At 53.3% G+C, this 57,671-nt stretch carries 38 protein-coding genes (2 of these 38 cut by a window edge); 34 read left to right on the top strand and 4 right to left on the bottom strand.

What is annotated here, in order from left to right; genetic code table 11:
- Positions 1-854 carry the 3' portion of a Gfo/Idh/MocA family protein gene (locus M6D81_RS16140; RefSeq protein ID WP_262677946.1) on the top strand. It extends 130 nt beyond the left edge of the window, so 854 of the gene's 984 nt are visible here — the last part of the coding sequence; its start codon lies off the left edge, out of view; the stop codon is at positions 852-854.
- 361 nt (positions 855-1,215) lie between these two features.
- Positions 1,216-1,419: a hypothetical protein gene (locus M6D81_RS16135; RefSeq protein ID WP_262677945.1), complete on the top strand. Its 204-nt coding sequence runs from the start codon at positions 1,216-1,218 to the stop codon at positions 1,417-1,419.
- 44 nt (positions 1,420-1,463) lie between these two features.
- On the opposite strand, the gene M6D81_RS16130 is transcribed toward M6D81_RS16135, so the two are convergent.
- On the bottom strand, positions 1,464-2,438 hold the full coding sequence (locus M6D81_RS16130; protein ID WP_262677944.1) for an aldo/keto reductase: 975 nt from the start codon (positions 2,436-2,438) through the stop codon (positions 1,464-1,466).
- A gap of 188 nt (positions 2,439-2,626) precedes the next feature.
- Here M6D81_RS16130 and lplA point away from each other — a divergent pair, with 188 nt between their 5' ends.
- The 6 genes from lplA to M6D81_RS16100 all read left to right on the top strand — a co-directional run bounded on the left by lplA (position 2,627) and on the right by M6D81_RS16100 (position 12,363).
- Complete coding sequence (gene lplA / locus M6D81_RS16125) at positions 2,627-3,616, top strand: lipoate--protein ligase (RefSeq protein WP_262677943.1); 990 nt, start codon at positions 2,627-2,629, stop codon at positions 3,614-3,616.
- A gap of 7 nt (positions 3,617-3,623) precedes the next feature.
- Positions 3,624-3,860, top strand: a complete 237-nt coding sequence (locus tag M6D81_RS16120; RefSeq protein WP_262677942.1) for a hypothetical protein — start codon at positions 3,624-3,626, stop codon at positions 3,858-3,860.
- Between the two features lie 70 nt (positions 3,861-3,930).
- Entirely contained in the window at positions 3,931-5,328 is a 1,398-nt protein-coding gene (locus M6D81_RS16115; RefSeq protein ID WP_262677941.1) for a sulfatase, read from the top strand.
- A gap of 216 nt (positions 5,329-5,544) precedes the next feature.
- On the top strand, positions 5,545-6,687 hold the full coding sequence (locus M6D81_RS16110) for a response regulator (RefSeq protein ID WP_262677940.1): 1,143 nt from the start codon (positions 5,545-5,547) through the stop codon (positions 6,685-6,687).
- Between the two features lie 276 nt (positions 6,688-6,963).
- Positions 6,964-10,392, top strand: a complete 3,429-nt coding sequence (locus M6D81_RS16105; protein ID WP_262677939.1) for a cadherin-like beta sandwich domain-containing protein — start codon at positions 6,964-6,966, stop codon at positions 10,390-10,392.
- A 222-nt stretch (positions 10,393-10,614) separates the two neighbouring features.
- Positions 10,615-12,363 (top strand): methyl-accepting chemotaxis protein, encoded by a 1,749-nt coding sequence (locus M6D81_RS16100; protein ID WP_262677938.1) that lies wholly within the window; start codon positions 10,615-10,617, stop codon positions 12,361-12,363.
- A gap of 39 nt (positions 12,364-12,402) precedes the next feature.
- Here M6D81_RS16100 and M6D81_RS16095 read toward each other — a convergent pair whose 3' ends face one another.
- Positions 12,403-13,011: a Uma2 family endonuclease gene (locus M6D81_RS16095; RefSeq protein ID WP_262677937.1), complete on the bottom strand. Its 609-nt coding sequence runs from the start codon at positions 13,009-13,011 to the stop codon at positions 12,403-12,405.
- Positions 13,012-13,139: 128 nt separating this feature from the next.
- Between M6D81_RS16095 and M6D81_RS31835 the strand changes: the two genes are divergently transcribed.
- From M6D81_RS31835 to M6D81_RS16060, 8 genes are all read left to right on the top strand, one after another.
- A complete protein-coding gene (locus tag M6D81_RS31835) occupies positions 13,140-13,460 on the top strand; it encodes an FAD-dependent oxidoreductase (protein WP_410795748.1) in 321 nt (106 codons plus the stop codon).
- 40 nt (positions 13,461-13,500) lie between these two features.
- Positions 13,501-15,675, top strand: a complete 2,175-nt coding sequence (locus M6D81_RS16090; protein ID WP_262677936.1) for a family 78 glycoside hydrolase catalytic domain — start codon at positions 13,501-13,503, stop codon at positions 15,673-15,675.
- Positions 15,676-15,891: 216 nt separating this feature from the next.
- Positions 15,892-17,286 carry an ABC transporter substrate-binding protein gene (locus M6D81_RS16085; protein ID WP_262677935.1) on the top strand — a complete coding sequence of 465 codons (1,395 nt, stop codon included), beginning with the start codon at positions 15,892-15,894 and terminating at the stop codon, positions 17,284-17,286.
- Between the two features lie 74 nt (positions 17,287-17,360).
- The gene (locus tag M6D81_RS16080) at positions 17,361-18,254 is read left to right on the top strand and encodes a carbohydrate ABC transporter permease (RefSeq protein ID WP_262677934.1); all 894 of its coding nucleotides are present in this window, start codon (positions 17,361-17,363) and stop codon (positions 18,252-18,254) included.
- Positions 18,255-18,267: 13 nt separating this feature from the next.
- Entirely contained in the window at positions 18,268-19,119 is an 852-nt protein-coding gene (locus tag M6D81_RS16075) for a carbohydrate ABC transporter permease (protein WP_262677933.1), read from the top strand.
- A gap of 36 nt (positions 19,120-19,155) precedes the next feature.
- Complete coding sequence (locus M6D81_RS16070) at positions 19,156-21,252, top strand: galactose-binding domain-containing protein (protein ID WP_262677932.1); 2,097 nt, start codon at positions 19,156-19,158, stop codon at positions 21,250-21,252.
- Between the two features lie 70 nt (positions 21,253-21,322).
- Positions 21,323-22,858: a sensor histidine kinase gene (locus M6D81_RS16065; protein ID WP_262677931.1), complete on the top strand. Its 1,536-nt coding sequence runs from the start codon at positions 21,323-21,325 to the stop codon at positions 22,856-22,858.
- Positions 22,851-23,552, top strand: coding sequence for a response regulator transcription factor (locus M6D81_RS16060; protein ID WP_262677930.1), 702 nt, complete (start codon positions 22,851-22,853; stop codon positions 23,550-23,552). Before M6D81_RS16065 ends, M6D81_RS16060 begins: the two co-directional genes overlap by 8 nt.
- 120 nt (positions 23,553-23,672) lie before the next feature.
- Here M6D81_RS16060 and M6D81_RS16055 read toward each other — a convergent pair whose 3' ends face one another.
- Positions 23,673-24,551 (bottom strand): carbohydrate ABC transporter permease, encoded by an 879-nt coding sequence (locus M6D81_RS16055; RefSeq protein ID WP_262677929.1) that lies wholly within the window; start codon positions 24,549-24,551, stop codon positions 23,673-23,675.
- Between the two features lie 10 nt (positions 24,552-24,561).
- Positions 24,562-25,488 (bottom strand): ABC transporter permease, encoded by a 927-nt coding sequence (locus M6D81_RS16050; RefSeq protein WP_262677928.1) that lies wholly within the window; start codon positions 25,486-25,488, stop codon positions 24,562-24,564.
- Positions 25,489-25,739: 251 nt separating this feature from the next.
- Here M6D81_RS16050 and M6D81_RS16045 point away from each other — a divergent pair, with 251 nt between their 5' ends.
- The 18 genes from M6D81_RS16045 to M6D81_RS15960 all read left to right on the top strand — a co-directional run.
- Positions 25,740-27,464, top strand: coding sequence for an extracellular solute-binding protein (locus M6D81_RS16045; RefSeq protein WP_262677927.1), 1,725 nt, complete (start codon positions 25,740-25,742; stop codon positions 27,462-27,464).
- 120 nt (positions 27,465-27,584) lie between these two features.
- Positions 27,585-29,342 carry a sensor histidine kinase gene (locus M6D81_RS16040; RefSeq protein ID WP_262677926.1) on the top strand — a complete coding sequence of 586 codons (1,758 nt, stop codon included), beginning with the start codon at positions 27,585-27,587 and terminating at the stop codon, positions 29,340-29,342.
- Positions 29,327-30,952 (top strand): response regulator, encoded by a 1,626-nt coding sequence (locus M6D81_RS16035; RefSeq protein ID WP_262677925.1) that lies wholly within the window; start codon positions 29,327-29,329, stop codon positions 30,950-30,952. The genes M6D81_RS16040 and M6D81_RS16035 overlap by 16 nt, the downstream gene beginning before the upstream one ends.
- A gap of 24 nt (positions 30,953-30,976) precedes the next feature.
- Positions 30,977-32,299 (top strand): GH39 family glycosyl hydrolase, encoded by a 1,323-nt coding sequence (locus M6D81_RS16030; protein ID WP_262677924.1) that lies wholly within the window; start codon positions 30,977-30,979, stop codon positions 32,297-32,299.
- A 73-nt stretch (positions 32,300-32,372) separates the two neighbouring features.
- Positions 32,373-36,377 (top strand): CehA/McbA family metallohydrolase, encoded by a 4,005-nt coding sequence (locus tag M6D81_RS16025; RefSeq protein ID WP_262677923.1) that lies wholly within the window; start codon positions 32,373-32,375, stop codon positions 36,375-36,377.
- A gap of 897 nt (positions 36,378-37,274) precedes the next feature.
- On the top strand, positions 37,275-38,801 hold the full coding sequence (locus M6D81_RS16020) for an extracellular solute-binding protein (protein WP_262677922.1): 1,527 nt from the start codon (positions 37,275-37,277) through the stop codon (positions 38,799-38,801).
- Positions 38,794-41,094, top strand: a complete 2,301-nt coding sequence (locus tag M6D81_RS16015; RefSeq protein ID WP_262677921.1) for an AraC family transcriptional regulator — start codon at positions 38,794-38,796, stop codon at positions 41,092-41,094. Before M6D81_RS16020 ends, M6D81_RS16015 begins: the two co-directional genes overlap by 8 nt.
- A gap of 166 nt (positions 41,095-41,260) precedes the next feature.
- Positions 41,261-48,124 carry a fibronectin type III domain-containing protein gene (locus tag M6D81_RS16010; RefSeq protein WP_262677920.1) on the top strand — a complete coding sequence of 2,288 codons (6,864 nt, stop codon included), beginning with the start codon at positions 41,261-41,263 and terminating at the stop codon, positions 48,122-48,124.
- A gap of 216 nt (positions 48,125-48,340) precedes the next feature.
- On the top strand, positions 48,341-49,021 hold the full coding sequence (locus M6D81_RS16005) for a copper amine oxidase N-terminal domain-containing protein (protein ID WP_262677919.1): 681 nt from the start codon (positions 48,341-48,343) through the stop codon (positions 49,019-49,021).
- A 648-nt stretch (positions 49,022-49,669) separates the two neighbouring features.
- Positions 49,670-51,169, top strand: a complete 1,500-nt coding sequence (locus M6D81_RS16000; protein WP_262677963.1) for an extracellular solute-binding protein — start codon at positions 49,670-49,672, stop codon at positions 51,167-51,169.
- A 20-nt stretch (positions 51,170-51,189) separates the two neighbouring features.
- Complete coding sequence (locus M6D81_RS15995; protein ID WP_262677918.1) at positions 51,190-53,499, top strand: AraC family transcriptional regulator; 2,310 nt, start codon at positions 51,190-51,192, stop codon at positions 53,497-53,499.
- 154 nt (positions 53,500-53,653) lie between these two features.
- On the top strand, positions 53,654-53,893 hold the full coding sequence (locus tag M6D81_RS15990) for a hypothetical protein (RefSeq protein ID WP_262677917.1): 240 nt from the start codon (positions 53,654-53,656) through the stop codon (positions 53,891-53,893).
- A gap of 136 nt (positions 53,894-54,029) precedes the next feature.
- Positions 54,030-54,710, top strand: coding sequence for a copper amine oxidase N-terminal domain-containing protein (locus M6D81_RS15985; protein ID WP_262677916.1), 681 nt, complete (start codon positions 54,030-54,032; stop codon positions 54,708-54,710).
- Between the two features lie 474 nt (positions 54,711-55,184).
- Entirely contained in the window at positions 55,185-55,745 is a 561-nt protein-coding gene (locus M6D81_RS15980) for an RNA polymerase sigma factor (protein WP_262677915.1), read from the top strand.
- Positions 55,746-55,748: 3 nt separating this feature from the next.
- Complete coding sequence (locus M6D81_RS15975; RefSeq protein WP_262677914.1) at positions 55,749-56,687, top strand: DUF4871 domain-containing protein; 939 nt, start codon at positions 55,749-55,751, stop codon at positions 56,685-56,687.
- A gap of 172 nt (positions 56,688-56,859) precedes the next feature.
- Positions 56,860-57,060: a hypothetical protein gene (locus M6D81_RS15970; RefSeq protein ID WP_262677913.1), complete on the top strand. Its 201-nt coding sequence runs from the start codon at positions 56,860-56,862 to the stop codon at positions 57,058-57,060.
- Between the two features lie 112 nt (positions 57,061-57,172).
- Positions 57,173-57,460: a hypothetical protein gene (locus M6D81_RS15965; protein WP_262677912.1), complete on the top strand. Its 288-nt coding sequence runs from the start codon at positions 57,173-57,175 to the stop codon at positions 57,458-57,460.
- 80 nt (positions 57,461-57,540) lie between these two features.
- Positions 57,541-57,671: the beginning of a response regulator transcription factor gene (locus M6D81_RS15960; RefSeq protein WP_262677911.1), read on the top strand. The gene runs 628 nt beyond the window's last position; 131 of the gene's 759 nt are visible here — the first part of the coding sequence; the start codon lies at positions 57,541-57,543; its stop codon lies beyond the right edge, outside the window.

The raw sequence follows: 57,671 nt of genomic DNA, 5'->3' as shown, positions 1-57,671 counted from the left end.
ACAAGCACGGCATTCCGCATGTATTCACGAATACGGAGGAGATGTTCGGCAGCGGGGAGATCGATGCGCTCTATATCGCCAGTCCCAATATCTTCCATGCGGAGCAAGCGATGGCGGCCATGAAGCACGGCCTGCATGTGCTGTGCGAGAAGCCGGTCGCCTCCAATGCGCGCGAGTTCGCAGAGATGATCGCCGTCGCCAAGGAGAATGGCGTCCTGCTGATGGAAGCGGTGAAGTCTACATTCATGCCGGGCTTCGAAGCTGTGAGGGAGAATTTGGGCCGGATTGGCCAGGTGCGCCGATACTTCGCAAGCTTCTGCCAATATTCCTCCAGATACGACGCCTACAAGGCGGGCAATGTGATGAATGCGTTCAAGCCGGAGCTGTCTAACGGCGCTTTGGTGGACATCGGCATTTACTGTATCTATCCAGCCGTCGCGCTATTCGGCAAGCCGAAGGCGGTGAAGGCGACGGGGTATATGCTGGAGAGCGGCGTCGATGGCGAGGGCAGCATTTTGCTGGAATATGAGCATATGGATGCGGTGTTGATGTATTCCAAAATCACGCATTCGTCGCTGCCTGCGGAAATTCAAGGGGAGGACGCCAGCCTCATCATCAACAAGATTAGCGAACCGACGGGGATTACGCTCGCTTACCGCGATGGGCGCTCGGAAGAGCTGTCGCAGCCGACGGTGGAGCATAATATGTTCTACGAAGTGGCGGAGTTCATCTCTCTGATCAAGGAAGGACGCATGGAATCAGCGGTGAACACACATGAGGTGTCCATGCTCACCCTGGAGATTATGGATGAAGCGAGACGGCAATTGGGACTGGTGTATCCGGCGGACAGGTAAGAGGGCTGGTGTTTCCGGTGGAGCGGTAAGAGTGACTGGCGTATCTGGCATGGTGGTAAGAGGGACTGGTGTGTCCGGCGGGGCAGTAAGAGTGGGATGGTGAGAGGGGCTGGCGTGTCTGGTGGGGCGGTAAGGTGGGATGGTGAGAGGCGTATCTGGCAGGGGGGTAAGGTGGACTGGTTTTTAGACTAACTGGATTTATAGTAATTAATATTACAAATTTTAGTTAATTCCGTACGACTAACTGGATTTCATGTCATTAATGATGTCTTGAAGTGCACTTCAAGACATCATTGCCAAAACTAGCTGTATTTTTTCCAGTAAGTCGCCTATACGCGAATTTCGGATCGTCAATAACTGTATGAAATCCATCTGGCAATATTGTGGGGGATTGGGGAGCGGCACTGTCAACGCATTAGTCGTGCCGCTGGAGAGCAATCGGCAGCACTATCAACGCATAAGTCGTGCCGCCGGAGAGCAATCGGCAGCATCGTCAACGCATAAGTCGTGCCGCCGGAGAGCAATCAACAACAATGTATGCGCATTAGCCTTGCCACTGGCGTAACGGTGCCGGCGCCAACGCCAGCGCCAGCCAACACGCTGCCTTCTCTACGTCAGCCTGTAGACCGCGAACGGCTCGCCGCTGCGGAACGGTGCGCTGACACGGTCAAGCTCGGCCAGCATATCGTCGTCCAGCTTCAGCGCTACGCTGGTCAGGCTATCCTGCAGCTGGGCGGTGCGCGTCGCGCCGACGATAACTGTGGAGACGGCAGGCTGAGCCATCAGCCAGGCGAGCGATAGCGCGCCGGGCGTCGTGCCGACGGCTGCCGCCAGTCTGCCCACCGCATCTCCGAGCGCCATAACATCTTCGCCGAGGAAGCGCCGGAAGTTCGGGTCCGTATCCGCTCGCGAGCCTGCCGGAACTTCGGCTTCGGCACGATACTTCCCTGTGAGGATGCCCCCGGCGAGCGGGAAGTACGGGATAATGCCGACCTCCTGATCCAGACAGAGGGGCACCAGCTCGCGCTCCGGCGTACGGTCGGCGAGCGAGTAGCAGGTCTGGATGGAAGCATAGCGGTTCAGACCGAGCCGATCGCTAATGCCGAGAGCTTTCATAAGCTCCCACGCATAGTAATTGGATGCCCCGATATAGCGCACCTTGCCCGATGCGACCATATCCTCCAGCGTCCTTAACGTTTCCTCCAGCGGCGTGTCAGGATCGAACGTGTGAATCTGATACAGGTCGATGTAATCCGTTCTGAGCCGCTTCAGGCTTTTCTCCAGTTCCCCCATAAGATGCCTTCTGGAAGAACCCTTGTCGTATGGCCCCGAGCCTGTCGGCAGACCGGCCTTCGTCGTCAAGACGACTTCATGCCGCATTCCCTCCAGAGCTTCGCCGATGATTTCCTCCGATTTCGTACCCGCATAGATGTTGGCAGTGTCGATGAATGTCATTCCCTGATCGATTGCATAACGGATAATGTCCATTGAGGCTTGCCGGTCGGCTCTCTTGCCGAACGCGTTCGTGCCAAGTCCCAGCTTGGACACCTTCAAGCCGCTGCTTCCCAGACGACGGTATTCCATCTCGCATCTCTCCTTTCAACTATACCTGTGAGTGGTTGATCAATCTTATCTGTTCCATTCCTGTGAGTTCTTCCGTTGCTCCCCAGTATAGGGCAAGTTGAAGCGGATTGCGAGAGGGGCTATAATGCAGATGACATGAGCTATTAGCCATGAGTGACTCAAATATGAGGCTATTGGAGGAACAACCTATGCGATTCGTAAGCAACAACGGGAATACGGACCCGGCGCTGAATCTGGCGCTGGAGGAATACATATTGCGGTCATTGCCGGATGACGACTACTTGCTCTTCTATATCAATGAGCCGTCTATTATTATCGGCAAAAATCAGAATACGGTCGAGGAAATAAATGCAGATTATATGAAGGAGAACAATATTCACGTTGTGCGCCGCTTGTCCGGCGGCGGAGCCGTCTACCACGACCTTGGCAACTTGAACTTCAGCTTCATTATGCGCGACGACGGCGCTTCGTTCCACAACTTCAAGAAGTTCACGGAGCCTGTCGTGAAGGCGCTGCAAGGCATGGGTGTCGACGCCGAGCTGACGGGGCGCAACGACTTGCAAGTCGGCGAACGGAAAATATCCGGCAACGCGCAGTTCCATTCCAAGGGCAGAATGTTCAGCCACGGCACGCTGTTGTTCGATTCCGAGATCGAGAATGTCATCTCCGCGCTGAAGGTGAATGCGGAGAAGTATGTGTCGAAATCGACAAAATCGATCCGGAGCCGTGTCGCCAATATTTCCGAATTCCTGCAAGAGCCGATGGAGATAGAACAGTTCCGGCAGGCGCTGCTGGCCTCAATTTTCGAAGGGATGGATGAAGCTCCAACCTATGAGCTGACGGATCAAGACTGGGAAAATGTGCAAAAATTAGCGAATGAGCGCTATCGCAGCTGGGAGTGGACATACGGCCGTTCCCCGGCGTTCAACATGCAGCAGCGCAAGCGGATTGAAGGCGTCGGCACGTTCGATGTACGTCTGCAGGTTGAAGACGGCGTCATTGCGGATGCCGCCATATTCGGCGATTTCTTCGGACGGGGCGAGAGCGGCGAGGTGGCTGCAGGGCTTATCGGCAAGCGGTACGATGCGGATGAGCTGCAGAAGTGGAGCGACCAGCTGGACTTGCCGTATTACTTCGGTCCGATTACCAAGGAACAGTGGCTTGGGCTGCTGATGTAGTCATATAATGGTAGAACCGCTAGCGACGGGATATTTGCATCACCGGATCGGCTCTTCTTCTATGAGGGCGACGATCGACTCTTTTCAATCTTTGGCGATGAACGCGGTAATGGTCGCGACGGGGCTTGGGTTTGGCTACTTTTCATCCCTTCTGGCCATCTTCGGAGGATTTTGTTTTCTGGGCGTCGTCTGCGCGATATATGCGGGATGGTACCTGCTTGTCTCAAGACGAATTAGCGATTGAAGCAACTGAGCGCGGAATGGTTGTGCTTATGCACGCAGACTTTTCATTGGAGAAGAGGGAGAGGTTCATCATGCGCACAGCGCCGAATATTGTGTTTATACTGATTGACGATATGGGTTGGAAGGACCTGCAATGCTACGGAAGTGACTATTATGAGACGCCGAATCTGGACCGGATGGCGCAGGAGGGCATCCGTTTCACGGATGGCTATGCCGCATGCCCGGTCTGCTCGCCTACGCGGGCAAGCGCCTTGACGGGCAAATACCCGGCGACGGTAGGCGTGACGGATTGGATCGACGATACGGGCAATTATCATCCGTGCCGCGGCAAGCTGGTCGACGTGCCTTATGTGAAGCAGCTTCCGCTGCATGAGCGGACGATTGCGACGGAGCTGAAGGAGGCGGGCTACCGGACATGGCATGTCGGCAAGTGGCATCTGGGCGGAGAAGGCTACGAACCGGAGTGTCATGGCTTCGATATCAATGTCGGCGGCAGCAGTTGGGGCTGTCCGAAGAAGGGATACTTCAGCCCATACGGTCTGGCGGCGCTGGAGGACGGGCCGGAGGGTGAATACTTGACCGACCGGATTACAGACGAGGCTATTGCGCTCATCCGTCAGAAGGATGATCGTCCATTCTTCCTGAATCTGTGGCATTATGCCGTCCATACGCCGATTCAAGCGAAGGAGGAAGACATTGCACGCTTCCGGAAGAAGGCAGAGGAGATCGGATTGGATGAGATTGAGCCATTCGAAGTGGGAGAAGCGTTCCCTACAGAGCAGAAGCGGCATCTGCAGGTGACGCGCAGACTGCTGCAGTCCGATCCCGTCTATGCGGCTATGGTCTATAATCTGGACTGGAACATCGGCCGGCTGCTGGACGCGCTGGAGGAAGCGGAAGTAGCGGACAATACGCTCATTGTCTTCACTTCCGACAACGGCGGCCTGTCTACGGCGGAAGGCTCTCCGACCTGCAATGCTCCGCTCAGCGAAGGCAAGGGCTGGATGTACGAGGGCGGCGTGCGCGAGCCGTTCATTATGCGGTGGCCCGGCGTCATTGCACCCGGAGGAGTATCGGAGGAGCCCATTACGACGCCGGATCTGTACCCCACCTTCATGGAAGCGGCGGGTCTGGGGGCGAAGCCGTCCCATGTGATCGACGGAACAAGTCTCATGCCGTTGCTGAACGGCGCGGGAGCGCTGGAGAGAGAAGCGATCTTCTGGCATTATCCGCATTACGGTAATCAAGGCGGGACGCCGGGTTCATCGGTTCGGATGGGCGATTACAAGCTGATTGAATTTTATGAGGACGGCCGTCTGGAGCTCTATCATTTGCGCGAAGATATAGAAGAGAGCCGCAATCTGGCCGAAGCGGAGCCGGAGCTGGCGGAGCGGATGAAGCGGAAGCTGGATGAATGGCGGCTGTCGGTCGAGGCGTTAATTCCGCAGCTTAATGAGGCGTATAGCTGAAGATATCAGATTCGTGAGATAAAAAATAGAGTTTCGCTAAAAATTCAATTAATCCCCGTGATTAATAGTGACCGGGAATAATAGAAGAGACACAAAACACAAGGATACCTGTGTTTCGTGTCTCTTTTTTTAGAAGTTGTATAGATGGGAATTGTACGATAGCTCTATTAACCTGACTGTGCAAAAAGATAACGGAAAGCATTGGGGGGGATGGATATGTCGATAAAAACGATTCTGGTTGACGATGAGCGGCTAGCTCTGTTCAATTTGGAGAGGATGATCAGCAAATATCAAGAGATTGAAGTAATTGGCTCTTATATGGACGCCATTCAAGCGTTGGAACAAATCCGCATTCAACAGCCGGATGCGGTTTTTCTTGATATTTGGATGCCGGGTCTGGACGGGATAGAAGCGGCTGAACGAGTGAAAGAAATATCTCCGTACATATCTGTCGTTTTTGTTACCGCTTACGACGACAAATCGGTCAAAGCATTCGAGATTAATGCCCTGGACTATCTGTTGAAGCCCGTTGAAGATGAACGCCTTGAGAAAACAGTGAAGCGACTGGTACAGTATCGTCAAATGCTGGGGTATGTTGAACCGGAACAGACGCTGTCGTCCGTTCACTTTCAATGTATGGGGGCTATGCAGCTTGTCGTCCGGAACGACTCAGCAGATCAGCCGACATGGCGTACCGTGAAAGTAAAAGAATTGTTGGCCTACTTGTTTCATCATCGTGATCAGATCGTTAGCAAGGAGGCTCTACTGGAATTGCTATGGCCCAATGTAAACGAGAAGAGCGGGCTTACGAATCTGCATACAAGCATCTATCGTATTCGGAAACAATTGAAGTGTTGCCAACTTGAAGACCACTTCCGATTGCAGCATACCGATTACGGCTACAAGTTAACGATGAGCGGCGTTACGGTTGATATTAATAACTGGGAACAGAACCTTTCGTCCTTGAAGAGCCTATCGTTGTCCAATGTCAATCAGTATGAAGAAATTCTGAATGCGTACAGCGGCGACTACTTTGCGGATGATAATTACGATTGGGCGGAGATAGAACGCCAGCGAATAAGGTCAATATGGATCAGGCTTGTTAGGGAGGTAGGACAATTCTACACGAAGGAGCGGCTGTTGACCAAAGCTTTGAGAGTGTACCATCAAGCCAATAAAATCGATCCGCTCTCTCCGGACATCATGTTGGGAATTCTGAAACAGTACGATATGTTGAATGACTCTGAATCCGTGGAGAAGCATTACCAGTCCTATAAGCGGTTGCTGGACAAGGAACTGGCTGTGCAGCCGGACCAAGAGATTGTAGATTGGTTTGAGGGGCGGAAGGTATTCATTTAGAGCAAGTCGATTCCTACAGCCAAAAAAGCTGCTTTCTTTTGCGAAGTTTTGCAGAGGAGAGCAGCTTTTTGGTGGGGGTACTGAGGAGCTTTTGGAGACAGGCAGTTGGTCATTGATTGGTCAGAAGGGCGTACTATACTGAGAAATAATGAGTATTTCATACATATTTCTACATTCACAACAAGGAAAGAGGTGTCGTCTATTAGCGGATAAAGTCGAATGACAGGCGAATTTGCAGGGTGAAACTTAGTAACTAAAAGGAGATGGAATTGCTTTATGAAGCGAATGTATCAACGCTCATGGTTATCCATGCTGCTAATTATGTGCATGATCGTAACATCTGTCGGATTTATAGGAGGGGAGAGTGCGAAGGCTGCGGGAAAAAGTTTTCATCATCCCATTCATCAGTCGATCTATACGAACGACCCTCCGATCCATGAGACGGTTACCGTATCCGAAAGCACTTATCTGCCGAAGCAAACGGCGCATCTGCTTATTTATGCCAACGATGTGGACGAAGCTCAAGGAGAGTGGGACATCGTCTATTGGAACGGCGAAAATCTGGGCTTTCTGAGCGGACAGAACGAGCAGAACAGTACGTCTGTATTCACGCTCGATCTTGCAAAGGTGCTGCTCGCCAATGATCTTCAGATTGATGTAACTAACGGTCTTGGCAGCTCGAATAACTGGTTGCTCAATGCATATTGGGCGCAGCTCGTCATTGACAGAGGCCCGATGGTTGAGGCGCAGATTGCGAGTCTGCAGCCGACATCGCCCGTTGCCGGAACGGTCAATGTTGCCGTCGTTCCGCAAGCGATTGAGCCAGGAGACTACTATCTGGAAGTGAACCTGATCGACGATGAGACGGGTTACAATAAAGGCATTCATACCCAGGTCTTCTTGGGTGCTGCCGCCGGACAGCAATTCCCGGTAACGTTCGATGTTACATCTCTCGCGCCGGGCAAGTATACGGCCAATGCCATTCTGTACAGCTACGACGATACGCAGACGGCGCCAGAGGACAAGTTGGGAATGGTTCAACACATCTTGTCGAAGACGATCGATACCCGTCTTGTGCTGGAAGACGTTGATTTCACACCTGTAGGCGGAAATGGACAGATTCTCTTCCAGCCGTACCCATTCGATCCCTATACTACGGAATATGAAGCAGCAGTTCCATACGGGACGAATGCCATGACACCGGCAACGGTTCTACCGGGTTCCTTGCCAGCAGGAGCGCAGTTGGCGCTCCAGGTTAACGGTCTTGGTTATACAGATGTCGTTCCCGGAAATACGGACGATATTCCATTGCAGGTAGGACGCAACACGATCCAATATAAGGTCTATACGCCGGATAATCCGGCAGGCGTGGTCTACACGTTCACCGTTGATCGCGCGCCTAAGCTCGAGAATCTGCAAGCGAATGCGGGAGACGGCATTGCACCGGAATTCGACGGCGATACGCCAACTCCATCTCCAGGATACCGGACCACGGTCGCCAATGAGCAAGATGCAATTGCGCTGACGCCGCAGCTGCCAAGCGGCGCGGATGAGAACACGACAATTAGCGTGAAGGTGAATGACGGAAACTTCGCTGAAGTTGACAATGGTGTCGTTACAGACGACCTTCCGCTCCATGTCGGCCGCAATACGATTATCGTGCGCGTCACTTCACCGGACGGTGTGATCTCTACCGAATATCCGGTATACGTTGACCGCGAGCCGGCGCTTGCAGCGCCTGGATTAAGCGAGGGTGAAGACGAGCTGGCTCCTGCATTCAGCAGCGGCGTATACGACTATTTCACGACAGTGGGTCATACGAGTACTCCAATTGCATTGACGCCAGTCGTTCAGGACGGAGAGAAGATTGAGGTTAGAGTGAACAGCAGCGATGAAGCCGACTATCAAGCGGCCGACAGCGGCATGACGACAGATGATCTGGACTTGATTGCAGGCACCAATGTGATTGAAGTGCGTGTGAAGTCCCCGGATTATGACGCCGAGCTTGCGGGCGTTCCGACGGAAGAGAAGCTGGATCTGGTGAGAACATATACGTTCACGGTGATCAGGAATCCGTTCTTGACCGACATTGTCGTCCAGGACAATGATCTGAAGACCGCGTTCGATCCCGATGTATTGGAGCATGAGACGAAGAACACGATTCCGTACTCGCAAGCAGGCGTTAAGGTAACGGCCGTGACAACGGACGAGCCTGTCAAACTGGAAATCCGCGTGAACGATGGCGACTATGCTCCGATCAATAGCGGGGAGCTAAGCGACAATCTGCCGCTGAGAAACGGAAAGAACAAGATAGAAGTGAAGGCCACTTCGATCAACCCTGCAGACCAGTCCGAGTATTCCACTGTCTATACGGTATATGTCAATAAGAACTATCCGCCAAGTGCATATATTCCTCCGGCTTCGCAGCTGAATGCGGGCAAGGACGGCTCCGGGAATTCTCTGCTGGTAACAGATGTGATCGGCAATGAATTGCGACTGTCGGGTTACTTGCTGGACGCCGGCGGCAAGAAGCTTAATCGCTCATCCTTCCCGATCAGTGCGGAAGGTGAGTATACGCTGACTAATCTTCCGGCAGGTGAGTACAAGATGGTATTTACAGTTAAATCTCCAGACGGTCAAGAGCTGGCCGGCCACGTGGCTGAGCTGGAAGTGGATGCGTCCGGCAAGCACAAGGCGGACGGCCGGATGATCGATCCTCGCAGCAAGGTGTCCGATGCACTGACAGGCGATGCGCTGGAAGGCGTTGCGATTACGTTATACTGGGCGGATACGGAGCGGAACCGGGATAATGGCCGTACTCCGGGGGCAATTGTGAAGCTGCCTGTGCTGAACAACTTCGCACCACATAAGAACAGCGCTGCGCAGATAACGCTGGCCGACGGTGAATTCGGCTGGGTTCCATTCGTGGAGGGCGATTATTACTTTGTCGCAGAGAAGGAAGGATATGTCGCGTTCGACAGCCGTGAAGATTCCCGCAGTGGCAGCTTCGGAGAGGGCAGCTCGATCGGCGGCGGTATTATTTCCATCGGCCAATCGATTGTCAATTACGACTTCTCGATGAAGCCTGAAGGAGCAGCGCTTCACGAGCCGTATATGAAGGGTTATCCGGACGGCGAATTCAAGCCTGACAGAGGCATTTCCCGCGCCGAGCTGGCTGTCGTGTTAAGCCGTATCATTCCGGAAGGGAAGTCTGTGCGAGACATACCTGATCTTGCTGATCTGACGCCAAGATTCTGGGCTTCGAACGCTATCGATAAGGCCTTGCAGCAAGGATGGATGAAAGGGTACTCCGACGGCACATTCAAGGCCGACAGATTCGTAACGCGGGCGGAGATGGCTCAGGCCGTCTATAACATTAAGGCTGCCGAGCTTGAGGAGTCCGGCGACATCGGCTTTACAGACATTGACGGTCACTGGGGAAGAGTAGCGGTCAAGTCGATTGCGAGTCAAGGGTGGATGACAGGCGATTCCAACGGACAGTTCCGCCCGAACGATTACATTACTCGTGCCGAAGCCGTGACGCTGTTCAATGGACTGCTGGGACGTAATCCGGAACAGACCAGTCAGAAGCCGAGATGGTCCGATGTAGGGAGCGACCATTGGGCTTACATGGATGTAATGGAAGCGTCCGTCGCGCATGAATATAATGAAAACGAAAACGGATTGGAAGTTTGGGCGGAATAGATAAAATAGAATCAGCTTGAACTTCCAGATGATTGCCCGGTACAGATGCTTGACGCATCCGTACCGGGCTTTTTTACTATTTTGGAAATACTGCTGCGACTGTCTAAAACAGAATTCTATCTCATTTTATGAAAAATACTGGATAAAAATAGTAGCGATGCTATAATGAAATTCTCCAATATAGCTTGATCTTCATTATGCATAATGAGAGGTGTGGGGAATTTGACAAGATGGTTTAAAAGACAGAGCCTCGTCGTAAACTGTTCAATCGTATTATCCTTGCTATTTATTGTACTGGTAAGCGTCATTTCTACGATGATGTATCAATCCTCAGTGGATGAAATTTACCGTAAATTCAATGACGTTGGCAACAAGCTGCGGGACGTCGCCCAAGCCAATCTGGTGCTGGCAGAGAAAACGGCCCCGGTTATGGAAGCGGGACAAGAGCCGCCGGAAGAACAAATGGCTATTCTAAAGCGATTGTTGAGCGGCACGACAGATGATTATCTGGTTGCGAACGCTTATTATCTGCTCCCAGTGTTCAGACAGGAGGGAGAGCTTAACTATTTCCGGTATTTGCAAGCGAGCGATTCGATGGAGTCGTTGGACATTGTGGCCGGAAGCGAGTATGAGGATCATGGCAGTTTCAGCAAAGCTTATGAAAAAGCGATAGCAGGAGAAGCCGGCTTGACCGATGTGTTTGCCGATGCATATGGGGAGTGGCTTACTTATTTGGCACCCATTACCGATGCGGAAGGCAAAGTTGTCGCCGTATACGGCATCGACTATGACTATCATTTTGTGAGTGAGCGTCTAAAGTCGTTGGTATGGAGGACGGTCGGTATAAGCGCGATCGCCCTATTGTTAAGTATCCTTATTACTGTGCTGCTGCTGCGTACGACGTTGAAGCCGCTCAGACTGCTCGCGGAGCGGGCGAAGGAAGCCGCAGGAGGAGATTTAACGGTTAGCGTCCCTGTTACCAATGCCAATGAGGTAGGACAAGCCGGGACGGCATTTAACGAGATGGTCTCCAATCTCCGTCAGCTTGTCATGCAGATTAGCCGCTCATCCGGAGAAGTGTCCAACTCGTCGCAGCATTTGAAGGGAACAGCGAGCCAGACCGAATTGGCAACCAAAGAAATTGTGCAGGCGATCTCCCAGGTCGCTGTCAGCGCGGAGTCCCAGCTTGTCAGTTCAAGCGAATGCCAGCGCGCTATGACGGAAATGGCCGTCGGCATCCAGCGTATTGCGGAATCGTCTTCGGTAGTAGCCGACTTGGCGGCGGATACGTCGAGTCTGGCCAATGCAGGCGCGGAGGTTATCGGTCTTACGGTGAAGCAGATCGGCATGATCGAGGAACGGGTCGACAGCGCTGCAGGAGACATGCATGAATTGAATAATTACAGCAGCCGTATCAACGAGATTTTGGCCTATATAGGGGAAGTGGCGAATCAGACGAATTTGTTGGCTCTCAATGCAGCGATCGAAGCGGCGAAAGCAGGCGAGCATGGCAATGGCTTTGCGGTGGTCGCGCATGAAATCCGAAAGCTTGCAGAGCGGTCCAAATCTTCTTCAGAGGAAGTGACGTTATTCTTGCGTGAGATTGGCATGCGTTCTCAAGCCGTTGCGGAATCGTTGAACGCATCGTCGGAAGTAGCGCGGGAGGGGACGAAGCTGGCGAATGCCTCCGGTGAATCGTTCCACGACATCTTGAATTCGATAAAGCAAGTATCGGGTCAGATCCAGGAGGTTTCCGCGGCTTCTCAGCAAATGTCAGCCGGCAGCGAGGAGATTGCGGCATCGTTGGAGGAACTGGAGCACACTGCACAGATATCCGCCTCCAACGCGGAACAAATTGCCGCTTCGTCTCAAGAGCAGTTAGCTTCTGTAGAAGAAGTGTCCACTGCATCTCGGCAGCTTAGTGAGCTTGCCGTTCAACTGGGAGAAGGAGTTGGGCGCTTTAAGGTTTAATAATGGGGACCTGCCGGGGCAACTAGTGCTCCCGCAGGCTCAAGCACGAACTTCCCGGAAAATCTCACTTACGGAGAAAGAGACGTACGGCAGCTTGTCCGAATATACCCGATCGTCTCCTTCGAACAGGTTAATAAGCTCATATTGCCCGCCATCGATTAGCTTGTATTGCTCCAGTGTGAGTGAATCGGAGTCGATAACCCAATATTCGGGAATGCCATGGCGGGCGTAAAGCCCGAGTTTCGTGATGCGATCCCTGCTGCGCGAGCCGGGCGAGACGATTTCCACGACAAGATCAGGAGCCCCCTCTATTCCCCGCCTCGTGACAATATGCAGACGGCTGCGATGAATCAATAGCACATCGGGCTGCACGACATTGCTGTCGCTTAATATGACATCGATAGGTGCATGATAGATAAGGTAATCCGCTCTGCAGCTCTGCATCAATATAAATTCCAGTTCTCTACTTACATCTTGATGTCTTGGCGAAGGCCCCGGAGACATCAGCTCCAATACCCCGTCGAAAATCTCATATCGTTGCCCGTCGTCCGGCAGCTCGGCATACATCTCGTAAGTGACCGGCTGTTCCCGGATCTTATCCTTTTTTTTAGACAGATTTGCATCTTTATCGTTTTTGTTTCGATTCATACCGATCAACATCCCCCTCAATATGAATAGCACCCCTGAAGAAGAAACACACAGGTGTCCCGTATCTTCAGAGGTGCTTCCTCAGGCGATTCTTGCTTCCATTATGACCAGTCGGCGTAGGGCTGTCAATGGTTGTAAGGCTTGCAAGAAAGAATCGCCTATCCGGTAAAGGATGGACCATTCCTTCAGATGGAACAATCAAGTATAATGAAAAGGCTTACAGTCATGGGGAGATGCAAAGCGAGAACAGGTACAGGGGGCGAATAACATCAATTGGTTTCACAAACTCCGCGTACCGCGTTCAAGCCTCCTGCATGGCAACGGGACAGGCGGCGGGCATGGCGGCGGCTCTGGCCGCTGAAGAGAAGATATCCGTGCGGGACGTTTCATCGGATAAGCTCAAGCATAAGTTGAGCAGTGCGGGTGCTATCGTGCCGGGTCTAGCATGATGATATCGCCCGCACGCAATTAATCATTCAGAGGTGATTTATGGATAAGCGCTGGACTGCGAAATGGATAACAGACGAGGACTTTGGCAACGTATCGCCGCTGGATATGTTTCATAAAGAAAAGGAGCTCACCCATCCGATCGAGCATCGCGAAGATCTTAAAAACCGTCATATGCTGGCGCGGAAGGAATTCGAGATCGACGGGCCGTTCTCGGACGCCATTCTGGACATTACCGCAGATGATTATTACAAGCTGTACATCAATAATCGATTCGTAGGCCAAGGTCCCGCGCAAGGCAATTATTTTCACTATTACTATAATCGCTACTCGATCGCGCCTTATTTGCGGCAAGGCCGTAATGTGATCGCGGTGCATGTCTATTATATGGGCTTAATCAACAGAGCCTACAACAGCGGAGACTACAGACAAGGTCTCATCGCCGAATTGGCGTTGGACGGCAAGGTCATAGAAGCGACGGACCGTACATGGAAGTATACGGAGACCCGAGAGTACGGCACGGGTGAAGTGATCGGATATAACACGCAATATTTGGAGAATGTGAATCATCTCTGCAAACAAGAGGGATGGCGCGTTGCGGGATACAACGATTCGGACTGGAAGCCGGTCTTGGAGCACAGGGCCGATGATCACAAACTATTTTTGCAGCCGACTCCACCCTTATCGGTGTATGAGCAACAACCGGAAGTTGTTCAAGCTTTGGGGGATAACGCCTATTTTATCGATTTCGGTCAAGAGATAACGGGACAATTCCAGTTAAGGGCTGCAGGGAAGCATGGACAGACGATTGAAATCCTGTGCGGCGAAGAATTAACGGATGACGGTCGCGTACGGTATGATATGCGGTGCAATTGCAAATATAAGGACACGTGGACGTTGGCGGGGGGAACGAATGAAACTCTCGAATTATTTGATTATAAAGCATTCAGATATGTAGAGATCATAGCTGAACCGGGCGTGATCGTGGACCAATCGTCTATGGCTGCCATTGTTCGTCATTATCCTTTCGATGAAGCGGCCTGCTCGTTCGAATCGTCCAGCGAATTGTTGGATAATATCTGGAATATATGCAAGAACGGAGTGAAGTACGGCTCTCAAGAAAACTATGTGGATTGTCCCTCCAGGGAGAAAGGCCAATATTTAGGGGATAACACGATCATTACACATGCCCATACCTATTTATCGGGAGACCTGCGGCTCTTTCGAAAATCACTGATGGATTTCGCATTATTATCTTCCAGAGTATGTCCCGGCATGATGGCGGTCGCCCCGGGACATCTCATGCAAGAAATCGCCGACTATTCTTTGCAATGGCCTATGCAGTTGCTTCGCTATTATTGGCATAGCGGAGACCGGGATTTCCTTGAAGACATGCTGCCCGTTGCGGAGAGGATTATATCGCATTTTCAAAAGTACGAGAGACAAGACGGGCTGCTGGCAAATGTAGCGGACAAGTGGAACCTGGTCGATTGGCCGAAAAATTTGCGTGACGGCTATGATTTCGAGGTTGACCGGCCTGCTGAAGGCTGTCATAACGTCATCAATGCTTTCTATTACGGCGCGATGAAAGCAGTGGCCGAGATCAGATCGATCTTGTACGGCGAGGACAGTTCGCATCTGGAATACTTCAAAGAAGCTTATCGCCATGCTTTCTATCAACCAGCCACCGGATTATTTGCCGATGCCGAAGGATCGGAGCATTGCTCACTGCATGCCAACGCTCTTCCGCTGCTGTTCCGGCTTGTGCCGGAAGAGGAACAACGGCCAGTGATTGAGCTGATTCGCGCCAAGGGGCTTAGCTGCGGCGTATACATGGCTTACTTCGTATTGAAAGCGTTGGCGGAAGCGGGTGAGTTCGAGTTGATTTATCAACTGATCCACTCCGAAGAGCTTCATTCATGGGGCACGATGGTTAAGGAGGGGGCAACTGCGTGCTTCGAAGCCTGGTCGAAGGATTTAAAGTGGAATACGAGCTTGTGCCATCCCTGGGCCAGCGCCCCTATTCCTGTGCTGATCGAAGACATTATCGGGATAAAGCCGGCTGAGCCCGGATGGAAGAAAGTGAAGTTCAGCCCGCAACTGCCGGAATCCCTGTCGGCACTGAAATTATCGTTCCGGACCCCGGCAGGCGTGATCGACTTTGCGTATGAGAATGGCCATAGCAGCCTATCCTTGCCTGCAGGCATGACTTTATGACAGGTAAGGAACACAAGTTGTTAAGAAAAAGAGAAGAAGAGCCGAAATTCCTTACCAGGAAGCACGGCTCTTTTTGGATTGTTTGAAAAATAACCAACATCCGGCGTCGAAGGGACGCTTTTTTTAAACAAATGTTGATAAATAATCGTACTTATTGCATGATGCTTGTCACAGTTATAATAAGTCGTGAAAGCTAACACGACAGGGGGAGAACGCATGCTGAAGCGAAATGGAAAGAGTATGTTCATGATCATCGTTTTATTAATTATGATAACGCTTACTGCTTGCTCGGAAGGTGCTGTTAACGAGGCGGCGGAAGGCGGCAACGATTCGGACGTCAAGATGGAGACGGTCAAAGTATGGACGAACAGCGGCCACTCGAAAGAAGTGGTGACGCAAATGGTGGATGAGTTCAACCAAACGATCGGCAAGGAAAAAGGGATTCATATTGAATATACCGTGCACGGCGGAGACTATGTCAAATTGCTGGAGGTCGCCATAGCATCCGATCAGACGCCGGATCTGTTCAAGGCGGTCGGATCACTCGGCGACAATGTCAAGAAGGGAGCGCTGCTTGCCATTGACGACATGCCGGGCGGGAAGGAGTTTCTGGCGCAGTATGAAGGTCTGCTGGACAATCCCAGCTTCTCTTATGACGGCAAAACGTATCTGGTGCCTTCTTATGTAAATACGTTCAAGCTTCTCTACAACAAAGAAATGTTCAAAGAAGCGGGAATTGTGGATGCGAACGGAGAGGCGAAGCCGCCTGCCACATGGGAGGAAGTTGCGGAGTATGCCAAGAAGTTGACGAATCCCAAGGAGAAGCAATACGGAATCGCGCTTCCGATGAAATGGTCCGGCTATTTCGATATGGAGCTTCTGATGCCATTCGTTTCTTCAATTGGACATGAGATATTCGACTACAAGTCGGGCCAATTCAACTTCTCCGCCTTTCAACCGGCGATGGAGTGGCTGCTGCAGATCAAGCAGGACAAAAGCTACTTCCCCGGTGCGGAAGGACTGGACAATGATCCTGCCAGAGCGCAATTCGCAGAAGGAAGAATCGGCATGAAATTCGGCGCTTCCTGGGATGTCGGCGTATTGAACGATCAGTTCCCGGCCAAGATGGACTGGGGCGTAGCGGCAATTCCCGTCTCCGATCCCGCATCGAAGTACAAGGAGTTCACGCAGGCATCCGGTTGGACGCACATATCCAAATCGGCAGGCAAGAACAATCTGGAGAAGGTTATGGAAGTGTACCGATGGTTTAATTCCGACGAAGTGCTTGTCAAGCTTTACGAGGAATCGAAGTTTATTCCGTACAAGGACAGCATTGTGAAGAAGGCGACAAAGCAGCCGGAGAAAAAAGGGTGGGCAGAGTTCGCCGATATATCCAACTCGTATCAGACGCTGACGACGCCATCCGTCAAAATCGAAGGTGACGATTACAAACAGGTACTCATGAAAATATGGGCAGGCGTGACTACGCTTGAGGATGGCTTTGCCGATCTTGATGAACGCTACAACCGTGCGCTCCAGCAGGGGGTAAACGACGGAACGCTTGATTTGGAACCGTTCATTAACGAAAGCTTTTCAATCCGGGTGCAATAGCAAGTACGGGGGGCCGGGCGAACTATAGATCCAATCGGCCCCTTGTCTCAGAAGGGAAGAAGGTGTGACGATCGATGTTTCGCAAGGATGCTTTTCAAGCTTATTTGATGCTGTCTCCGCAATTAATCGGTTTTTTCGTATTTGCCATTTACCCGATTTTCTGGATTTTTCGTTGGGCATGGTTTGATTATGACGGTATCGACGCCAAGTTCGTCGGCTTTGATAATTTTGTACGGCTGTTCACGAGAGATCCGAATTTTTGGGACAGCATGCTGAATACGTTTATTCTATCCTTCGGCAAGCTGGCGGTGGAAATCCCGCTGGCGCTTGCTCTAGCTGTTCTATTGCATGGGAAAATACGTGGGCGCCACTTCTTTCGCACGATGTTTTTTATGCCCAATGTCGTGAGTGTGGCGATCATCGGACTTCTCTTCTACTTTATGTTTGCGACCTTCGAAGGCATTGTGAACAACATGCTGTTCGATTGGAATTGGATTGACGAGCCTGTGAACTGGTTCGGGAACAAGTGGCTGGCTCTAACGGTTATCGCAATTGCTTCCATATGGCAAAACTTCGGCATTAATTTATTGTTCTTGCTGTCGGGACTGCTGAATATTCCTGCCGATCTGTACGAGTCGGCCGAGATAGACGGCGCCAGCAGAGGACAGCAGTTCTGGCACATTACCATTCCCATGCTGGCACCGGTTATGCAGGTCGTTCTCATGCTTGCGATTATAGGCAGCTTGAAAATGACGGATCTGGTGCTCGTATTGACGAACGGTCAGCCTGCAGGACAGACGGAAGTTGTCATGACGTATATATTCAAGTATTTCTTCAAATATGGCGAAGGCTCTTCTGTCGCGCAGATTGGCTATGCCTCAAGCCTTGGTCTGGTTACCGCTGTCATTATCGGCATCATTACCGTCATCTATCTGCTGTTGACCAGGCGTATGAATAAAGTTTATTGAAGGCGGGATTTCGTTGGACAGAAGATGGATCGATGCCGCCGGCAAGGCGGCGATATATCTCTTTTTGCTTGCAGTACTCCTGTTTACTGTTTTTCCATTATTATATGTTTTTTTCGCATCGTTCAAATCCAATCAAGAGCTGCTAGCTTCCGGCTCCAATCTGCTGCCCCGTTCATTCACGCTTGACAACTTCAAGCAGGCATGGGTGTTGGCCGATTTCAAGCGTTATACATGGAACAGCATGTACTTCACCTTCTTCATTGTCGTTGGCGTACTGTTCAATTCCACAATGGCCGGCTTTGTATTCGCAAGAGGAAGGTTTCACGGCAAGAAGCTCATCTTCGGTATCTTCACCAGCACGATGTTCCTGTCGCTGGGCAGCGTGACCTTGTATCCCCAGTTGGAGATCGCGAAGCTGTTCCATATCCATACGTCGTTGTGGGGTGTCATTATTATTCAAATATTCGGCCTCCATATCGCCAATGTATTCCTTGTTCGCAGCTTCGTCAATTCCATTCCGTATGAAATCGATGAAGCGGCCAAGATTGACGGCTGCAGCTTCTTCCGTACATTCTGGAACGTGATCCTGCCGCTGTTAAAGCCGATTATTGCGACAATCGGCCTTATTACCTTCAGGCAAGCATGGAACGAGTATCTAATGCCCATGGTGTTCACCATATCGAATCCGAAGCAGAGTACGTTAACGGTAGGCGTCGTCGCGCTCAAGAGCACGGGCGAGGCGGCCAGCTCATGGAATCTAATGCTTGCGGGCACGATGATATCCATTATTCCGATGCTGGCCGTATATTTGTTCCTCAATCGCTATTTCATCGCGGGAATGACAAGCGGAGCCATTAAAGGGTAGACGAATTGCATTTCATTGTTAGGAGGAGAATGTCATATGGTCAAAAGAATGGTCGCTATTCTCAGTATGCTTGCATTGCTTGCCGGTGTATTCAGCCCAGGTGCGGGATTGGAGCATCGGGCGTATGCCGCATCGGTCAATATTGCGCCTCAGGCAACAGCTTCAGCCAGCTCGGTATCTTCGCTTGGGGACTTCGGTCCCGAGAAAGCCATTGACGGCATACGCGACAGCAATGACAGCAGATGGGTATCGGCATTCGGCGGTCCACACTGGTATGAGCTTGAATGGCCCGGCAGCGTGACGGTGGCTCATGTAAAGGTGTGGAGCGGGAATATGAATGTGCCGGATTGGCAGATTGCAGCCTTCGATATACAAGTATGGCTGGACGGCGAATGGCAGACGGTGGAATCCGTCAGCGGCAACAGGCAGGACGGCTATGCCGGTGAATACAATGACGTCATCTTCTCGCCGGTCGAGACGACAAAGCTGAGAATGGTTATAACGGGACCTTCCGTCAATCCCATCGCTACGGATGCACGCGTGCTGGAGCTTGAAGTATTCAGCGAAGAGGGCAGCATTGCAATCGATCCCGATAAGCAAGGCCAGACGATAGAGGGATGGGGCGGCAATCTCTATACGCTGTGGATGCGGCAATTCGCCGCCGATGATCCTGACTATTACGATAAGATGTTGACCGAATTGCATACGACGCATATCCGGGTTCGCAATTATTGGTATTTGCTAGAACGAGAGAATGACAACAACGATGCTCATACATTCGACTGGAGCGCAATCGCGAGCGGCGATCAGGGAGACATGCACGAGGAATTTCTGGCGCTGCAGGAGCTGGAGAACCGCGGCCTCAAGCTATCCTTCAGCCCGTGGCGATTCCCGAACTGGATGGCAGGCAAGCCGTACGATTACGATTGGAGCAATGAGAAGATGGAGCTGCCGGCCGGAATGGATGACGAATATGTAGAGAGTCTGGCTGCGTACTTCTTATACGCACGCGAGCATTACGGCGTCACCTTCGACTACATTTCCGTAGCCAACGAACCGAACTACAAGTATTTGAGCGAGGATGTCGTATCCGGAACGTATATTTACGGCATGACCCCGTCGCGTTATTCCAGTATTACAGCCAAGCTGAAGCAGGTGCTGGAAGCGAATCAGTATGACGCTGAATATATTGCGGCAGAGACGAGCCCGGGCAATTATACATCCGTTAAGTACGCCAAGGAAACGCTGGAGTCCGCTCTGCCCGGCGTATATGATGTGCTGGCCTACCATGCTTACGACCGAACTGTGAAGGGACTGAACGCATTCGCCGATCTCGCCGAGCAGCACCAGGTAAGAATTCACGTTGGCGAGCAGGAGAATGAATCGCATATTAATCTGGAGGGGAAAGAGACTTGGCATCATGCGATTCAGAATGCGGTCGCGATGCATGATACGCTTGTATATGGCGGCGCTAACCTGCTACTCTACTTCTCCTATTCCGCATCGCCGGGAGGCATTCTCGTCCTATATGACGAACTGAACAAGACATGGCATCCCACGTACGATGTATTGAAGCACTTCTATAACCGGATAGAACCGGGCTCCGTCCTTCTGGAATCGCTTCCTTCAAGGTCTTACGGGGGAGATGTGTATACGCTGGCATTCCAGAAGCCGGATGGCCAACTGGAAGTGATATTGATTAACCGCTCGGAGTCGGAGAGCCATACCATATCGCTGAAGGCAGGCGATCGGAACTTTCTGGCGATTATGAGCGACGAATCCCTGCGGCATCAGGTGGAAGGTCTTGTATCAAGCACGGATGCAGACGGCATGTCGATTACCTTGCCTCCGCAAAGTATCCATTCCCTGTCGGAGGTCGAGCCTTCATTCGAGACGCTGGAGCGGCTGACCGGCGAATTTGTCCAAGGGCCCGGAGCTCATGGCATCGTTGCATCGCTGACGAGGAAACTGGAGGACGCCCGGTACTTCAGCGAGCAAGGAGATTCTGAAGCGGCGGCTTTGCAATTGGACAGATATATGCAATGTATTTACAGACAAGATGGCAAGAGGATCGACAGCGGAAGTGTACAATCGCTGGAGGGACTGGTAGAGCTGTTGAAGCAGGAATTATGAGTTAGGCGGATGACAGAGCTTCCGTTTGCTGCTAAAGTAGTCGTATAGTGGCGATAATAGGGGTGTTGCTATGGTCTATACGATATTGCTCTTGACGTTGTTCTCGTTTTTTTTGATGATTCGCAGCTATAGGAACAGGTACGCCTGGCTGCTCGTATTGATGGTGGCAGGCCTCAACATGGTCTTTCTTGGCATGATTATGAACGTGGTCAAAGGAGGGACTTACAAATACCCGGAAAGCATGCTGTTCTTTCTGGATTACAAGCTGTATTTGTATTTAAGCTCCTTGAATATGAATTATTATGATACGTATAGATTGCAAAACTGGGGCTCAGCCATTTATTTGTTCAGCATTCCTCAGTTTGTGTCCACCTTCATATTCGATTCCTATCGGTCTTCCAAGCGATGGAAGGGATGGTTGAGGTATAGCATGCTTGCTATACCTCCGTTCTTTTATGTCATCTGCTATAGTCCGGATACGCGTTTTGTCGCCTACCAATGGATGACGGACTCCTACTATGGCGCTCGCGATTTGACCCTGCTGCTGTACGGAATGGATTCCTTTCATATCTTGTGGATGCTGTTGTATTTGTTCTTTCCGATATTTCTATTATGCAAGCATATTGCCAGAACGAATATTTCATTAAAGCAGAAGCAGACCATTTCGCTGGCTGTCACCATGGGACTTCTGAACCTGTTGTTTATATCCGTCTTTGCCGTCGGGCCGTTCAAGCAGTTTTATATGTCGGCAAGCATGCCGGAGGTGCTTATTTTTCCTTCCCGGCTTGATATACCGGCTTATTACTTTCATGTAATGCCTGTTGTCATGCTGCTCGCCGTACAAGCGATGATTGTCATTCTGATCAAGTTCAGGGGAATCGATGCGACGAGCTTCTTCACGCGGCTTCACATCAATCGCAACGTCAGCAATTTGAACGCCAATCTGAGGGGTGTATTCCATTCCTTCAAAAATACGATGTTCACGGTGAAAATATTGGCGGAGCAAGCCGAGATTGGCTATGGCAGCGAGGAGGGGCTGAATGCGGTCAAACGGCTTCAGCAAATCGGATTGAGCTCGCTTAACCATACCGCCAAAGTACTGGATTCGTTGCGGGAAATTAAAGTGAGACCGATTAAGGTGAACGTCGCAGAGTGCGTGGAGCTGGCGCTGGAGAAGTCGGGCGTTCCCGGCGAGATCGACATTCGAAAGCGATATCGGGCAAGAGGCGCCCATGCCTATGCGGATCAGTATCAGCTGATCGAAGCGCTGGTCAATCTGTTCACTAACGCCGCCGAAGCCATTCAGGCAGCCAAAAGGGAAAACGGTTACATCTTTGTGGAGGTCGCTGCGGAGCAGGAGTGGGTGTTTGTGAAAATTGTGGATAATGGCATCGGGATAGGCAAAAAAGAGAAGAAGCGGATTTTTACGCCATTGTACTCTACGAAATCCAGGCATGAAAACTGGGGGGTGGGGCTCTCGTACGTTTATCGCGTAATCGAAGCGCATCTGGGCTTCATTACGGTGGAGAGCGAGAGGGGGAAGTACACTTCATTCGAGATTATGCTGCCGATCGCCGCAAGAAGGGAGGAGGAAGCCATTGGATAGCATTCGCATCGTTGTGGCTGACGATATCGAGGACATTCGCAATTATTTCAGAATGATACTGGATAGAGAGACGGACATTGAAGTGATCGCAATGGCGGGAAGCGGTGAAGAAGCGGTCGAAGTCGTTCGCGAGGGCAGTCCGGATGTCGTCCTGATGGACATCGAGATGGAGACGCCGCTGGCAGGTATTGATGCGATTGGGCGCATCAAGGCGGAGTGGCCGGAAGTGAAGATTATCGTGCTGACTATTCACGAAGAGGATGATGTGCTCTTCCAAGCATACGGGGCCGGCGCGGTCGATTATATCGTGAAGACGAGCTCAATCGCCGACATATTGAATTCGATTCGCAGCGCTCACCGTGACCGGCTGTATATGAGACCGGAAATCGCGGAGAAGATATTGGGCGAGTTCTCCAAGCTGCAAAATGAAAAAAACAGTTTAATTTATACGCTCAACATTATGTCGAGACTGACGGATTCCGAATTTGCCATTCTCACCTCCGTCTATGAAGGCGCAACGTACAAAGAAATCGCCAAATCCAGATACGTAGAGGAAGTGACCATTCGTACGCAAGTGAACAAAATATTGAAGAAGTTCAAGATGAGAAGCATGAAGGAAGTGATGGGCTCGCTGCATGAATTGAAGGTGTTCGATATTTACAAGCGGCGTGCTCAGGAGCTTGGCGTGAAATAGAATGCATGCCAGGAAATCATCGTTCTTGCATAATGGTTTAGAATGCAGCCGAAAAAGCCGCTTCCGGGGCATTGAAGAGAGCGCTCTTCAGGATACCCGCCGGAAGCGGCTTTTCTTGCTTCATTCCTTGATCGCGCCCAGCACCATCCCTTTGACGAAGTATTTTTGCAGGAACGGGTAGACAGCCAGAATCGGCAAGGCGCCGATAAAGATTTGCGCGGCTTTCACCGTTTTGTTCGAGATGTTCTCCAGATCCCGGCTCGCGGTGCCGAGCTGGGAGGTGTCGATCTGAACCAGGATAGTCTGGAGGAAGGTGGATAGCGGATACCGCTCCGCTCTCGTCATGTAGATGAGTCCGTCGAACCATGAATTCCAATGGAAGACCATCGTGAAGAGCGACAGGGTGGCAACGGCCGGCATCGAGATCGGCAGGAAGATGGTCAGCAGAATCCGGAATTGTCCGGCTCCGTCGATGAGCGCCGCTTCTTCCAGCTCCCGCGGTACGCCCCGGAAGAAGCTCATCATCAGAATGAGCAGCCATACGTTGACTGTGGATGGCAGGATCAGCGCCCATAGGGAGTTCATGAGGCCCAGCTTCTGTACGACGATATAGGTGGGTACCAGTCCTCCGTTGAACAGCAGAATGATAATGAAAAACCAGGAGTAGAACGATCTGGAGCTGAATGCGCTTTTCGTTTTCGATAACGGATACGCTGCCAGAAAGATGACGATCATGCCGAATAACGTTCCGACAATCGTTCGTTGAAACGCGATGCCAAGCGACTGCAGAAAATCGGGATTGGCCAATGTTTTCCGGTAAGCGTCCAAAGTTAAATCTATTGGCAGCAGCATGACAAGATTGGCGTTGGCCGGCGCTCTTCCGCTCAAGGATACAGCTAGCGTGTGCCACAGCGGCAGCATGCACAGGACGGCAATGAACAGAAGTATGAAGGAGTTCAATACGCTGAACAGGCGGTAGGGTCTTGTTTTGTAATACATAGCTTGCCTCCTAGAAGATTCGGTAGTTAGCGGCTCGGTAAGCGATGGAATAGACGGCGACGACGAGAATCAGGCTGACGACGGACTTGAACAGCCCGACAGCTGCCGAGAAGCTCATCTGCTGATCCAGTATGCCGACCCGATAGACGAACGTATCGATAATATCCCCCTTGCTGTATACCATGGGGTTGTACAGATTGAAGATCTGATCGAAGCCGGCGCTTAGAATGTTGCTCAGCTCCAGCGTCGTGCACACCATAATGATCGGCACCAGGGCAGGCAGGGTTACGAAGAGCGTCTGCTGCCAGCGGCTTGCACCATCGACCTCCGCCGCCTCGTACAGATTGGGATTGATGCTGCCGAGGGCGGCCAGATAGATGATGGCGCCGTATCCGAACTCCTTCCATATATGGCTGACTACAGCTGTGAACCGGAACCAGTCCCCGTCACCCAGGAAGAAGACGGGATCAAGCCCGAACCAGCCCTGCAATATGCGGTTAACAAGTCCGGATTGCGGGGAGAGCAGATCGACCAGAATGCCTCCCAGAATGACCCATGACAGAAAGTGGGGCAAGTAGACGAGCGTCTGCACTGTGCGTTTAAGTGCCAGCTTGCGCACTTCGTTCAGGAGCAGAGCGAACGTGACCGGCACGACAATAATGAACACGATCTTCAACGATGCGATAATGAATGTATTCCAGATAACCTGCCGGCTGTCATCCCGTTCGAAGATTGCCCGGAAGTGCTCCAGCCCCGCCCATTCGGAATGCAGGAATCCGGTCCACGGCTTGAAGTGCTGGAAGGACATGACGACGCCGAACATGGGAAGATAATTGAACAGAATAGCGAGAATGACCGCTGGCAAGAGCATGGCATGGAACGGCCAGGCGATTCGCGGAAACCTTCGTTTAATGCTTGATTCTACTTGCGGTTCCATAGGCAATCCATCCTTTTCGTCGATTTCCTCTCCATTGTAGCAGGTTGTTTTTTTCCTCTATATAACTCATCGTTAACATGAAATACCGTTTTATTAACTCCTCGATGTCATGTTAAGTTCCTATGAAGAAGTGAAGTGAATATTAATAAAAGCGTATTTCGTAGTTAATAATCGGTTATTTCTCTCCGTACAAAACACGAGTAGGATTAATAGTGAAGTTGGAACACACTCAGCCGATTGGAGGAAGGGAAATGACGCGCGTTACTCGCAGAAGCATGTTGTTGGCGCTTGCAATGGTTACGGTTGCCGCAACGCTGATGGGCTGTACAGGCAAAAATGAAAGTCAGGGCAACGGAAAAGGGGACCAGCCGCCGTCTAAAACGGCTGGCGCCGATTCGGGCCAAGCCGGACCCGGTAGTGAAGAAGGGCTGCCGATGAAGGATGGCAAATACGATCCGCCAGTCACGATTACGACTGTGAAACGCCTTGCAGGAGCGGTTGAATTCAAAAACGGCGAGACGGCGGACGACAATGTCCACTACCGCTGGGCCAAAGAGAAGCTGGGCATCGAAATTAAAAATCTGTGGTCGGTGAAGGATACGAATGGCGCATATGCGACGAAGCTGAAGCTGGCGCTGTCCTCGAACGAGAAAATGCCGGATGTGCTGTTCGCAAGCGGAGCGGAAGCGCAGCTGCTGATCGATTCCGGCAAGTTCATGGAGGTCGGGGAACTGTTCGATAAGTATGCCAGCGATACGTGGAAGAAAGCGATGAATGAAGATCCTACTGTCTGGTACGAATTTACGAGAGACGGCAAGCGCTACGGCATACCGAATCTGGACTACGATTACAATAACGATCCGGTGCTGTGGGTGCGCGGCGATTGGATGACGAAGCTGGCACTGGAGCCTCCTGCGAACCTGGAGGATTATGAGAAGCTGCTGGACGCCTTCACGAATGGCGATCCCGACGGCGACGGTCAGGACAATACGTACGGCGTGTCCACGGGATTGAAGAACTTTTACGGCGATTCCTTCGGACTCGGCTGGGTATTCGGAGCTTACGGCTCCATGCCAAGCTTCTGGTTGGAGCAAGAGGACGGCAGCCTCGCTTACGGCTCCGTTCTTCCCCAGATCAAGGAGGGGCTGCAGAAGCTGAAGGACTGGGTACAGAAGGGGTATATTCCGTTGGAGTCGAGCATCTGGGACGCATCCAAGGCGGGCTCGTTCATGTCGGCAGGCAGCGCGGGCAGCTTCGCGGGGCCTTATTGGTCCGAGGCATGGCCAATGGGCGATCTGAACAAGAACAATCCCGACGCGGAGCTGATCACATTCACGCTGCCGATCGGACCGGACGGAACGAGCATGCATTACGGCAGACATCCCTACAATGGCGGCTTGTTCATCAACAAGGATATGAGCAATCCGGAGATTTTCTTTACGTATGCCAATTACATGTTCGATCATGCCGCCGATCCGAAGGTGGGAAGCGAATTCGAGAACGGCTGGGCGCAGGGATACGACTGGGATATCGTGGACGGAGAGGTGACGTACGATCTGAGCGAAATTCCGGGAGGCGGCGTACGTGTATTTTTCTACGGGCTGCTGGATCAGGGACCGCGCATTCCTTCCCAGAACGTGCAGGCGCTTGTGAAGATTGCGGAGTCCGGCAAGCCGGAAACGCCGTACGAGAAAATCTGGGGAGGCTTCGTACCGCCGATCGAGCTGCAATCCGCAACGGACGTCTGGAATTCCCGTCAATTCTCCGTCAAGAACGCCTTTACCGGCGGGGCTACCGCTACGATGGAGAGCAAGTGGGATTATCTGCAAAAGCTTGAAATGGAGACGTACAGCAAAATAATATTCGGCAACGAACCGGTCGAAGCGTTCGACGCATTCGTGGAGAAGTGGAATGCGCAAGGTGGGGAGCGGATTACGAAGGAAGTCAACGAATGGTATAAGAGCGTCACGCAATAGGCGTGCGAATCAAAGCAGGAAACGAGCAGGGACGCGCACTGTAGCCATAGTGCAAAATGGCGGGCTATGTTACGATCAAACACGTAAACACAACTCCGATACAGGGCGCGTGATGACGCTATGAAAGCTATGAATCTGAAGCTGAACAGCTTCTCGAAAGTGCTTATTCTCGTTATTGGCTTGCTGGTGCTGATGATGGTGTTCTTCTCCGTCTACAACCGGATTACGGTGGACGTCATCAAGCGGGAGATTGAGACGGCCAATCTGAACAAGCTCATGTTCCTGAAAAACCAGCTGGAGGAGAAATTCAATGGGATCTCCATTAATTCCATCATGCTGGCCAACGATCCCGAAATACGGGAGCTGGAGTACAAGCAGCTGTCGGGAGACCCTTATGACCGGCAGAAGCTGAAGCGAAGCATTCTGGAGCAGATATCCCTGCAGTCGGGCATTACGGGCTGGTGGACGGACATTACCGTGTATTCAAGATTGACGCACGAAGTCATCTCCACGACCAGCAACACGTTCGGCTTCGAGGATGCGGAATTGATCGGCGGGATCAAGAAGGGTTGGCAGTACGATACAGGCGCATCGGAGGATCAGGGAACCTTCGTCTGGCACGCCGTCGCTCCGAGCGATGCCTACGAAGATCCGGCTTCCGCGCGCCTGATTATCAAGACCGCTATGGGTACGGAAGACCTGCGGAGCATGCTGGATCAATACAAGGCGGACGGGCAGGGCGATCCGCTGCTCTACAGCCCACAGTCCGGCTTGATCGGCAACCATACGATTGATGCGGATTATGCGGCCGATGTGCGGGCTTATCTGGACTCCATCGAGCTGGACGAGGGACAGAGCAACTTGTCCGTAGAGCTGTCCGGTCAGCATTATGTCGCTACCTATCAGCGGTTATACGGTCTCGATTGGTACCTTGTCGATTCCATTCCGGTCGATCAGATGCTGTCGCCCGTGACGAAAGCGCGTCACCTGTTCTACACGTTCACAGCTGCGCTTCTGATTCTGAGCATAGTTGCCGCACATATTTTATACCGCCAGCTTCAAGTGCCCATACGTGAATTAATCAGGAACATACAAGGAATCAAGCGGGGCAACTACGCCTCCCGTATCCGGATGGAGGGCTCCGGAGAGTTCGCCTTCCTGTTCCGCCGATTCAATGAGATGGCCGAAGAGATCCAGACCTTGCTGGAGAGGGTGTACGAGGAACGCATTCGTTCCAGGGAGGCGCTGCTGAAGCAACTGCAGTCGCAGATTAATCCCCACTTCCTGTACAATTGCCTGTTCTTCATCAAAAATCAGGCCCGTCTCGGTGAAGAGGAAGCCGTGGTCGCCATGGCGCTGAATCTCGGCGAATACTTCCGGTACACGACTCGTCTCGGCAAGGGAACGACAAAGCTGCAGGATGAGCTGGATGTCATCGTCAACTATTTGGAAATTCAAAATTTGCGGACCAATCGTTTCTCCTACCGGATGGACATTCCGGAATCCATGACAGGACTGGAGATTCCGCGGCTGATCCTGCAGCCCGTTATCGAGAATTCGGTTATTCACGGCATTGAACCGAAGGATGGGCACGCTCTTATTTCCATCGTCGGGGAGCAAGACGCGCATGTCTGTCGGATTATCGTCTCGGACGACGGCGTAGGAATCGGAGAGAGCGAGCTCCGCGAGCTGCAGTCGCGTCTCGACAGTGCGGACAATCCCGACAACGTATCGTTCGGCCTGTGGAATGTCAATCAGCGAATCAAGCTGATGTTCGGAGGGGAATCGGGCCTGAGTGTGGCGCGGAACCCCGACGGAGGCACGGTCGTAACGCTAACATTTCTCGTGAAGGAGGATACCGCATGTTCCGAATTCTAATCGTGGACGATGAACCGTCGGTCGTCAATGCCATCTTCCAGACGATGCCTTGGCGCGAGCTGGATATCGAGGAGGCGCTGTGCGCTTATTCCGCCAGGGAAGCGCTGGCGATCGTGGAGCGGCAGTATGTGGACATCGTGCTGACGGATATTCGCATGCCGGGGATGGACGGCATTCAGCTCATGCAGGCGATTAGGACGTATTCCAGCCGCGTGAAGTTCATCCTGCTTACCGGTCATGCCGAATTCGAATATGCGCAACAAGCGTTGAAGCTGGATGCGGCGGATTACTTGCTGAAGCCGGTTCGCGACGAGACGTTGATGCAGTCGATCCGCCAACTGACGCAGGCGATGCGGAAGGAGTGGACGGATATCTCCTCTCAGCAATCAACGATGCAGTATATTCGCCAGCATCTGCCGACGCTTCGTTCCGATCTGCTGCGCAACTTGCTGGAGGGCCGCATATCCACCAAGGATGCGGCGGGCAAGCTGCAGCTGCTGGAGCTGCCCTACCATGATGGGGATAGCGCCTACCCTGCGGTGGTAAGGATGGAGCGTCCGGCTTATTCCGGCCGGCATCTGGCGCTGATGGAATATTCGGTCATCAACATCGCGGAAGAGGTAATGGGTTCGACCTGCGAGCTATGGAGCTGCAAGGATGTTCACGGCTATCAAGTGATGGTCATAAAACCGAGAAACCCTGGGAACGGGGGGAGTCATGCGGATTCCGTCTCCCGGCTGCTGAGCCAATGGCAGCATCTGGTGCATCATTACTTGCATGTGAATATCTCCGTCGTATATGGGACATGCGAAGCCTTCCCTTATGACTTGCCTGATACATACGAGCGGGCGGTTCAGACGCTGAGAAGAAGAGTCGGATCGGATGCCGGTCTGCTGCTGACGGCAGGCGCGGAAGCGGTATCCGTCGTAAGGACGGCTTCCGTCTTGCATTCTCCTCCCTCCATCTCCCATCTGTTCTCGGCGGGCTTATGGGAGGATGCGAGAGAGAAGCTGCGAGGCATCTTTGCAGACGCCGAGGCAGCGCATAACAGCGGCGAGCTTCATGCGGACTTTCTGTCCGAGATCTATCATACGCTGCTATCGGCCTGCTATCATTACGCTCACTCGAACGGACAGACGGCCGCTCAGGCGCTGCAGTGCGAGGAGGATATCTCCTTCTATCAATCGACGGAGCTAGTGCAATCGGTGCCTATGCTCAAAAACTGGGCGTTCGAGGTATGTCGCAGGCTTTCGGTTGCGAATAGCGACGAAATACAGGATGCCAGGGAGTCGCTTATTGAACAAATTCAAGAGTATATTCATGTGCATCTGGCGGAGGATGTGTCGCTCCAGACGCTTGCGGATCATGTCGGTATGCATCCCGTGTATCTCTCCAAAATATATAAGATGATTACCGGTGAAGGGCTGAAGGATTATCTGTCTCGCTTGCGCATGGAGCGGGCGGTTCAATTGTTGGACAACAAGGATTACAGAGTGTATGAGATTGCAGGCCAGATCGGTTATCTGAACACGGCGTATTTCATCAAGGTATTCAAGAAGACATATGGCGTCACGCCGCAGGAATATCGGGACAAGCAAGGAAAAGGATAATCAGACAATGGAGGAGTGCTGATAATGGAAGTGACTATTCATGCCGATCGGGCGATCGGTCTGTTCAAGCCGGTTCACGGTGTTAACAACGGTCCCGTTACTTACGGCTCGTTAGTAGATGTGACAGATTATTATGTGGATATGGGAGTGCCCCTCGTTCGGCTCCATGATCCGAACTGGCCTCATCCGCGCGAAGTGGATATGCATATTATCTTCCCGGACTTCGACAAGGACCCCGCCGATCCGGCAAGCTATCATTTCACCCAGACGGATGAATATATGCGCACGGTCGCGGCGACGGGAGCCAAGATTCTGTATCGGCTCGGGGAAAGCATCGAGCATACGGAGAAGAAGTACTTCGTCCATCCGCCTTCCGACTATGCGAAGTGGGCCCAGATCTGTATCGGCATTATCCGTCATTACAACCACGGCTGGGCGGACGGCTTCCATTACGGCATTGACTACTGGGAAATCTGGAACGAGCCGGACTATAGCGTGCGCATGTGGTCGGGTACCCATGAGCAGTATTACGAGCTTTATGAGACGGCAGCCAAGGCGATCAAGGCGTTCGATCCCTCTCTGAAGGTAGGCGGACCTGCTGCTGCCGGACCGGCCAGAGAATTCGTGCCGGAGTTCCTGGCCCACTGCAGGCGTACGGAAGCGCCGCTGGACTTCTTCTCCTGGCATACGTACACGGCAGATCCGCAGGTCATTGCACGTCATGCCCGGCATGTGCGCGGGCTGCTGGACCAATACGGCTATACCGGGACGGAAAGCCACTTCAACGAGTGGAATTACTTCACCGGTGATTTCGGCACGATCTGGAAGAAGGGGAACGAATGGCTGCGCAAGGATGTGTTCGACAGGCAGAAGAGCGAAGAGGGGGCATCCTTCGCTGCACATGTGCTGTCCCTGCTTCAGGATCTGCCTGTCGATTATGCCAATTATTACGACGCGCAGCCGACGGCATTATTTTGCGGCCTGTTCGACTATTACGGCGTACCGCAGAAGAGCTTCTACGCCTTCCATGCTTTCGATAAGCTGCTAAGACATGACGTCAGGCTGGCGTGTACGATTGGGAAGGCAAGCGACGGGGCATCCTGTCTGGCCGGCAGAGGCGGCAATGGCGATATCGCCGTGCTGATTAGCCACTTCCGCGAGGAGGAAGCGGAGTATACGGTGAATATCGCAGGAGAGGGCGTCGTGCCGGAGGACCGGTTCACGATCTATCGAATCGATGCCGAGAGGAGCTTCGAGGCGGCGGAGAGCGGAACGGTAGGATCGGGGGAGCTGGTGCTGCGCGCGCCGAAGCATTCCATTCTCTACGTGAGCATAGAGAAGCGCTAAGAATGGGATGAAGTGTCGGGAATTTCAGATGATTGTCAATGCAGCCACCTAATCCATGAGGAGGTTATTAGGCATGGAATTCGGAAAATGTAACGGAAAGAAAAGGAGAGCGGTTGTTGTCTTGCTGTCTGTTGCGGTCGCGATGCTGATGGCAGTTATGCTTGCGGCTGCAGCTGCGACAGCGACCGCTGTTGCAGCTTCTGGAACAGAGGCGGGCGTTACGAGCGATGACCCCGGCTTCACTTACGGGCCGGCGGCGCGGGATTGGGTAGAGTCAACCGACTATTATTATTTGGAGAATGAACATGTGAAGATGACGGTGGGCACGGTTCGGCTGAGCACGTTCGACGAGACGGATTACGGTCCGGACGCTTCCGGCAATGATCGATGGGGTTCGTTGACGAAAGGCAGTCTGATGGATGCGGCACCGAAGCCCGGCATGCGCGACAATCTGGATTATACGGAATTCGTGCTGCGAAGCGAGCCTGCCCGGACTTGGTGGTATCCCACCGAGAAGCTGGAGCACGATGCGATTGGCATTGCAGGGGACACGATAACGGCAAGCGGCGATTGGGACGCCAATCCGGACATTAAGTCCTCGGTTGTCTACTCGCTTGTGGAAGGCACGCCTCTAATCAAGATGCAGCTAACATTGACGAATGAAGGAGGGGCGCCATTCCAGGGACATCTTGGCTATATTATCGACTCGGACGAACAACTGGAGCAGCAGAGCTATGTGCCCGGCTGGGGGTGGCGCGGAGGACAAGTCAGCCAGTACATCACATCCGGCTGGAATCGCAATTATCTGTTCAACGGAAGCCAGGACAAGTACACGGGCCATACGGCGCATGCAATCATCTGGCCGGAAGAGCAACAGCCGTCAGCTCTTATTCCGGAAGGCTATATTACCGGTGCATGGTTCGAAGTGTCGCTTGCGGCGAACGGTTCGCAGGAGCTGATCATCTATCATCTTCCACACCGGCCCTCCTCGGCTTACGAGCCTTATCTGACAGCGCAATTCTGGGCCCAGGTCGTCCGGGACGGCACGGCTGCGGGCAGCATCGGAGAAGTGTCGGGTCTGGTCACCGACGCATTGGGAGAACCATCCCCTCATGCCGAGCTGGATCTGTACACTACGGGCGGCGAGCTGATCGGATCGGCGACGGCGGATGAAGAGGGAGCGTACTGCATCTTCGCCCTGAAGGGACAAGAGTACTTGATTCGAGCCGATAACGGGATAGAGCAAGAGGAACGGACGCTCACCGCTCTGATCGCCGGTGATGCCGCGACTGCGGACTTTACGATGGCAGCGCCGGACATGGAAATGTTAAGCGGCGTTACGAAAGGAGACCCCGGCTTCACCTATGCGGGCACGTCCAGAGACTGGTGGCCCAATAACGAATACTACTACCTGGAGAGTCCGGAGGTGAAGCTTACGATCGGCACCGTCAGAACTGCAGGCATGGACCCTGCCGATTGGAGCAATAACGCCTCCGGCAACAACAAGTGGGGTTCTCTGACGCCCGGGCATATGATGGACGCGGTGCCCAAGCTGACGGGAGCGGAGAATCTGGACTTTACCGAATTCGTCCTCAGCTCCGACCTTGGCGTCACGCCGGAGGACGAAGCTGACGGCAAGCATATGGAATGGTCGTGGTTCCATCCTCTGGATAAGCTGGAGCTGCCCAATATCAGCCGCAACAGAGATGCCATTAAGGCGGAAGGGGACTGGGACCGGGACGCAGGCATGAAGTCTTCTGTGCGCTATTCCATCGTCGAAGGCACGCCACTCATTAAGATGGAGATCACGCTAGACAATGAGACGGGAGCCGACTTCGCGGGGCACTTCGGCTATATTATCGATCCGGATCAGCCGGGCGAGCAGCATAGCTATCTGCCCGGTGTGAACTGGGTGTACAATCAGGAGAAGCGGGCAGTCAGAAGCGGATGGACGGATAACTATCTGTTCAATGGCATTCACAATGCATTCACCGGCAACACCGCCCATGCGATCATCTGGCCGGAGGAGCAGCAGCCGGATATCGTCATGCACGAGGGCATATTCAACGGAGTCTGGTTCAATGCCGAGGTGTCGGACGGAGAACGGCAGGAGTATGTCGTCTATCATCTGCCCCATGTTCCCGGCCCTGCAGAGGAGCCTTACAATGTGGCGGAATTCTGGTCGGCGTTCATTCGGGAACATGGCACTCCGGAGGAGGTTGCCAGCGTGACCGGCAAAGTCTCCGATGCGGAAGGAAATACCGTGTCCGGAGTGCGAATAACAGCCGTCGACGATAGCGGGACGGCAGTGATGGAAGCGATGACGAACGACAAGGGCAAGTATCAGTTGTTCCTCAGGAAAGGTCTCTATACGTTGTCGGCGCAGCATGAGGCGTATGGCGGTGACAGCATAAGCGTTGATCTCACAGAGGTTGGAAGGGGACAGGCCGACTTCATGATGGGGCAGTATGCCGATGTAGCGATATCCGTTCCGGATCATGTGTCGGCCGGAGAGTTATTCAATATCGGTATTGTCGTATCGAATTTAACGGATCAGCCGTTGTCTAATGTCTTGCTTGACCTTCAGTCTCCGTACTTCGTCTACCTGCCGGATGACGATACGGCAGAGCTGCCGGTTCTGGATGCAGGCGGACAGGCTTCCATTCAAGTGGAAGCATTGGCGCTGGAAGGCGGGAGGGGACTAGTGCAGGCCACCGTATATTCCGACAGCTTTGCCATGAAGGGCAAGGTCAGCCTGGATGCAGTCGGAGAGGGCTACTTCGGTGGAGACACCCATTCCCATACCGAGCATAGCGACGGGGTGGACTCGGTAGCCGAGAATGCGTCCGGCATGTATGACGGGAGGCTGCTGTCCTGGATATGGAATACCGATCATAATACGGATTCGCAATGGCAGGATGCGTTAGACGCTACCGGCAGCTACGGAGGAAGATTCCTGAGCCTGAGCGGCACGGAGGTTACGACGGATGAAGGCCATGCGCTGGCACTCGGTTATAGCGGTGTGCCGAGAACGGATGTCGGCGATCCTGTATCGGGTTATTCGTGGCAGGACAGCATAGACAATGTAACCGGGCAGGGAGCGCTATTCTATATTGCTCATCCGTTCGAGCAGACCTTCGCATTCAGCGAGCCGTACAACTGGAGCGGGTTCACCGGCGTGGAGGTATGGAACGGCACCTGGCATGCGCTCGACGGCGGAGTGAATGAACAGGCCTTCCGCTATTGGGACGAGCTTAATATTCGCGGCGATCGCAAGTACTACGGCATATCGGGCTCGGACGGCCATACGAAGAGCAAGGTCGGAGATCCTTATTCGAAAGGGCGCGTAGCAGCGCTTGCGGAACCGGAAGTATTGGACATGCTGCGGACGGGCGGCTACTTCGGCTCCAACGGGCCGGAGATCCGATTCGAAGCCGGCGGCATCGATATGGGCGACACTTTACGGCTGGAGGAAGCGGGTATCGCTAACTTCCGGATTCAGGCATATGATCCGAACGGCGATCTGACGCATATTCGTATCGTGAAGCATAACGTGACTGGGGATATCTCGGATTATGACGGCGGAGATGTCGTATTCGAAGAAGACCTGACCGGCATGGGGATGAATACGTTCGTGAAGATGGTATGCTTGCCTGTAGCGGATCATGCGTTCTACCGTCTCGAAGTGCGCAGCGAGAAGGCGCAAGTCAACAGCTCGGGAATCGGTCCGCTGACCGGTACGGGATTCGCCTATTCCAATCCCGTATGGACTGAGATAATCGGTTCTGTGGCAGCTTCCAACTCGAAGGGCATTGAGAGCATCGTCTATAAGAACAAGAATAAGTATCTTATCGAAGAGCGGTTCGGCATTTTCTCCCTGTTCGTGAAGGATAAGGCGTTCGATCCCAAGAAACTGAAAGTATCGGTTAGCGAAGGAGCGAGCGTGGAATCCGTCTCATACACCGAGCTGAAGGGTGGAGAGTCTCCGATGGGTATGGCCGAGATTACCGTTATAGCTAAGGATGGCAGCATCAAAGTGTATCGCTGCCTGATTCAATTGATGGAAGCCAACGCATAATAGTGTGCTTGCAGGTTACTACTTAGGTCCATTCGGTACGAAGCATGCTTGGCGGGGCTAAGTGAGCAAAATGAGCGATAGCACACACTATTCTCTATTTTTCCGATTCTATGTGACCATACTGAGCGATAGCTCCTACTTTTCGGCAGAACGAGGTACGCTTGACAGGGCTAAGTGAGCAAAATGAGCGATAGCACACACTATTCTCTATTTTTCCGATTCTATGTGACCATTTTGAGCGATAGCTCCTACTTTTCGGCAGTACGAGGCACGCTTGACAGGGCTAAGTGAGCAAAATGAGCGATAGCACACACTATTCTCTATTTTTCCGATTCTATGTGACCATATTGAGCGATAGCTCCTACTTTTCGGCGGAACGAGGTACGCTTGACAGGGCTAAGTGAGCAAAATGAGCGATAGCACACACTTTTCACTATTTTTCCGATTCTATGTGACCATATTGAGCGATAGCTCCTACTTGCATTGTAGCTAAGTAGTAACGCTTGCAGCTTCAAACCCGGTCATAACAGCTCAATAAGCTCAATCACAACCGTTAATGAAACAAATCCCAAGTGACACTGGATAACAAGTGGTCGCTTGGGATTTTTTTTCGGCAGGTGAGCTGGCCTCCTGGAAGATTCGGTCATTAGCGGCTCGGTAAGCGATGGAATCGGCGACGACAAGAAGGGGATTGACGAGAATGTAGTTGTGTCCGAATGGCGAAAAAAGGGATGCGCTACCGCATAGATAAGGTGGTATAATTTTGTAAGAGCGGAAGAGGATTCTTGTTCGCGGCATAGATATGGAAAGTGCCAGATGCAGGATCATGGAAAGTGCCAGATGCAGGATCATGGAAAGTGCCGGGTGCAAGAAGATGAAAGTGATGCGAGGTGCAGGATGATGAAAGCGGTTCGGGGCTGTTGGATATGGTTGTTGTGTGCAGGGCTGCTCATAACTGGAGGATGCTCCTCGCCGGAGCTGGGCGACAGGAAGCATGCTGCCGCTTCAGGCAGCGGCGATTCTCCGATGAACATACGGTTTATGTATCCCTTATACGGCAAAGAGCCGCGCAAAACGGAGGTTTGGGAGTGGATTGAGGAGAAATTCAACATCACTTACGAGCCGATGGCCATTCCGATCAACAGCTACTTGAACAGGCTGAAGGCGGCGGTGGCCTCCCCGAACCCGCCGGATGCGCTGGTGTGGACGTCTTTCCCGCAAGCGGACTTATTTCATCTCATTCAGAGCGGTATGTTTCACCAATTGGACGACCTGCTGCCGCAATATGCGAATCTCGGCGAAATTCCCCGGGAAATATGGAACAATGTCAAAGTAGACGGCAAAATATACGGAGTCCCCAGACCGCGGGCGCTTGTGGATCAGGCCGTCATCATCCGGAAGGACTGGCTGGACGCGCTCGGTCTTCCGCTGCCGGAGACGCTGGAGGATTATCGCCGTGCCGCAATCATGTTCACGCACAACGATCCCGACGGCAACGGCAAGGCGGATACGTACGGATTCGCAGCGGGCGAAGGACTGGACTTCCTTCATGAGCTGAAGTATGCCTTCGGCGCTGGCAACGGCTGGACGGAGCAGCCTGACGGAAGCCTGCTGGCCAGCATCATATCTTCGGAACATGAAGCTTATTTACGCTGGCTGCGAGAGCTGTATGCAAACGGGGGAATCGATCCGTCATTCGCAGTGTTGCAGCCTACCGAAGTATGGGAGCGATTCAAGGAAGGCAAGACGGGTATTATTATAACGGAAATTTCCAATTACGCCCATTTCATCGAAGAGCTATCGGTCAGCGATCCCGACTCTGAGCTTATGCTGCTTGGACCTCCTGTGGGACCGGATGGTCATGCCGGCTTCCAGCAGAAGATTGGCTTCTACGGGGCTATCTTCATTCCGAAGGTCGTTCCTATGGAGAAGGCAGAGCGGATTCTTTCATTCATCGATTGGCAAGCGGGCGAGGAAGGAACGCATATGAAGCTGTACGGCCTGGAAGGCATTCATCATCGCATTGGCGATAACGGCGATGTGATTTTCGATAGAGCCCGGTTTCGGGAAGAAGGCATCAATTGGTTGTTCGCAATGAACAAATACAGTCCTTATTTGTACGTGAGTTATGACGCGCCGCCGGATGTGCAAGCCGAGCAGCGACGAATGCTGGATCTGGTGAAGGACAAGGGCGTTGCCAATCCCGTCGAGCGCTACCTGTCTGATGCGCAATTGGATATTGGCTCCATCTACAAGAAGACGATACGAAATTTTCAATCGGAGTTTGTACGTGGCGAGCAACCGGATGATGTACTGGATGCATGGAGGAGCGAATGGCTGATGAGAGGGGGCCAGCAGGCGACGGATGAACTGAACGCCTTGTATAAGGCGGACAGGTCGAAGGAAGAGGGAGCTCATGAGTAAGCGGATTTCTCTTCGCTTAAGAGTGGCGCTGCTTGCCGCTTGTCTTGCCGTGCTGCCGATTGTGGCGGTTGGCTTCATGACCTATCTGTTCGCAGAGCGCACGCTTGTCGACGAGACGAAGCGCATGAGCCAGGTGACGATGCATCAGGTGCAGACGCAGATGGAGGATATGCTGGCGGACATTAGCCGCGTAGTGCTGCAGGCGATGACGCGCGATGATTTGAATATCCTGTTTCATCAAGGGGAACTGCTGCAGCATGTATACGAGACGGACAACGTGATGGCGATGCTGGCATCCATTGAATCGCTTGTGGAACATGTCGAGGATGTCTATCTCTATCTGCCCGCCGAGGATGTCGTTATAACGGCGAACGGTACGACCGCGCAGAAGGAAGAACTGTTGGAGGAAGGATTAATTCAGGAGATGAATGACAATCTCGCTCCGGAATTCTGGTACGAGCATTTGTCTCCTGACGCAGATGCGGACCAATGGACAGGGGCGGCTCGCCAATTGGAGGGCTTCTCTTATATACGGAGGGTGCCCGCCGTCTCGCGGCAGCCGCTCGGCTATTTCATCGTCTCGGTCAATGAGGAAGCGTTGTTCCGCATATTCCGGCATACGGAGCTGGGCGAGTCTGGAGGCATGCTGCTGGCGACGGAAGCGGGCAATCTGTATCCCGGTCCCAATACGGAGGAGTGGTTGTCTCATCCCGGGTTCCTGAAGCAGCTGGAAGCCGCGCTGCAAGGGCAGGTTGATCCCGGCAACGGGCTGGAGACGGTCAAGCTGAACGGAGAGCGCTATCTGCTGGGCGGAATGGCTTCGCCCCGCAACGGCTTGCAATACATATCCCTGATTCCTTACGCCCAGCTGACCGCGCATATCGGAGTCATCAGAAGCTGGCTTATCGGATTGTGCAGTCTGCTTGCAGCGCTTCTGCTGCTGGCGTTGCTGCGGCTCTCCGGCAGCATCTATGACCGCATTGCGTCGCGATGGTCGGACATGGAGCGAGTCCGATCCTCGCTGGCGCACAGGCTGCAATCCTCCTTGCCGGATCTGACCGCGCACTATCTTCGCCAATGGCTGACGGGCAGGGTACCCGCGGACGGCTTGCATCGTCTGGCACAGGAGGGCGCGGACTTGAGGGGCGAGGCCTATCTCGGCATCTGCATGGAGTGGAACGATGCGAGCCGCTATGGCGGCAGTGAGACGCAGCGCTTCATGGAAGACATGCTGGCTTGCGGAGATCGCGCGGCAAGTATGCATGCTTCTTGTGCGCTGCATGCGGTGCGCATGGGCGGAGATCTGATCGGCGGAGTTATCGTGCAGAGAGAGGCCGCTGCTCAAGAGCTGGAGGGTCTGTCAACGATTGGGCTGTCCATCGCTCGGCAGTGGCTGGAGGGAATCAGGGAAGAGCTGCAGCAGGTCGTGACCATCGGCATAGGCACTGTCGTCGTGAAGGAAGCCGAGGTGCACACTTCTTATGAAGCAGCGATGTCGGCGCTTCAGCAGCGACTGCTGGAGGGCGGCGGACAGGTCTATGACGGCCAGGCCGGCGGGAATGGAAGGAACGGCGGGAACGGCTTGACCGGCAGCCGGAAGGATGAAGCCCGGGCGGGAGGTTATCCTTATGAGATCGAGCGCGAGATTGTTCTTCAGTTGAAGCTGGGTCAACTGCCTGAGGCAGGGCGTTCCCTGCAGTCCTTCACGGATGCGCTGCTTCGCAGGGATAGTGTCTCACATGAGGATGTCCTGCAAGCGTTCGCTATGCTCCATGCGAGCATATACCGGATTCCGGCGGAGTCACTGCGCATGTCTTCCTTCGCGGCATTGTCAGGCGGCGAAGTGTCGAACATCTATCGCTTCAAGACGGTTCGCGATATTGCGTCCTGGTTCCATGACGAATTGTTTCCCTTAATTATTGAGAGCATTCAGGTGGAGCGGATAACGGCCGCCAAGAGCTCTGCGGTTATGCATGAAGGGTTCAGCGCCGAGGAAGCGAAGCGTTATATTCATACCCATTACAACGAGGATCTGTCCCTGCAGCTTGTCGCCGAGCGCTTCGGCATGAGCGAGGTGCCATTCGGGCAAGCCTTCAAGAGAGAGGTCGGAGTTGCATTCTCCGACTATCTGCTTGCCTGCCGTATGGAGAAGGGGAAGCAGCTGCTGTTGGAGACGGATATGAAGGTGGCGGATATCGCCGAGCATTTGCGCTATAATAATTCACAAAATTTCATTCGCATATTCAAGCGTACGACCGGCATGACACCGGGGCAATTCCGCAAGGGCGGATAATCTTTTCAAAAGATTATTTATGCTTGCGGATGAGCGTGTTACGTTGAAGTTGGCTTTAAAATGCCCGCGCAGGGACGAAGCTTGGCCTTCGGTGCGCGAGCATTTTTTTGTTGGGAGGAGACAGGCGAAAGCCGGGCGAGCTGAGTGAAAGAAAGGTGGAACAGTGATGACGGTATGGCGCTTGAAGGAAAAGGTGGCAATCTTGCTTGTTGCCGCGCTTATGGCGCAGTTCATTCCGATGATCGGAATGAATGGACAGCAGAGAGGATACGCAGCAGGCGGCTGGGATAACGGGGAGCTGACGCTGCAATACGGAGGAGACGGGAGCGACCCGTTCGTACCGCTAAGCATCAGCTGGACCGCGCCGGAGAATGAAGCCGTATGGTATTATAATGCGCTTATTTCCGAGGGTCCCGTTCAGGTATGGTACAAAACGAGCGGAGAGACAACTCGAGAAGTATACGGGCTGAAGGCGGATACGAGCTATTCCCTGCGAGTGGAAGCTTACGGGCAAGGCGATGTCTATATCGGCACGCTGGAGCGGACGTTCCGGCTGGACGATCTGGATGGCGCGCCCCTATCCTGGCAGGAATACGGCGATCTGGCAGCAACCTTCCCGAATGAGGGAAGCGTCAAGCTGAATTGGCTGCCGTACGAGGGTGCGGTCGATTTCTATATTGTTGTGATTCGCGACAGCGGAGATCAGTACATACAAGATGCGTTGGTTGACAGCGGCATTGCGTCGCCGGAAGCGGTTATGACGGGATTGACGGCAGGAGAGACATATACGGCAGAAATTAGGGCATTCGACAGCGGAGAGAATGTATTGGATACGCTGACGGGTTCGTTCCAGCTGCCGGGCGCTCCGCCGGATCATGACGGCTTGCCGCCGATGTGGCCGCAAGGCGCGACAATGACCGTGGATACGGTGAAGGCGGATGAGCTCAGTGTGAGCTGGCCGGCGGCCTCGGACAAAATCGCAATGTACCGCCTGTCGCTTGATGGGCACGAGACGGATACGGTACCCGCTGCGGCCAACGCGTATTCGTTCACGGGGCTGCAATCCGACAAAACGTATGCGATCAGCGTTGTCGCTGTGGATGAATTCGGTGAGAGCAGCGTTCCGTTATCGACATCGGCTGCAACGGCGAGGGAGTCCCGGCTGCAATGGGAGGCGCCTGAGATCGGCTCCGGGAGCAAGGCGCTGAAGCTGGGAGAGACAATGCGGATCACCATGCAGGGCGTAGCGGGCGCCGGCGCGGAGGCGGCCATTCAATACGAGAGCTGGTACGATGACGCAGGCGGATCGCTGCTGAATGAGCCGATGACGAAGCAAGCCATCGTCGCGATGAGCGAGCCGGCTCCTGGCCAGTATGAAGGAGAGTGGCTGCTGACGGAGAGTCTCGGGGTCGCGCGCGTCGTCGCTATCGAGGGCACGCTGCGCTCAGCAGACAATCCGGCAGAGACGGTCACGCTGCAGGAGAGTGTAGATATGCCGGTAACGGGCAGGCTGGAGGTTGAAGTTCAGCCGGGAGGCGGTCCCATTCAATCGCTTATCGTGCAGACGTCGGGAGTGAACGGGCAATCCTACGGCGTACTGACCGTTGCTGCTTCCGGCGTGTATACGTTCCCGGATCAGCCCCCCGGAGACGATTATATGATCTACGTGAAGGAGCGCCGTTCAGGACGCTTGCTGCAGACGCTGGGACCGATCGCGGTGAATGGTTCGCTGACGCATCGGGAGACGATTGAGGGAGTAGGGATGGCCGCTCTGCAGGTGAAGGTGACCGATGAGCGGGGGATGCCTGTGCAGAATGCGAGCGTAACAGCCATGTCTGAACAGCTTCAGAAGAGCGCTTCGACGAACGAAGACGGAATTGCGGAATTCGGGTATTCCTTCGTGCAAGGGGACACCGTGACTCTTGCGATCCAGAGGACGCCGCCCGAATATTGGCCCCATGACGAGAGTGTGTCCGTGAGGCTGGACGCAGGGCTTCATACGGCCAGCCTCACGCTTCAGACCAAGACTCTGACAGTCGTGTCGGGCATGGTAAGCGACGAGCAAGGCAAGCCGGCCGCAGGCATGACGCTGACCTTCAACCAGCAGGAGCCGGATCGTCCGGATCAATACCGCACCGTTCGCGCGACGTCGGACGAAGCGGGCTTCTACAGCGTATCGCTTCTGCGAGGTCAGCAGGCGCTGGCGGAGGGCAAGATGCTGCCTGGAGGCGGCCTTGCCGTACCGGCTGACATCTTCATGGTGCAGGGCGACACGCTCACGCATCCCATGCAAGCCCGTTCCAATACGGTTGGCAGCCTGGACATGAATGTGTTCATCTTGACTCCCGGAGGGGCAGTTGAGGACATATTCCAACATGATCCGAAATATAAGCTGCTCACGTTCGAGATGTGGGATGCAGCAGGCGTAACCCGGCGCGTAGAGGAGTTCCCGTTCACGCCGTATGGGAATGTGGGAGACAAGATCATGTTATGCGCAGACGGCACGCGGCTCAATCTGTCCCGCTCTTGCCAGAGCTTTACCTTGTCGCAGAATGACAGAATGAGCTTCATCACGCTCGACAGTAATCAAGGAGGAACGGTGAGCGCATCGCTCGCCGGCGCTGTCGGAGCTTACAGCGATATGATCATCGGCGTGGACGTGCTCGCGTATAAGCCGGTGGAGTTCATCGATGATGTTCCCGTCACGGTGCTGCTGGATCATCCGGGAACCTATGTCCTGAAGGTATACAAGGGCGAGTTCGGCAATAGCGCCATGACGGAGAAGGTGTTCACAGTTGCGAACGGGGAAGCGGTCAACCTGGGGAATATTTCGTTGCCTTCCGATGTGTCCGACGATCGTGATGCGGCCCTCGATACGGATCGGGCGTCCGTTATCGTCGGAGAGTCGGTGCAGTTGCGCGCGATTTATCGCAACAAGACGGGGGCCGATCAATCCGGCGTCAAGTTCTCCTTCACGCTGCCGGAAGGCATCCATATCGCGGCTAACAGCGTGCTGCTGAACAATCGGCCGATCGGCGCGGGGCAATGGGAGCAGGCGGGCAGAACGGCAACAGTCGCCGGGCCAGACCCTATTGGCGCGGGAGAGGCTGCGCAAGTAAAGCTGACGGTGAAGATTCCGCCTGACTATAGCGAGTCGCTGGCTGTATTCGAAGGCGAAGCATTCGTCGCTTCAGGCAGCGGGAAGGGGAGATGGCAGCTGGGCGGCCAAGCGGTTACAGTCTCCGCCATTCGAATGTATGCGCCGAAGCGAGTAAGCAGCTTGCAGACGCTTGTTACCGGGCAAGCGATTGCGGGCAGCACGGTCAAGGTATATGCGGATCAAGTGCTGCTAGGGCAAACGACAGCGCCTCGTTCCGGGTATTGGTCGCTGCCTGCGCAATTGCCGTTCATCTCTGCGAGTCACAGTTATATCTTGTCGGCTGTCGCGGAACATGAGGGTCAAGCCCATTATGCGGAGAACAGGGAGATAGGGTACAACGAGGAAGCTCCCAAGCCGTTCTCGTTCTCTATGCAATTGATATCTCCCAGAAGAGGAGAAATAACACCCTATAATCCCGGTCACGGCATCTTCATTCTGGACATAGGACTTCTCGTGTATCGTGTGAAGTTCGACGATCCGGACAGCGTGTCCAACGTACGCTTCCATGTTGGCCCTACGGAGCTTGCGGCATTGCCGGACGAGAACGGCGAATATATGGCTACGATGTGGCTGGGTGGCAAGAGTAATGAGCAACGCAAAGCGGTCCATCCCGTCTATGTGGAATATGACAGCGCACCGCCTCCATACAAGGGAGGGACTCGGCCTGTAACGGAAGCTCAGATTAGAGAGCATCTGCCCTATTGGTGGAAGCAGCTCTCTCTGCCGTCCGCAAGCGCTCTGAAGACGGAACAGAGGGGAGACACAGAGAAGTGGGGCCTGAGGCTGGAGACGCCTGAATTCGGTGAAGCAGCTTCCATTACTGCGAATTTGTCCGTGGAGAAGAATGTGAATTATGATCCGCAAGGGAAGCCGAGGCTGGAGAGCGATGGCGTGACGATGTACGATCCCGAGGTAGTCATTCGCAGAAATGCTGGCAGTGGCACGCCGTTCTCCGATGCGCCTGCCGGCTATCACGATTCCAGGGCAAAGCTTCTGGCGTGGGCGGGATCAGGCGGCAAGGATGTCTCCGCAACGATACGAATAACGGGATACGTGCCCTATGACGGTAATGCGATGGAGACGGCCGCTGCGAAAGGGAGAGTTAGAACGGCTGCCCTGAACACGCAAATTGCCAAGTCCACTTATGAAATCGTGCTGGACGGTACCGATCTGGGATTGAATATGCTGGGTTCCCAGAGCTTCCGGGATACGCTCGACGATCTGCAAGCATTGATTGACGAATGCTACGACACTTGCGATATGGGGAAGGCGGTACAGCGCCACCGTGAAATCGAGAACATTATGGAGAATGCCATGCTGGCTGAGGTAGGCAAGTGGATGATGGCGGGTACCGGCTTCGTTGCCGGTGCTTTGGGGCCGCCTGGGTGGGTGCTTTCGACTCTGGTTTTTGTCAACTCTCAGCTGTTCGGCGCCGTGCTCGACAACGAAGTGGCCCGGCAAATCAAAAGAGTGATGCATCGTATGAAGGATGATTGCAAATTCGATGAAGAGGAGTTCAAGCGGAAGCAAAGACAGCGCAAGGATCACAGGCAGCGGGGCGAGTTGGCAGCTGATCCGAGGTATATCTATGACCCGAGCGGTTATGTGTATGAGGTCGTGCCGGAAGAACGGGTGCAAGGGGCTACGGCTACGGCGCTAATGTGGCACGCAGAGGAGGAGTTGTGGCAGGAATGGAATGCAGAGGAGTACTTGCAGAAGAACCCGCTGGTTACCGATGCAGAAGGGAAATACGGCTGGGATGTGCCGGAGGGCAAGTGGAAGGTCCGGTATGAGAAGGAAGGCTATGTGACGGTTTACAGCGAGGAGCTGACCGTGCTTCCGCCGCATTATGACGTGAATATTCCGCTTGTCTCGACCGATCCGCCGGAATTGACGGCTGTGCGTTCGGAAGACGGAGGGCAGTCCGTACAGCTGCAATTCAGTCGCTATATGGAAGCGGATAGCTTGAACGGGGACACCGTGCAGGTGAAGCTGCCGAACGGCACAGTGGCGGAAGGCGCTATGCAGTTCCCGGATGCCGTAATCTATGACGGCAAGCAGGTGGCGAAGCAGGTCCTATTCGTTCCGGCTCAGCCGCTTGCGGTCGGGGATGTGGTAGAGGTGACGGTATCCCATCTGGCACGCGGCTACAACGGACTGCCGTTAGAAGGGGAGACGACTTGGAGCGCGACGGTTGCGGCGTCGGATGAGACGGCTCCCGCTGCGGTGACGGGATTGATGCTTATCCCGGACGCCGACAGGCTCTATGTCTATTGGAAGGATGGCGATGACACGGACCTGGATCACCTCGTCTTGCGCTGGAAGCGGAAGGGCAATGGCGAAGCCGCCAACGTCGTTGTGGATAAAGGAGCCGGGTCGCATACGCTGGAAGGGTTAATGAGCAGAACGGAGTACGAGGTGGAAGTGATCGCTTATGACGTAGCGGGCAACGCATCTCCGTCTGCCTCGGCAGTCGAGACAACGCTTCTTCGGACTGTGATGACGGATCGTACGCCGCCAGGCGCTGTTATCGGGGCGCGTATAAGCACAGAGACAACAAGCTTGGCGATTGATTGGGAAGACCCGGATGACCCCGATCTGGCTTATGTGGCCTTGCAATGGTATGAATCCGGCGTAGCGGAGCCTCTGGGGCAGCGGGTGATAGAAGCGGGAAGGGGAAAGGCGATGATTACAGGATTGTCGCCATCGTCAGCCTACGAGGTGGAGCTGGCCGCCTTCGATAAGAGCGGCAATGCTTCCCGTTATGTCGAGCTGACGGGGCGAACCTTGTCGGAGTCGACGAATGGTGGAGGCATACCGTGGATTCCGGGGACGGACTCCGGGGAAGGGGATGCCAACGAGCCGTTCTCCGTCAACTGGAGGGACCTGAACAACGAAGGCTTGGCATTGTTCGGCGGCGAGCTGGCACTTCGACTGAACAAGGAGGGAGCGTCGAACGAGATAGACGGCCGCTTCACGATTGCCAGAAGCGAAGAGGAAGAAGCTGCGGGAGATCCGTTGCTTGCGCGTGCGGGCGCAATCTATTCCTTCACGCTAGAGAAGGAAGGCGGCCGCTGGCTTCCGCTGCAGGCGGAGATTCAGCTTGGTACGGAGCCGCTGGAGAAGCTGCGCAAGGGGAATTGGGCGGACTATCAACTGGGATTATACAGGAAAGCGGAAGGTTCTGAGCAGTGGACTTATGCGGGCGGAAGATGGGATGACGCAGAAGAACGGATGAGTGTGACTATGATGGAACCGGGCATGTATGCGGTAATGGTCTATTCGCCTTCGTTCGTGGATATGAAGGGACACTGGGGACAGAAGTACGCAGAGGCATTAGCCGCCCGTCATCTGGCTGACGGTGTGGGTGCAGGCCGCTTCGCACCGCAGAGAGACGTCACTCGTGCAGAGCTTGCGGCATTCCTGATCCGGTGGATGGAGTGGGAGCTGGAGGAGCCGCTTGATGCAGGAGCCGGCGCATTGGCCGTTTATCGAGATGTAGAAGCTGGCGCCTGGTATACGGCAGTGCTTCAGAAAGCGGCATCCAGCGGCCTGCTTCAAGGCTCGGGCGGCAGAATGCGGCCGGGCGATCCCGTCACGCGGGAGGAAGCCGCCGTAATGGCGCTCAGAGCATGGGTCTACGTAGATGGGAAGGAGTCTGCGACACGCGGCGACGAAGATCGATCCTCTGCCGGACGCTTCACGGATGCTGACGCGATCTCCGATTGGGCACAGGATGCAGTGGGGCAATTGCACAGCCTGGGAGTGTTGGGCGGCCACCCCGACGGCTCCTTCAACCCGAGGGGCTCCTTGACCAGAGCGCAATCCGCAGCCGTTGTAGAGAAGCTGCTGATCCAATTCCGGAAGTAATCTTTTCAAAAGATTATATTCACCGCCGTTGCGGCCATGTTACTTTGAACCGGGAGTCATGCGACGATGCGTTGCGATTGCTTAATTGGCGAACGGAAAGGAGTGGAGCATGGCCGCGGCGGAGGAATGCCGGTGTGAGGTCGTGAGGTTGATTGATTGCACGCAGTACATGACGGGATGATTACTTCGATAAATGGAATGGGAGATGGAATAGCGATGAAAAAATGGACAGCGGTTGCGCTGCTTGTTCCTGCACTATTACTGGGTGCGACGGCCGGAGCTTTCGCGAGCTCGCATCTGGAAGCAGTCAAGGCGAATCTGAATCATGGCCTTCAATTCAAGCTGGACGGGATAAAATGGGTGCCGAAGACGGATGATGGGCTGAACGTGCTGCCGATTACGTATAAAGGAACGACTTACTTGCCGCTTCGCTCCGTTGCGACCGCGCTGGATATTGCCGTAGACTATGAAGCGGATACGATGACCGTCCTGCTGGGCGAGAAGTCGGAGGGCACGCCTGTGGCCCAATACGATATCGATCCGCATTATGACTTCACGCAGACGACGGAACGCGACTTCACCCTGTATGACGGCGTGGACTACAAGGAAGTATTCTATGCCGAAGGTATTGCTTCTGCGGAGCACCGCATGACACTCTACCCGGATAAGGACTTCCAAACGCTGTATTTGAACGTGATTGCGGTGGATGCGGATGCTGTCGTTCGCGCTCTGGCCGGCAACAAGGAGATCCGCAATGCGGTCGTTCATCAGCGCGACGGTCTGACGACTGTGGAGATTGATGTAGGCGGCTTGGAGTCCGTAGACATTGTAGTTACAGCTGCGGATCAGTGGGAGCCGACGGATGTCATCATACCGATTAATTCGTACTACAAGTAAAATAAAAAGTTGAGCTAATGCACGGGAGACCCCGCCTTTACTGGTAAAGACGGCAGTTTGTTGGGTAACCTCAGGACGCCCTCGGGCGTCCTTTCTTCGTATAGCGGCTCTGTATTCCACACTCCTCTCTGTATCCATTCTGCGTTTACTGCAACATCTGCATTCCACATTCACTCCGCGCGCCGCATTTCGCATCCACTCCCACTTCGTGCTTCGAAATCACTTGCATTCATCTGCATTCACACTCCGTAATCTGCTTCCACACACCGCATTTACTGCACCTCCGTATTCCGCACTCCGTACTCCACATTCACTCTGCGCTCCGCGCAACGCATTCCGCATCCACTCCGCATTTCGAGCTCCGACTGCCGGTTCACAGGCTAACGGATTGCAGCAGCTGCAAATCATACCGCATTAATATAAGCGACTTCAATTTACCTTCATTGAAATAACATAAATAGCGTTCAAAAACAAGCTGACATATCGCGAATGAAAAAGTTATACTTTTCTATGGATTGATTTGTAAAATTGATGAATTGAATTGATGAAGTTGCGGCAGCTATAAAGCGCGACATATACACTAGGTTCGTATGACGGACGGATCCGTCTGTATCAATAGAAGCGGTTCGGAAGAGCGAGGTGAGATGGATGAACGCGGTTCATCGCTGCGTGGTGTTATGGATGATTGGCATAAGCGTACTGCTGACAGGGGGATGTTCCTCGTTAGGAATAAGCTCGGAGAGGCAAGGCGCTGCATCCCAAGGAAATGATTCTGCGGTAACGATTCGATTCATGTACCCTTTATTTGAGGAGGAGCCTGTCAAGACGGAAGCGTGGAACTGGATCGAACAGAAATTCAACATAAAGTATGAACCGATAGCTATTCCCGTTAATAGTTATTCTAATCGATTGCAAGCTGCAGCAACCTCTATGAAACCGCCAGATGCGTTAGTGTGGACCTCATTTCCGCATGCGGAGTTAACGAATCTCATTCGTGGCGGGAAGTTCCATGCATTGGACGATATGCTGTCGCAATTCGCGAATTTAGACGATATTCCCCGGGAAATATGGGATAAAGTCAAAGTCGACGGCAAAATTTACGGTATACCACGGCCTAGAGCGCTAGTGGATCAAGCGGTTATCGTTCGGAAGGATTGGCTGGATGCGCTGGATTTGCCTGTACCGACGACATTGGAAGACTACCGCCGCACGGCTATCGCATTTACGCATAGTGACCCGGATGGCAACGGCAAGCCGGATACATACGGATTCGCTGCGGGCGAAGGGCTCGATTTTTTGCATGAATTGAAATATGCGTTCGGCGCCGGCAACGGCTGGTCGGAGCTGCCCGACGGGAGCTTGGTGCCAAGCGTGGTATCTCCCGAGCAAGAAGCTTATTTGCACTGGCTTCGCCAATTGTACAGGAACGGCGGAATCGATTCGGAATTTTCAATATTGCAGCCGACTGAAGTATGGAACAGATTCATAGCTGGGAAGACGGGAATCATCATATCGGAAATATCGACCTATGCTATGTTCAGCGAGCGATTGTCTGAGAGCGATCCGGAAGCAGAGCTTATCATGCTCGGTCCGCCTGCAGGGCCGGAGGGGCACGCAGGATTCCAGGAGAAGCTGGGCTTCTACGGCCTGATACTCATTCCTTCATCCGTGCCGATGGAGAAAGTGGAGAGAATCCTCTCGTTCATCGATTGGCAGGCGAGCGATGAAGGGATGCATATGAGAAGATACGGTCTGGAAGGCGTTCATCATGAGAGAGCGGTCAATGGAGACATTCAATATGATCGCGACGCTATTCGAGCGGAGGGGATTCATTCGCTGTTCGCGATGAACGATTATGATCCTTACTTCTATGTGACCCCCGATGCGCCGGCACATGTTCAAGCGAAGCAGAGGGAGATGCTGGATGCGGTCAGGAATATGGGAGTAACGAATCCGGCGGCGTTGTATATATCCGATGCGGAGCTGGAGATCGGCACGATCTATTCCCGCTCGATCAGAAGCTATCGGTCGGAATTCGTGCGCGGCGAGCTGCCGGAAGATGCGCTTGAACGATTCAGAGAGGAATGGCTGCGCAAAGGAGGGCAACAAGCAATCGGGGAAGTCAATGCCTGGTACAGAAGCCAGTAAGACTAAGGAAGGGAGAAGCCATGCAACGCAAAATGTCCATTCGCCTAAGGGTAACGCTGCTTGCCGCCAGTCTGGCGGTGCTGCCTATTCTGATCATCGGCACGATGACTTATCTGTTCGCGGAGCGCACGCTGGTCGCCGAGGCGAAGCGGATGAGCAATATGTCGGTGCAGCAAGTACAAGCGCGGATAGAAGATATGCTGGCCGACATCGACCGTACTGTGCGGCAGGCAATGACACGGGATGACTTGAATCTGCTGCTGCTGGAAGGCGAGCTTCTTCGTCATGAATATGAGACGAATAATGTGCTGGCGATGCTGGCATCGATCGAGTCATTAGTAGAATATGCGGATTCCGTCTATCTGTACTTGCCAGTCTCCGATAAAGTGTTAACCGCCAACGGCACTAGAGGGCGGAAGGAGGAACTGCTGGACAAGTCGTTGCTGCAGGCAATGGAGAACAATGATGAGACTGTCTTTTGGCATGAGCATCAGTCGCCGGATGCGCTGTCCGCATCATTGGACGGAACGGTCCGCCGTCTGGAAGGCGTCTCCTACGTTCGCAGAATACCTGCAATCTCCCCGGAGCCATTAGGCTACTTCATCGTATCGGTGAACGAAGAGGCGCTGTTTCGCATCTTCCAGCATACAGAGTGGAGCGAGTCCGGCGGGATGCTGCTTGCTACGCCGGCAGGCAATCTATACCCCGGCCCGCATACGGAAGAGTGGCTATCTCATCCAGGCTTTCTGGAGCAAGTGGATATGCTGCTCGAAGAGAATAACGGGCAAAGGGAGCATCGTCCTGAGACGGTCAAGCTGGATGGTCAACGCTATCTGCTGGGCGCAATGGCATCCGAACGCAATGGACTGCAATATATCTCAGTCATTCCTTATTCGCAGTTGACGAAGCATATCGGCATTATCCGCAACTGGCTTATCGTCCTGTGCTCTGTGCTGGCCGTGCTATTGTTATGGGTTCTGCTGCGTTTGTCCCGAAGCATCTACAATCGGGTCGCGTCCCGATGGACGGTGATGGAGAGAGCACATTCCTCACTAACACATAGGCTGAAAGCTTCGCTGCCGGATCTGAAAGCGCATTACTTGCGTCAGTGGCTGTCGGGCAAAGTGCCTGCAGGCGGATTGGCTCGCCTCGCTCAGGAAGGGTTGGATATGCGAGGTGCGGCATATGTAGCCGTATGCATGGAATGGAATGATGCGAATCGCTATACGGGGAAAGATATGCAGCGGCTTATGGAAGAGATGATAGCTTGCGGAGAGCGGGCGGCAGGCCGGCAGACCGAAGATGAGGCATCGGAGGCCTCCGTTATGCACTTCGTTCGCATGGGCTCGGACCTGATTGGCGGAGTTATTGTGTATCCTCCTGATGGTCATTCTCATAATGATCATTCTCATGACATGGAACTGCCGGCTAGCGCACTGTCTTCTATCCGGCAAATGTTCGATCGGATTACGGATGGGCTGCAGCAAGTCGTAACGGTTGGAGTAGGAGCGATGGTGATAAATGAAGGTGATGTGGGCAATTCCTACAGAGAGGCGATGGCGGCATTGCAGCGGAGATTGCTGGAGGGCAGCGGTCATATCTACGTCTATCGGACCGGATATGAGGAGCGGCAGAGCGAGGAAGCTCGGTTGGGGACATATCCCTATCAGTTGGAGCGGGAGATTGTCCTTCAATTAAAGCTTGGGAAGCTGTCGGAAGCCGGACGATCGCTGCAAGCTTTCACAGAGCTGCTGCTCTCTCATGAAGGATTAACGAAAGAAGATGTGCTGCAAGCTTTCGCTATGCTGCATGCGAGCGTCTATCGGATTCCGTTGGAAGCTTCGTCTCCGGCTGCTTCTACTGAATTGTCAGGAGGAGAATTGTCCAACATCTATCGATTCAAGACAGTGATGGATATTCAAGCGTGGTTCCAGCATGAGTTGTTCCCCAGAATTGTGGAGAGCATTCAGCTGGAGCGAGTGGCTGCGAAGAGTGCGTCCGCTCAGCGTGAGGCGTTCAGCGCCGAAGAAGCGAAATCGTATATTCATGATCGTTACAATGAAGATATATCCTTGCAACTGGCCGCTGAGCAATTCGGCATGAGTGAATTCACTTTCGGGCAAGCGTTCAAAGGGGAGGTCGGTGTGACATTCTCCGACTATGTGCTCGCTTATCGGATGGAGAAAGGAAAGCAGCTGCTCCTGGAGACGGACATGAAGGTGGCAGATATCGCCGAGCACTTGCGTTACAACAATTCTCAAAATTTTATTCGCATATTCAAGCGTATAACCGGCATGACGCCAGGGCAATTCCGCAAAGGCAAGCAATAGGGACGGGGCGGCTAGAAAGTGATACGCCCAGAAGCTGAATAGACGATGGAATGGGCTAGAACAGCGAAAGTATGCGTGTGAGCAATAGGCGGCGTGGCAAAGGCTAGAGTGCGGAGAGTAGCGGGTTTGGTAGTTGCAGGGCATATGCACAGGCATGAGCGCAGAAAGCAACGAACAGGTTTCCTATACATCAAGATGCTCGAATGAAACGAAGCGGCGGCTTCGGCTTCATGCGGGCTTTTTGTCGCAGAGGCAAGAAAGCGCGATACAGCGAGAGGGCGATAACGGCGGCGGATTCACTACCGTCGCGGCGTTCCGCGAAATAATCCTTTCATTGGATTATGTTTTTTTCGGCTACGGCCATGTTACTTTCGAAGTGCAAGTCATGCGATGATGCGACTGTATGCCGGCACGGAGAAAGGAGCTATCGCTTGCCGGATGATCATTGCCCCGGCGTACGCGGCAGGGCTGCACGACGCACATCCCATGACCAGACACTCTTTTTAATAATGAATAGGAGATGACGATCGATGAAAAAATGGACGGCTGCGATGTTGCTCGTTCCTACATTAGCGCTAGGGGCAACAGCAGGGGCTTATGCGAGTTCGCATTTGGAGGCCATAAAGGCGAATTTGAACCACGGTCTGCAATTTGAACTGGATGGCGTAAAATGGATTCCAAAGACAGATGACGGGCTGAACGTGCTGCCTATTACGTATAAAGGGACGACTTATCTTCCGCTTCGTTCTGTTGCGACCGCATTGGATATAGCCGTAGCCTACGAGCCGGAGACGATGACGGTCTTGCTGGGGGAGAAATCGGAGGGCACGCCTGTCTCCCAATACGATATTGATCCGTATTATGACTTTACGCTGACGACGGAGCGGGATTACACGCTATACGATGGTGTGGACTATAAGGAAGTGTATTACGCGGAAGGAGTTGCTGGCGATCATCCCAGAATGACATTCACGCCGGAGAAGGACTTCCAGACGTTGTATCTGAATGTTATTGCGGTGGATGCAGATATGACTGTCCGCGCTCTGAATGGCGATCAGGAAATACGCAACGTTGTTGTTCATCAGCGTGACGGCCTGACAACGGTGGAAATCGATGTAGGCGGCGTGGAAAGTGTGGACATCGAGTTCCTGCCAGTGGACATCTGGGAGCCGACAGACGTCATCGTCCCGCTTAGCTCTTATTATAAGTAAGCCGCTAGCTCCCTGAGCATGGAGTGCAATGAAGAAAGCGCGAGTTTCGAGAGTGGATTAACCTCGGAACCCGCGCTTTGTGTTTTCCAGTGACTATTCCATTAACGGGATGAACTTGATTAGCGTCTGATGGAATTGCCCTTCAACAAGTCCAAAATAAATATCAATTCACGCCAATCACGATGCCGGGAGATACTTGTGCGGATAATGATGCGACGAGTTCCTCGTTTTATAACCGGTAGTGGATGTTTTTTCCGAATATGACATGTTCGAACCACATGCCGGCATCATCTTCATTGAAGGTGAACCGGTGCGTTTCTCCGAATGCTTTTATTGTGATTAGACGTTTCGACGAGTGATGAAGTTACTTCTATTTACATTTTTTAACGGAGCTGAAGGCGTTATCTATGTTTTTTGGGTTGAAATGGAACTTTCGGTACCGCTCCATGGTCTTATTTATAGAGGTGAAATAAGGTGGAGAAGCATTATTTGCAGTATTTGGCTTCGGGTTACGACCGCGGGGCAGTGCTGGAGGAACTGATGGCGGAGTACGGCAATGACGTGTGGAACTTCGCATATTTCCTGACGAAGAGGCGCGATGCGGCGGACGATATAGCGCAGGAGGTATTCCTGGCGGTCTATAATCGGATGTACACATTCCGAGGGGAGTCCAGCTTGAAGGGCTGGATTCTGGCGATTACGCGCAACAAGGCGATCAATTACTTGAAGGGTTCCTTCATTCGCAAGGTTGTGCTGGGCACTGGCTGGCAGAAGGAGAAAGATATGGAGCCTTCCTCCGCTTCAGCCGAGCAGGTCGCACTAGACCGCGAAGCCTCTCGCCAAGTGTGGGAGCAAGTAATGAAGCTTCCGCTGAAATATAGGGAAGTAGTGGTGCTTGCGTTCCACTATGAGCTGTCGATGGCCGAGATTGCGGATTCGCTGCATATATCGGAGGGTACGGTGAAGTCGCGCCTGCACCGCGCTAAGCGGAGGATGGAAGCGCTGCTGAAGCAATCGGAGAAGGAGGGGATTTAAGCAATGGACAGGAATAAGCCGGATTGGGCCGAGGAGCTTCGGCAGTCTCCTTTTGGAAGCTCGCATTTTACGGAGGAATTGAAGGTAAGCATTAGGAAGAAGGTAAAATCGGGCGGCTCTAAGCCAGTACGCCGAATTGGCGCAGTTGTTATGGCGGCGGGCGCTGTCTTCTTCGCTGCGCTGCTATTTATGGCGGCGGAGGGAGCTTGGTTCAGAGGGGGAAAGGCTCTGCCGCCTCTGATGCCGATGGAGCAGCGTCAGGCGTATAACGAACGGAATAAGCTGCTGCTGGAGGTGTTCCCCGATCCGGAATTGAAGGCGGGGGCGAGCTACGGGTACATATTCAGCTTCAAGGCTCCTTTCGAAGAGTTGAAGGGGAAGGAGCTGTCCATTGACGCCGTTCACCTCGAGACGGGCTTGACGGATCGTGCCGTGAAGCCTCATCTCATCGAGGCTTCAAGCTCCGGGTATGAGGGACTGGAGCGATACACGGCTTTTATTGCATTGCCGCTTCCGGGAGCTTGGCGCTATGACGTAAGTCTGGACGGAGAGAAGTATGCGGATGTTGTGCTGCAGGCGGGAGAGCCTTCGTGGGAGGTTAGCGACGCTTTTGAATCGGGGAATGTTGAATTGACGGGCGTAGAAGGGAAAGCGGGATTTATCGATGCTGGATTCATAGCGGGCAAGGCCAATAAGTATATGTGGCACTTCTGGGGCGAGGATGCGCTGCTGGACGGGAAGTTTATCGTGAAGGCGGTCAAGCAGGGGGAAGAGAAGCTTATTGAGGTGTTTCATGCCGGAAGTCTGGGCGGGGCCAACAACGGGGCCGACAGGCATATGCCTAGCTCCATGTCGCTTCCCGAGCCCGGGATTTGGCGGCTGCTCCCTTACGTTGACGGAAAATTGATGGAGAGCATCGTTGTTGAGGTGAAGGAGAAGTAGAGGAATAGGAAGGAAGTTGGCGTTGAAAAGGGGCATACGGTCCGGACTAGTGTATGACCTCGGTTGGAGGTAGGAAAGTGGGCGAATGCTGGGCTGTAGGCGATGTGACCTTGGTTGGAATTTGGAATAAGTATGAAGGACTCTGTCAGTTTTTCTTATGAGGGAATTGTACATGAGATTAGGCAGAAGAAAGGCGATAGCACTATTACTACTCGGTGTTGTTGCTACTGTGACGATTGTCTATTACCTGTGGCTTCAGGAAAAGCCAAAGGAAATCGGGCAAGTTGTTGTTGTTTATCCCGATGAGCAATCTTTTGTATTGTTATCTGAACCTCCAATATTGAGGGCGAAGGAGGTCACTGTGCTGCGTTAATACTTTTGTAAGGTATTGCTAATGGTATGGCAATGGATTCGTTCTTGGATGGTTAGCTTTCTTCCTTATGATGGTCCTGTAAGCGGTAGGCCAATAACGGAAGGAGAGCGGAATGATGAAGAAGCTATGGTTGATTGTATTGGCGGCAGGACTGATGGTGGCGTTGTCGGCGTGCAACGGGGGCAGCGGAGAGATGGCGGACAATGGTAATATGATGAACGACGACATGAAGAAGGACGAATTGATGGACGGCGACATGAAGAAGGATGACATGAAGAAGGACGACATGATGGACAACGACATGAAAAAGGACGACATGATGGACGGCGAGATGAAGAAGGACGAAATGATGGACGGCGAGATGAAGAAGGACGACATGATGGACCAGAAAAAAATGTAGTCTTGCGGCGTTCAATCTCCTCCCTGCAAAGGTATAATGAAGACAGCATGACAATGACGATACGGAGATGAGGTGAACGTGTGGCTGCAGCCCGTATAATCGTCGCTGACGATGAACGCAATATAACCGATGTATGCCGCCGCTACCTGGAGCGGGAGGGGTATTCCGTTCTGGCGGCGGCAGACGGGGAAGAAGCGCTCGCCTTATGGCG

Origin of the sequence: Paenibacillus sp. J5C2022, from assembly GCF_025567625.1 — a bacterium.
GTDB lineage: Bacteria > Bacillota > Bacilli > Paenibacillales > Paenibacillaceae > Pristimantibacillus.
The sequence above is the reverse complement of the archived record's forward strand: the minus strand, read 5'-3'. Positions and strand labels throughout refer to the sequence as shown.

Bases quoted from the DNA above. Each gene is read 5' to 3' on its own strand.
- M6D81_RS16135 (WP_262677945.1), top strand. From the start codon at position 1,216: ATGAAATCCATCTGGCAATATTGTGGGGGATTGGGGAGCGGCACTGTC.
- M6D81_RS16130 (WP_262677944.1), bottom strand. From the start codon at position 2,438: ATGGAATACCGTCGTCTGGGAAGCAGCGGCTTGAAGGTGTCCAAGCTG.
- lplA (WP_262677943.1), top strand. From the start codon at position 2,627: ATGCGATTCGTAAGCAACAACGGGAATACGGACCCGGCGCTGAATCTG.
- M6D81_RS16120 (WP_262677942.1), top strand. From the start codon at position 3,624: ATGGTAGAACCGCTAGCGACGGGATATTTGCATCACCGGATCGGCTCT.
- M6D81_RS16115 (WP_262677941.1), top strand. From the start codon at position 3,931: ATGCGCACAGCGCCGAATATTGTGTTTATACTGATTGACGATATGGGT.
- M6D81_RS16110 (WP_262677940.1), top strand. From the start codon at position 5,545: ATGTCGATAAAAACGATTCTGGTTGACGATGAGCGGCTAGCTCTGTTC.
- M6D81_RS16105 (WP_262677939.1), top strand. From the start codon at position 6,964: ATGAAGCGAATGTATCAACGCTCATGGTTATCCATGCTGCTAATTATG.
- M6D81_RS16095 (WP_262677937.1), bottom strand. From the start codon at position 13,011: ATGAATCGAAACAAAAACGATAAAGATGCAAATCTGTCTAAAAAAAAG.
- M6D81_RS31835 (WP_410795748.1), top strand. From the start codon at position 13,140: ATGGTTGTAAGGCTTGCAAGAAAGAATCGCCTATCCGGTAAAGGATGG.
- M6D81_RS16090 (WP_262677936.1), top strand. From the start codon at position 13,501: ATGGATAAGCGCTGGACTGCGAAATGGATAACAGACGAGGACTTTGGC.
- M6D81_RS16085 (WP_262677935.1), top strand. From the start codon at position 15,892: ATGCTGAAGCGAAATGGAAAGAGTATGTTCATGATCATCGTTTTATTA.
- M6D81_RS16080 (WP_262677934.1), top strand. From the start codon at position 17,361: ATGTTTCGCAAGGATGCTTTTCAAGCTTATTTGATGCTGTCTCCGCAA.
- M6D81_RS16070 (WP_262677932.1), top strand. From the start codon at position 19,156: ATGGTCAAAAGAATGGTCGCTATTCTCAGTATGCTTGCATTGCTTGCC.
- M6D81_RS16065 (WP_262677931.1), top strand. From the start codon at position 21,323: ATGGTCTATACGATATTGCTCTTGACGTTGTTCTCGTTTTTTTTGATG.
- M6D81_RS16055 (WP_262677929.1), bottom strand. From the start codon at position 24,551: ATGTATTACAAAACAAGACCCTACCGCCTGTTCAGCGTATTGAACTCC.
- M6D81_RS16050 (WP_262677928.1), bottom strand. From the start codon at position 25,488: ATGGAACCGCAAGTAGAATCAAGCATTAAACGAAGGTTTCCGCGAATC.
- M6D81_RS16045 (WP_262677927.1), top strand. From the start codon at position 25,740: ATGACGCGCGTTACTCGCAGAAGCATGTTGTTGGCGCTTGCAATGGTT.
- M6D81_RS16040 (WP_262677926.1), top strand. From the start codon at position 27,585: ATGAAAGCTATGAATCTGAAGCTGAACAGCTTCTCGAAAGTGCTTATT.
- M6D81_RS16035 (WP_262677925.1), top strand. From the start codon at position 29,327: ATGTTCCGAATTCTAATCGTGGACGATGAACCGTCGGTCGTCAATGCC.
- M6D81_RS16030 (WP_262677924.1), top strand. From the start codon at position 30,977: ATGGAAGTGACTATTCATGCCGATCGGGCGATCGGTCTGTTCAAGCCG.
- M6D81_RS16025 (WP_262677923.1), top strand. From the start codon at position 32,373: ATGGAATTCGGAAAATGTAACGGAAAGAAAAGGAGAGCGGTTGTTGTC.
- M6D81_RS16020 (WP_262677922.1), top strand. From the start codon at position 37,275: ATGATGAAAGCGGTTCGGGGCTGTTGGATATGGTTGTTGTGTGCAGGG.
- M6D81_RS16015 (WP_262677921.1), top strand. From the start codon at position 38,794: ATGAGTAAGCGGATTTCTCTTCGCTTAAGAGTGGCGCTGCTTGCCGCT.
- M6D81_RS16010 (WP_262677920.1), top strand. From the start codon at position 41,261: ATGACGGTATGGCGCTTGAAGGAAAAGGTGGCAATCTTGCTTGTTGCC.
- M6D81_RS16005 (WP_262677919.1), top strand. From the start codon at position 48,341: ATGAAAAAATGGACAGCGGTTGCGCTGCTTGTTCCTGCACTATTACTG.
- M6D81_RS16000 (WP_262677963.1), top strand. From the start codon at position 49,670: ATGAACGCGGTTCATCGCTGCGTGGTGTTATGGATGATTGGCATAAGC.
- M6D81_RS15995 (WP_262677918.1), top strand. From the start codon at position 51,190: ATGCAACGCAAAATGTCCATTCGCCTAAGGGTAACGCTGCTTGCCGCC.
- M6D81_RS15990 (WP_262677917.1), top strand. From the start codon at position 53,654: ATGAGCGCAGAAAGCAACGAACAGGTTTCCTATACATCAAGATGCTCG.
- M6D81_RS15985 (WP_262677916.1), top strand. From the start codon at position 54,030: ATGAAAAAATGGACGGCTGCGATGTTGCTCGTTCCTACATTAGCGCTA.
- M6D81_RS15975 (WP_262677914.1), top strand. From the start codon at position 55,749: ATGGACAGGAATAAGCCGGATTGGGCCGAGGAGCTTCGGCAGTCTCCT.
- M6D81_RS15970 (WP_262677913.1), top strand. From the start codon at position 56,860: ATGAGATTAGGCAGAAGAAAGGCGATAGCACTATTACTACTCGGTGTT.
- M6D81_RS15965 (WP_262677912.1), top strand. From the start codon at position 57,173: ATGATGAAGAAGCTATGGTTGATTGTATTGGCGGCAGGACTGATGGTG.